54 protein-coding genes, 1 tRNA gene and 2 rRNA genes (1 of these 57 running past the window's edge) are annotated in these 57,671 nt (G+C 44.3%); 9 read left to right on the top strand and 48 right to left on the bottom strand.

Going from position 1 to position 57,671, the window contains the following annotated elements; translation table 11 throughout:
* From ABVF09_RS18735 to spoIIE, 3 genes are all read right to left on the bottom strand, one after another.
* Positions 1–655: the 5' portion of a protein kinase domain-containing protein gene (locus ABVF09_RS18735; RefSeq protein WP_026569006.1), read on the bottom strand. Its footprint begins 299 nt before the window's first position; only the first 655 of its 954 coding nucleotides appear in the window; it begins with the start codon at positions 653–655; its stop codon lies beyond the left edge, outside the window.
* Entirely contained in the window at positions 624–1,358 is a 735-nt protein-coding gene (locus tag ABVF09_RS18730) for a vWA domain-containing protein (RefSeq protein ID WP_026770974.1), read from the bottom strand. Before ABVF09_RS18730 ends, ABVF09_RS18735 begins: the two co-directional genes overlap by 32 nt.
* A 133-nt stretch (positions 1,359–1,491) precedes the next feature.
* A complete protein-coding gene (gene spoIIE / locus ABVF09_RS18725) occupies positions 1,492–3,936 on the bottom strand; it encodes a stage II sporulation protein E (protein ID WP_371069837.1) in 2,445 nt (814 codons plus the stop codon).
* Positions 3,937–4,348: 412 nt separating this feature from the next.
* Between spoIIE and ABVF09_RS18720 the strand changes: the two genes are divergently transcribed.
* Positions 4,349–4,789 carry a MarR family winged helix-turn-helix transcriptional regulator gene (locus ABVF09_RS18720; RefSeq protein WP_026569003.1) on the top strand — a complete coding sequence of 147 codons (441 nt, stop codon included), beginning with the start codon at positions 4,349–4,351 and terminating at the stop codon, positions 4,787–4,789.
* On the top strand, positions 4,786–6,312 hold the full coding sequence (locus tag ABVF09_RS18715) for a DHA2 family efflux MFS transporter permease subunit (RefSeq protein ID WP_051390356.1): 1,527 nt from the start codon (positions 4,786–4,788) through the stop codon (positions 6,310–6,312). Before ABVF09_RS18720 ends, ABVF09_RS18715 begins: the two co-directional genes overlap by 4 nt.
* A gap of 124 nt (positions 6,313–6,436) precedes the next feature.
* On the opposite strand, the gene ABVF09_RS18710 is transcribed toward ABVF09_RS18715, so the two are convergent.
* Complete coding sequence (locus tag ABVF09_RS18710; RefSeq protein ID WP_026569001.1) at positions 6,437–7,015, bottom strand: histidine phosphatase family protein; 579 nt, start codon at positions 7,013–7,015, stop codon at positions 6,437–6,439.
* 154 nt (positions 7,016–7,169) lie between these two features.
* Between ABVF09_RS18710 and ABVF09_RS18705 the strand changes: the two genes are divergently transcribed.
* Positions 7,170–7,243, top strand: a tRNA-Met gene (locus ABVF09_RS18705).
* Positions 7,244–7,897: 654 nt separating this feature from the next.
* Here the strand turns inward: ABVF09_RS18705 and ABVF09_RS18700 are convergent.
* The 4 genes from ABVF09_RS18700 to yabP all read right to left on the bottom strand — a co-directional run bounded on the left by ABVF09_RS18700 (position 7,898) and on the right by yabP (position 9,662).
* The gene (locus tag ABVF09_RS18700) at positions 7,898–8,302 is read right to left on the bottom strand and encodes a S1 domain-containing RNA-binding protein (protein ID WP_026569000.1); all 405 of its coding nucleotides are present in this window, start codon (positions 8,300–8,302) and stop codon (positions 7,898–7,900) included.
* A 72-nt stretch (positions 8,303–8,374) separates the two neighbouring features.
* Complete coding sequence (locus ABVF09_RS18695; RefSeq protein WP_026568999.1) at positions 8,375–8,755, bottom strand: FtsB family cell division protein; 381 nt, start codon at positions 8,753–8,755, stop codon at positions 8,375–8,377.
* A gap of 8 nt (positions 8,756–8,763) precedes the next feature.
* A complete protein-coding gene (gene yabQ / locus ABVF09_RS18690) occupies positions 8,764–9,363 on the bottom strand; it encodes a spore cortex biosynthesis protein YabQ (protein WP_153461764.1) in 600 nt (199 codons plus the stop codon).
* Positions 9,360–9,662, bottom strand: a complete 303-nt coding sequence (gene yabP / locus ABVF09_RS18685) for a sporulation protein YabP (protein ID WP_026568997.1) — start codon at positions 9,660–9,662, stop codon at positions 9,360–9,362. The genes yabQ and yabP overlap by 4 nt, the downstream gene beginning before the upstream one ends.
* A gap of 261 nt (positions 9,663–9,923) precedes the next feature.
* On the opposite strand from yabP, the gene ABVF09_RS18680 reads away from it, so the two are divergent.
* Positions 9,924–10,325 carry a hypothetical protein gene (locus ABVF09_RS18680; RefSeq protein ID WP_153461762.1) on the top strand — a complete coding sequence of 134 codons (402 nt, stop codon included), beginning with the start codon at positions 9,924–9,926 and terminating at the stop codon, positions 10,323–10,325.
* Between the two features lie 456 nt (positions 10,326–10,781).
* Here ABVF09_RS18680 and rsgA read toward each other — a convergent pair whose 3' ends face one another.
* Complete coding sequence (gene rsgA / locus ABVF09_RS18675) at positions 10,782–11,828, bottom strand: ribosome small subunit-dependent GTPase A (RefSeq protein ID WP_371069836.1); 1,047 nt, start codon at positions 11,826–11,828, stop codon at positions 10,782–10,784.
* A 269-nt stretch (positions 11,829–12,097) separates the two neighbouring features.
* On the opposite strand from rsgA, the gene ABVF09_RS18670 reads away from it, so the two are divergent.
* A complete protein-coding gene (locus ABVF09_RS18670) occupies positions 12,098–12,757 on the top strand; it encodes a type 1 glutamine amidotransferase domain-containing protein (protein ID WP_371069835.1) in 660 nt (219 codons plus the stop codon).
* Positions 12,758–12,808: 51 nt separating this feature from the next.
* Here ABVF09_RS18670 and ABVF09_RS18665 read toward each other — a convergent pair whose 3' ends face one another.
* From ABVF09_RS18665 to nadB, 12 genes are all read right to left on the bottom strand, one after another.
* Positions 12,809–13,066 (bottom strand): RNA-binding S4 domain-containing protein, encoded by a 258-nt coding sequence (locus ABVF09_RS18665; RefSeq protein WP_026568993.1) that lies wholly within the window; start codon positions 13,064–13,066, stop codon positions 12,809–12,811.
* 29 nt (positions 13,067–13,095) lie between these two features.
* Positions 13,096–14,541 (bottom strand): bifunctional methyltransferase/pyrophosphohydrolase YabN, encoded by a 1,446-nt coding sequence (gene yabN, locus ABVF09_RS18660; protein WP_026568992.1) that lies wholly within the window; start codon positions 14,539–14,541, stop codon positions 13,096–13,098.
* Positions 14,534–16,135, bottom strand: a complete 1,602-nt coding sequence (locus ABVF09_RS18655; RefSeq protein WP_161993044.1) for a putative polysaccharide biosynthesis protein — start codon at positions 16,133–16,135, stop codon at positions 14,534–14,536. Before ABVF09_RS18655 ends, yabN begins: the two co-directional genes overlap by 8 nt.
* 234 nt (positions 16,136–16,369) lie before the next feature.
* A complete protein-coding gene (gene ptsG / locus ABVF09_RS18650; RefSeq protein WP_026770983.1) occupies positions 16,370–18,412 on the bottom strand; it encodes a glucose-specific PTS transporter subunit IIBC in 2,043 nt (680 codons plus the stop codon).
* A 181-nt stretch (positions 18,413–18,593) separates the two neighbouring features.
* Positions 18,594–19,433, bottom strand: a complete 840-nt coding sequence (gene glcT / locus ABVF09_RS18645) for a glucose PTS transporter transcription antiterminator GlcT (RefSeq protein ID WP_026568991.1) — start codon at positions 19,431–19,433, stop codon at positions 18,594–18,596.
* A gap of 186 nt (positions 19,434–19,619) precedes the next feature.
* Complete coding sequence (gene spoVT / locus ABVF09_RS18640) at positions 19,620–20,153, bottom strand: stage V sporulation protein T (RefSeq protein ID WP_026568990.1); 534 nt, start codon at positions 20,151–20,153, stop codon at positions 19,620–19,622.
* A gap of 160 nt (positions 20,154–20,313) precedes the next feature.
* Positions 20,314–23,838 carry a transcription-repair coupling factor gene (gene mfd, locus ABVF09_RS18635; RefSeq protein WP_026568989.1) on the bottom strand — a complete coding sequence of 1,175 codons (3,525 nt, stop codon included), beginning with the start codon at positions 23,836–23,838 and terminating at the stop codon, positions 20,314–20,316.
* Between the two features lie 185 nt (positions 23,839–24,023).
* Entirely contained in the window at positions 24,024–24,254 is a 231-nt protein-coding gene (gene fin / locus ABVF09_RS18630; RefSeq protein WP_371069834.1) for an anti-sigma-F factor Fin, read from the bottom strand.
* Positions 24,255–24,349: 95 nt separating this feature from the next.
* Positions 24,350–24,910: an aminoacyl-tRNA hydrolase gene (gene pth / locus ABVF09_RS18625; RefSeq protein ID WP_371069842.1), complete on the bottom strand. Its 561-nt coding sequence runs from the start codon at positions 24,908–24,910 to the stop codon at positions 24,350–24,352.
* Positions 24,911–25,256: 346 nt separating this feature from the next.
* Positions 25,257–26,354 carry a quinolinate synthase NadA gene (gene nadA / locus ABVF09_RS18620; RefSeq protein ID WP_371069841.1) on the bottom strand — a complete coding sequence of 366 codons (1,098 nt, stop codon included), beginning with the start codon at positions 26,352–26,354 and terminating at the stop codon, positions 25,257–25,259.
* A 5-nt stretch (positions 26,355–26,359) separates the two neighbouring features.
* On the bottom strand, positions 26,360–27,217 hold the full coding sequence (gene nadC / locus ABVF09_RS18615) for a carboxylating nicotinate-nucleotide diphosphorylase (protein WP_371069833.1): 858 nt from the start codon (positions 27,215–27,217) through the stop codon (positions 26,360–26,362).
* A gap of 13 nt (positions 27,218–27,230) precedes the next feature.
* Positions 27,231–28,760 (bottom strand): L-aspartate oxidase, encoded by a 1,530-nt coding sequence (gene nadB / locus ABVF09_RS18610; protein WP_371069832.1) that lies wholly within the window; start codon positions 28,758–28,760, stop codon positions 27,231–27,233.
* Positions 28,761–29,781: 1,021 nt separating this feature from the next.
* On the opposite strand from nadB, the gene ABVF09_RS18605 reads away from it, so the two are divergent.
* Together ABVF09_RS18605 and ABVF09_RS18600 are read left to right on the top strand one after the other, a co-directional pair.
* A complete protein-coding gene (locus ABVF09_RS18605) occupies positions 29,782–30,921 on the top strand; it encodes an IscS subfamily cysteine desulfurase (RefSeq protein ID WP_371069831.1) in 1,140 nt (379 codons plus the stop codon).
* A gap of 37 nt (positions 30,922–30,958) precedes the next feature.
* A complete protein-coding gene (locus ABVF09_RS18600) occupies positions 30,959–31,498 on the top strand; it encodes a transcription repressor NadR (protein WP_371069830.1) in 540 nt (179 codons plus the stop codon).
* 334 nt (positions 31,499–31,832) lie between these two features.
* On the opposite strand, the gene ABVF09_RS18595 is transcribed toward ABVF09_RS18600, so the two are convergent.
* The 14 genes from ABVF09_RS18595 to metG form a co-directional block, all read right to left on the bottom strand.
* Complete coding sequence (locus ABVF09_RS18595) at positions 31,833–32,462, bottom strand: 50S ribosomal protein L25/general stress protein Ctc (protein WP_371069829.1); 630 nt, start codon at positions 32,460–32,462, stop codon at positions 31,833–31,835.
* A gap of 205 nt (positions 32,463–32,667) precedes the next feature.
* Positions 32,668–33,621, bottom strand: a complete 954-nt coding sequence (locus ABVF09_RS18590; RefSeq protein WP_026568980.1) for a ribose-phosphate diphosphokinase — start codon at positions 33,619–33,621, stop codon at positions 32,668–32,670.
* A gap of 15 nt (positions 33,622–33,636) precedes the next feature.
* On the bottom strand, positions 33,637–35,016 hold the full coding sequence (gene glmU, locus ABVF09_RS18585; protein ID WP_371069828.1) for a bifunctional UDP-N-acetylglucosamine diphosphorylase/glucosamine-1-phosphate N-acetyltransferase GlmU: 1,380 nt from the start codon (positions 35,014–35,016) through the stop codon (positions 33,637–33,639).
* A gap of 324 nt (positions 35,017–35,340) precedes the next feature.
* Positions 35,341–35,631, bottom strand: a complete 291-nt coding sequence (spoVG, locus tag ABVF09_RS18580; protein WP_026568978.1) for a septation regulator SpoVG — start codon at positions 35,629–35,631, stop codon at positions 35,341–35,343.
* A 254-nt stretch (positions 35,632–35,885) separates the two neighbouring features.
* Positions 35,886–36,698: a pur operon repressor gene (gene purR, locus ABVF09_RS18575; protein WP_026770987.1), complete on the bottom strand. Its 813-nt coding sequence runs from the start codon at positions 36,696–36,698 to the stop codon at positions 35,886–35,888.
* A 54-nt stretch (positions 36,699–36,752) separates the two neighbouring features.
* Positions 36,753–37,622, bottom strand: a complete 870-nt coding sequence (gene ispE / locus ABVF09_RS18570) for a 4-(cytidine 5'-diphospho)-2-C-methyl-D-erythritol kinase (protein WP_026770988.1) — start codon at positions 37,620–37,622, stop codon at positions 36,753–36,755.
* Positions 37,623–37,741: 119 nt separating this feature from the next.
* Entirely contained in the window at positions 37,742–37,921 is a 180-nt protein-coding gene (locus tag ABVF09_RS18565) for a small, acid-soluble spore protein, alpha/beta type (RefSeq protein ID WP_026568975.1), read from the bottom strand.
* A 284-nt stretch (positions 37,922–38,205) separates the two neighbouring features.
* Positions 38,206–38,472, bottom strand: coding sequence for a biofilm formation stimulator Veg (veg, locus tag ABVF09_RS18560; protein ID WP_026568974.1), 267 nt, complete (start codon positions 38,470–38,472; stop codon positions 38,206–38,208).
* Positions 38,473–38,677: 205 nt separating this feature from the next.
* Complete coding sequence (gene yabG / locus ABVF09_RS18555; RefSeq protein WP_026770989.1) at positions 38,678–39,553, bottom strand: sporulation peptidase YabG; 876 nt, start codon at positions 39,551–39,553, stop codon at positions 38,678–38,680.
* A 92-nt stretch (positions 39,554–39,645) separates the two neighbouring features.
* Positions 39,646–40,536: a 16S rRNA (adenine(1518)-N(6)/adenine(1519)-N(6))-dimethyltransferase RsmA gene (gene rsmA, locus ABVF09_RS18550; protein WP_371069827.1), complete on the bottom strand. Its 891-nt coding sequence runs from the start codon at positions 40,534–40,536 to the stop codon at positions 39,646–39,648.
* On the bottom strand, positions 40,529–41,089 hold the full coding sequence (rnmV, locus tag ABVF09_RS18545) for a ribonuclease M5 (RefSeq protein ID WP_371069840.1): 561 nt from the start codon (positions 41,087–41,089) through the stop codon (positions 40,529–40,531). The genes rsmA and rnmV overlap by 8 nt, the downstream gene beginning before the upstream one ends.
* 972 nt (positions 41,090–42,061) lie before the next feature.
* Positions 42,062–43,285: a ubiquitin-like domain-containing protein gene (locus ABVF09_RS18540; protein ID WP_026568970.1), complete on the bottom strand. Its 1,224-nt coding sequence runs from the start codon at positions 43,283–43,285 to the stop codon at positions 42,062–42,064.
* Between the two features lie 464 nt (positions 43,286–43,749).
* Positions 43,750–44,520: a TatD family hydrolase gene (locus ABVF09_RS18535; protein ID WP_371069826.1), complete on the bottom strand. Its 771-nt coding sequence runs from the start codon at positions 44,518–44,520 to the stop codon at positions 43,750–43,752.
* Between the two features lie 114 nt (positions 44,521–44,634).
* A complete protein-coding gene (gene metG / locus ABVF09_RS18530; RefSeq protein WP_026770991.1) occupies positions 44,635–46,590 on the bottom strand; it encodes a methionine--tRNA ligase in 1,956 nt (651 codons plus the stop codon).
* 463 nt (positions 46,591–47,053) lie between these two features.
* On the opposite strand from metG, the gene ABVF09_RS18525 reads away from it, so the two are divergent.
* On the top strand, positions 47,054–47,332 hold the full coding sequence (locus tag ABVF09_RS18525) for a transition state genes transcriptional regulator AbrB (protein ID WP_026568967.1): 279 nt from the start codon (positions 47,054–47,056) through the stop codon (positions 47,330–47,332).
* 38 nt (positions 47,333–47,370) lie between these two features.
* Here ABVF09_RS18525 and rsmI read toward each other — a convergent pair whose 3' ends face one another.
* The 11 genes from rsmI to ABVF09_RS18470 form a co-directional block, all read right to left on the bottom strand.
* Positions 47,371–48,240: a 16S rRNA (cytidine(1402)-2'-O)-methyltransferase gene (gene rsmI, locus ABVF09_RS18520; protein ID WP_371069825.1), complete on the bottom strand. Its 870-nt coding sequence runs from the start codon at positions 48,238–48,240 to the stop codon at positions 47,371–47,373.
* Positions 48,237–48,515 carry a GIY-YIG nuclease family protein gene (locus tag ABVF09_RS18515; RefSeq protein WP_026568965.1) on the bottom strand — a complete coding sequence of 93 codons (279 nt, stop codon included), beginning with the start codon at positions 48,513–48,515 and terminating at the stop codon, positions 48,237–48,239. Before ABVF09_RS18515 ends, rsmI begins: the two co-directional genes overlap by 4 nt.
* Complete coding sequence (locus ABVF09_RS18510; RefSeq protein WP_371069839.1) at positions 48,502–49,194, bottom strand: tRNA1(Val) (adenine(37)-N6)-methyltransferase; 693 nt, start codon at positions 49,192–49,194, stop codon at positions 48,502–48,504. The genes ABVF09_RS18515 and ABVF09_RS18510 overlap by 14 nt, the downstream gene beginning before the upstream one ends.
* A gap of 206 nt (positions 49,195–49,400) precedes the next feature.
* The gene (gene yabA / locus ABVF09_RS18505) at positions 49,401–49,751 is read right to left on the bottom strand and encodes a DNA replication initiation control protein YabA (RefSeq protein WP_371069824.1); all 351 of its coding nucleotides are present in this window, start codon (positions 49,749–49,751) and stop codon (positions 49,401–49,403) included.
* 16 nt (positions 49,752–49,767) lie between these two features.
* Entirely contained in the window at positions 49,768–50,595 is an 828-nt protein-coding gene (locus tag ABVF09_RS18500) for a PSP1 domain-containing protein (RefSeq protein ID WP_026568962.1), read from the bottom strand.
* Between the two features lie 7 nt (positions 50,596–50,602).
* Positions 50,603–51,589, bottom strand: coding sequence for a DNA polymerase III subunit delta' (holB, locus tag ABVF09_RS18495; RefSeq protein ID WP_371069823.1), 987 nt, complete (start codon positions 51,587–51,589; stop codon positions 50,603–50,605).
* Between the two features lie 25 nt (positions 51,590–51,614).
* The gene (locus ABVF09_RS18490; RefSeq protein ID WP_026568960.1) at positions 51,615–52,055 is read right to left on the bottom strand and encodes a YaaR family protein; all 441 of its coding nucleotides are present in this window, start codon (positions 52,053–52,055) and stop codon (positions 51,615–51,617) included.
* Positions 52,056–52,073: 18 nt separating this feature from the next.
* The gene (locus tag ABVF09_RS18485) at positions 52,074–52,403 is read right to left on the bottom strand and encodes a cyclic-di-AMP receptor (RefSeq protein WP_026568959.1); all 330 of its coding nucleotides are present in this window, start codon (positions 52,401–52,403) and stop codon (positions 52,074–52,076) included.
* 118 nt (positions 52,404–52,521) lie between these two features.
* Positions 52,522–53,148: a dTMP kinase gene (gene tmk / locus ABVF09_RS18480; RefSeq protein WP_026568958.1), complete on the bottom strand. Its 627-nt coding sequence runs from the start codon at positions 53,146–53,148 to the stop codon at positions 52,522–52,524.
* Positions 53,149–53,172: 24 nt separating this feature from the next.
* Positions 53,173–54,597 carry an aminotransferase class I/II-fold pyridoxal phosphate-dependent enzyme gene (locus tag ABVF09_RS18475; protein WP_371069822.1) on the bottom strand — a complete coding sequence of 475 codons (1,425 nt, stop codon included), beginning with the start codon at positions 54,595–54,597 and terminating at the stop codon, positions 53,173–53,175.
* 209 nt (positions 54,598–54,806) lie between these two features.
* Entirely contained in the window at positions 54,807–54,998 is a 192-nt protein-coding gene (locus ABVF09_RS18470) for a sigma factor G inhibitor Gin (protein WP_026568956.1), read from the bottom strand.
* Between the two features lie 207 nt (positions 54,999–55,205).
* Here ABVF09_RS18470 and ABVF09_RS18465 point away from each other — a divergent pair, with 207 nt between their 5' ends.
* Entirely contained in the window at positions 55,206–55,982 is a 777-nt protein-coding gene (locus ABVF09_RS18465; protein WP_161993043.1) for a class I SAM-dependent methyltransferase, read from the top strand.
* Positions 55,983–57,137: 1,155 nt separating this feature from the next.
* On the opposite strand, the gene rrf is transcribed toward ABVF09_RS18465, so the two are convergent.
* Positions 57,138–57,253, bottom strand: a 5S ribosomal RNA gene (rrf, locus tag ABVF09_RS18460).
* Positions 57,254–57,554: 301 nt separating this feature from the next.
* Positions 57,555–57,671: ribosomal RNA gene (locus ABVF09_RS18455) — 23S ribosomal RNA — on the bottom strand; the annotation flags it as partial.

The following is a 57,671-nucleotide window of genomic DNA, read 5'->3' as shown; positions in this document are numbered from 1 at the left end:
TCCCCGGGTGATAAACATGCAGCATCACCATGGCCAAAGCAAACAAATCATAGGATGGTTCTGCCTTTCGACTGCCCATATTCCAGTAGCCTCGATCATAAAATTCCGTATATTCCTTAATGGATCTACCGATTTGTGTCGTTCCGCCTACATCGATCCACCTGACTCTTGGCGGAGAGGAGGCGACCAGCAAGTTCTCCGTCTTTAAATCGCCGAACACCCAACCTGATCGGTGCAGGTGCTCTAAATCTCCTAACAGCTGCATCATGAAAGTACCCAGCCAATCATCTCCGTTCAAACGGATGAAGGTGCCAAGCCCTTGACCGTTTACATATTCCATGACATAAAAAGAGTATCTGGCACCAGAAGGATGGAGCCAATCATCGACATCCAACAAAGAAGGTCCAAGGCTGCCGTTTCCCTGGACCTTTTTTAAGGTTTTCAAAACATTCACTTCGGTGGTGATGGAGGAACCACTGGAACTTATTTTTAATGCAGCCCGATTTCCTTGATGATCGCAAAGATAAACGGTGCCTACTGCTCCGTTTCCCAGCTTTTTAACAATTTTGTACTGGTTTCTATGCCACTTTCCCGAGATAATCGTTCCTGGAGGGAGAGGATGCTCACGCTTCTTCGACGTCTGATCGATTTTCATTTCTAAAGCTCCTTAGCAAGCTTTTCTTGCCAAATTGATACATCGCCTCTTTCAAAGCTGGTCCTGTCGGTGTAATACCGCCACTAGTAAGCTTAGGGAAAACAGAGGATATAGAATCGAGCCGCGGTGCCCAGTCCAACACTTTGTTTATTGCAGTCTTCTTACCCGGAAAAGCATAGATTGAGAACCGATTTCTGCCAATCCTTGCATTCAGGCTGACTGATAAATCGAACAATGCTTCCTGAACCGTCGGAAGCTTGTCCGTCATGCTTGCACTCGTATCTACCAGGACAAGCACTTCCAAATCGCACGTCTCGCCAAGATCCTCGACAACCTCCATGACTTCCCCTCTTTGTTCCGGGGGTAAATCTTCCAGACTTTGATTTGGACCCAGGATTTGTTGCAATTCCTGATTGACCACTCCCTGAAGTGTTTGTGTCATAGCTTGTTTGGTAACGGCCTGTACTGTTTTTGACAAAACTTGTTGGTAGACGATTTGGCTGACGCCGCCACCAGACAGCGCAATATCCTCCACTTCTTGCAGTCCACTGTCGTGTTCCGTCTGACTATCTTCCAATACGCCAATCACATTCACGGTAATGCCCTGTTCAAAAGCCAAGGCTGCTACTGCCGAAGGGTTCTCTCCTTTGTTGGAACAGCCATCGGTAATCAGCAAGATTTGCTTTAATGTTCCTTTTTTCATAAAACTACTCCTCCTCGAATATCCATCCTACTGGTATATGTTTAGTTCTGACTGGGGCGGATTCATTTGCATTCATTATCACCATTTTCGACGTTTGGAGGAAAAATATACCTGTGAAAAGGAACAAAACATTTCATGCATGTTGCTGATATGCAGGAAATGCTGCCCACTTCGGCTTATTGATATCTACTTTTGTCACTAAAACAGTCATATCATCCTCTATTTCTCCCGCGCGGTTGCGAACTACCTCTTCCAATAACAAATCGGCGATTTCCTGCGGACTATCTGTCTCCATTTCTTTGATTTTTCTTTTCAACCAAACATCCACGTTTTCTACATGCTTGGGCCCTTCAAATATCCCGTCACTCATCATAATCAATACATCGCCCGGCTTTAATTGTTCCGTGACGACCTCTACGTCAAACTCGCGAATGATACCAATCGGCAAATTGCTCGCTTCGATTTTGTGCATCGTATTACCCCTTTTGATAAAGCTGGGGGTTGATCCGATTTTCAAAAACCGGACCGCTGCGTCATGTAAATCGATGACTGCCAAATCCAACGTGGAGAATATTTCTTCGCTCGTTCGCAGTGAGAGAATGGAATTGATGGACTTGATGGCGATTTGCTCTTGTATCCCGGATTGCAGTATCTGCTGAAGCAAACGGAGTGTTTCTGTGCTTTCCTCATGAGCCCGTTCCCCGTTACCCATGCCATCGCTAATCGCCAACGCATACTTTCCTGCTCCAAGTTCAATTGTGGAGTAACTGTCCCCTGATACCAATCCGCCTCCTTTGGCAGCATGGGCCACCCCTGTTTCGACTGCATATTTTCTAGCAGATCCGAACGCCAGGAAGCATTCTCCATTAGGAAACGGCGAGATGTCTTCTTCCTTGACCACCACTGTTTCCTGTAAAATGTCGGACAGCATCGGAGCGATCAACTTTGGACCTTCGCCATGATATTGGGAAAAGGTAAGATGCATCTCAATATCGATATTGCCTTTTTCTACACTGAAAATGTCGAGTTTTTCAATTTCCATGCCCAGCTGTTTAAGGGCTGCAGCTATTTCCGTTTCCTGTTGTTCATGGTTCTCCCGTTCTTTCATGATTTCCTTGGCAAAATCGTCCATGACTTCCGACACGCCCAGTAGTTGGTCAGCCACAAACCGCCTGCTTTCGCTCACTTGCTTTTTTAATTTTTGATTCGCCTCATAAAAGGATAGCTCGTGACGCATCGTCTCTATTACTTTTGCAGATTTGACACAATGATCTTCCAGATTCCGCTGCAATATTTTATTAGGGCCTCCACCCGTTTCCATATCATTTTTCACTTCTGTAAGCAGACCATAGGTTTTATCAAAGTTCGCCGCCCAACAGCGGTCCTTTTTGAAGCAGGATTGGCATGTCTTTTCGGTAACATTGCTCAAAAAATAATCCGTTTCTTTTATATATTCTTCTTCCGGCGGTGTCCGCTGCTGTTGAACAAAGCTTCTAGACAACGCCTGAAAAACGTTGGAGAACTGTTCCACTCGGTTGGCTGTGACATCTCTCACCTTTTGCATATACTGTTCCTGCTCTTTGGAATGTTCCATCGTCCCAGGTATGTAGCGGGAAAGCCTTTTCACCCAACTGTGAGGTGTACAAATAAACAAAAGCACGGCGATGAACGTTTCCAACAGGGATGGGAGCAACGCCTCGACCCCTTTTCCATATATCCCGATGAGCAAGGTTCCGACAATCAGACCAATACTGACGCCCACCTTCTTTCCATCCTTCAGCAACCCTCCAAGCAGACCGGAAAAAGCAAGCAAACTCATCTGGTAAAGACTTGCAACGTTGGCCAAGCTTAAAATCAATCCTGCCACCACCCCAACAGTCGATCCGATGGCAGCACCTCCGACAAAGGCAAGCAGCAACACCAAATAGCGGGAAGTTATTTGTTCGATTGATGCCCCCTGAATCTCCCACCCGATGGTTCCGGTCAATATCGAAGCGAGTAAAATGATCATGCAGACGATTTCTTCGTTTTTCAGAGCAGGTTTGTACCTTTTTGGTGATAATAAAGGCACACTTTGCATAAATATAAGAACAAGCACAGCAGCAAGGATCCCTTCCACCACGGCAAGCATCCATTCGTAGGCAGTCAGTTGGTTTAACAAGGAAAAGCTGAATACCCGTGGCATCATACTGGATATAAGCACGAGCAGCGGCAGCAGCTTTTGTTGGTGCTTGACATTTTTAAAAACTGCTGCGGTGAAAATGAACATCATCATTGCCATGAGGGTGAACAATCCATGATGCAACCCTAAACTGAATGCTCCCGCCAGAACTGCCAACATGACAGGAAAGGACTTGTCCTTTCGAACAAACCAAACTGAAGCGAGGAATGAAAGGGCAAAGGGCGACATAGTAGATAACACAATAGCTCGTCCTAGCAAGAAACCGACGAACAAGAGCAGCCATCCTTTTTCCAATAACAATAACTTCGTCTTATCTCCCATCTTACGCTTTGCATTTTCCAAAGCCTTCTTATATGATATTGGCTTCGTTTGCTGTCTTTCAGCCGTCTCCATCATTAACACCACTCCTTCGTGTTGTTTATTTAAACACATCCCGTCTCTTTTTTTTGTCAAAACAACGGGTCAAATCAAAAAAAGTCTTCGACGTCATTCCAGTGATGAGAGCGATTTTCAACATAAAATCTAAACAAGCTCTCAACATGCTGTCGATTTATCCGTTTGCAATTTGGGGTTTCTTGAACCTCCTTTTCTCGAACCATAAGCATATACAAACACAATCCTTTGCAGGACCTTGATTTTCCTACCCCTATGGTAAACGCCGTCATGAAGGCGTTTACTTTTATTTTTTGCTTTTATTCTATTGCTTTTTCCTCTAAAAAGATTATAATAGTTCTTGCGCTAATTGTTCGTACGTGAACTAAAATGCCCTCTTAATTGCAGGAAGGGATAGCGTAAAGGAGAGGTAGATTTGCAGGAAAACAAAAAAATAGAAAGCATCATTACTTCTTTCCGGGAAGTGAGCAAAGCCTTCTATAAACAGATGTGGCACAATGCCAATGATTTAGGGGTTACCACTCTGCAACTGCAGATCATGAAGTTGCTGGAGGAACAGCCTGAGCTCGGTCTTGTCGAAATAGCCAATAAATTAAACAATAGCAAAAGCACGATCAGCGGTACTGTCGAACGATTGGTCAAGGCTGGTTACGTAGAACGAACCAGATCAGAACAAGATCGCCGTGCCATTGTTTTGACGCTTACCGAGGCGGGCGTGAAAAAGAAAAAGGAATCGTATAAAAGCTACCTGGAAAGAATGGAAGGTCTAAAAGAGATAAACGACCAGGACGTTGAAAAACTCGTCGAGCTGCACAGTCTTATTTTAACTAAAATTTCAGATAACGGAGATGAATGAAAGTGAAAGATAGAACAGCTTTTATAGAAGCGTCACAAGTTGCGAAAGGGCCGATTATTTTTATTATGGTGCTTGGAGCATTCGTGGCTATTCTTAACCAGACATTAATGAACATCGCCCTGCCTGTGATGATGGTAGACTTGGATATTACGGAAAACACAGCTCAGTGGCTGACCACCGTCTTTATGCTGGTAAACGGAATTCTCATCCCGGTTACAGCTTTCTTAATGGAGAAATTCAGCACCCGTAAATTATTCCTGACAGCGATGAGTTTGTTTGCGCTAGGTACGTTGATCTGCGGGATATCACCTAGTTTCTTTTTAATTTTGATCGGACGTGTCGTACAAGCGGCCGGCGCCGGGATTATGATGCCTCTTCTGACAAATGTCATTCTGAGCCTGTTCCCTTTGGAAAAACGGGGAAGCGCCATGGGTCTTATCGGTCTGGCGATGATGTTCGCGCCGGCGATCGGGCCTACATTGTCCGGTTGGATTGTACAAAACTACTCTTGGCGATTATTGTTCTTTATCGTATTGCCCATCGCAGTGATCGATGTTATTTTGGCATTCTTCTTATTGCGGAATGTCACGAAGCTTAGTAATCCCAAAGTGGATATATCGTCCATCATCCTGTCTACTTTCGCATTCGGCGGTTTGTTATATGGCTTTAGTACAGCAGGAAACAACGGCTGGGGAGAAACAGAAGTCATTGCTTCCCTTGCAGTAGGCGGTGTGGCGATGATAATTTTTGTGATCCGTCAGCTTCGGTTGAGCAATCCGATGCTTGAATTCCGGGTTTTTAAATACAACATGTTCACGCTCACCACCATTATCAATGTGGTCGTGACCATGGCAATGTTCGCTTCCATGATTCTTGTTCCTTTATATTTACAAATTGTCCGCGGCTTTACACCGCTGGAATCCGGTCTGCTTTTGCTTCCGGGGGCAATTATCTCAGGGATCATGTCACCGATCACCGGGAAGCTCTTCGACAAAATCGGGGCCCGCCCGCTGGCACTGGTCGGTTTGGCAATTACGGCAGTCATGACATTCTTTTTCACCGACTTAACGGATTCTACATCCTATATGCACATGATGATTATCTACAGTGCCCGGATGATCGGGATTTCCATGATCATGATGCCGATCATGACCGCTGGTTTGAACCAGCTGCCAAGACGTTATTACTCTCACGGAACTGCAATGGCGAACACATTGCGGCAAGTTTCCGGTGCAATCGGTACAGCATTCCTTGTAACGGTTATGAGTAATCAGCGTACAGCACACATGGGAGATTTCTTGCCAAACGATGCGGCAAACCAGCAAATGTATGCATTCCAGCACGCTACAATCGAAGGGATCAATGATTCCTTCATGGTTGCAACCGTGTTTGCTGTAATCGGCTTTGCTTTGTCCTTTTTCTTAAAGCAAGTACGTCCGGCAGACGAAATGGAAGCAGAACAGAATAAGGAGTCAATCCAATCAGCAGTATCGGCTAACCAAACTCCTACTCCTCAAAAGTAAGAACGGGGCTCACGACAAAAGCATAGTGACCACCATAAAACCGAACGATTCAATCGTTCGGTTTTTGCTTTTGTGTCCATGCTTTTCTCCCTGCAAGTTCTTTTTCAGAATAAAAAGGATGTCGTTATTTACTTGTATAGTGGGAAAGATGATCAATTTGGTTATAGTTGTGAACCTTCCATCCTTCTTTCAATAATTCAATATTACTAATGCACGCATTGATCAATTTGGTTTTTCCTGTCCCGATTTTTCCATTCGAGACAGTGGACAAGATTACATTGATTACTCCCCCATGGGCTACCAGCAATAATTCTTCTTCCATATACTTTTTGGAAACCTCCTCGATGCCCTTCATGACTCGTTCCCGAAATGCATCAAGCGGCTCCTGACCGGGATAATTCCGGTTAGGATACAGCCTGTTCCGTTCTTCCATGGGCATCCCCTCTGCTTCTCCAAAGGACCTTTCTTTGAAAGCTTCCATGATTTCAATCGGCTTCTGCCAGTTTTCATTGATAATTTCTGCAGTCTTCTGCGCTCTTATCAAAGGTGTTGTTATAATCCTGTCCATGTGCATATCTTTAAAATAATCCCTGCATTCCTTTGCCTGCTGGATCCCTGTTTCATTTAAAGGAATATTCGTTTCTCCTTGTAACCGCCCTTGTAAATTCCAATCCGTTTCCCCATGCCTTACTAAGCAAATCATCCTTCGGTTCCCCCGTTCTCTTCGTGTGCTGCTCTTGCTTTTCAGTCCTTTTAAAAAACACATTTCTTATTTTTTCTTGACAGTCTCGTAATGCTATTGTATTATATCACTTGTGCCTCAACAACAGAGGACAAAATGTTTTTCTATTTTTTGTGGCGGTGTAGCTCAGCTGGCTAGAGCGTACGGTTCATACCCGTGAGGTCGGGGGTTCGATCCCCTCCGCCGCTATCACACAGAAAAGGTGGCCCTTGGGCCGCCTTTTTTTATGTATAATAAGGCTTCTCAAAGCACCCCGTTTTTTCATAAAACCTGTAAACTGCGACATAGTTTGGATGCGTCTTCCTGACTTCTTACTTTTGTGGAGTTGGAATTCGACGCTGCGAAAATACCCTGCGCTTTCCGTGGGCGGCTGGTGAGCTTCCTCGAGCTGACGCTCTGCGGGATCTCACCGAGGCCTTTACTCCCGCGGGAGTCTTCGGGTATTTTCTTCGCTAGGAACAGCTTTAAGATGGCTTGTTGGAACTCAAAGAAAAAGTCTCTAGGTTTGCGATAACACCATGCTTCTTAGCGTAGGTAGCATGCGTAGTCTCCAGTGGGAACAGCGCGAGCTGAAGATCCACTAGGTAAAGCGGTTTTCTTTACCTAATTAGCTGAAGCCGTGCCCGCGGAAAGCGAAGTATGCTACCGAAGCGTTGGTTAGCACGTTTTTTGAATAGGACATTACAGTTACTGCGCATTTTCTATCAACGGCGACTAACATGCAACAAGATAGGAGACAAAAACCCTAATAATAAAAACGGATGCCATACATTCAAGCATGGCATCCGTTTTTTATATTAGTAACAGAGTTCATTTAACAGCTCTCTCGATAGACAGCAAGTTTTATCTTTTTGCACCTCGACCTCCGCGTTTAGACTCGGTATTCTTTCTGATAGAAGCCAAACGGTCTTCTGAATCTTTCAAGAAACGGTTCATTTTGGATTCAAAAGTTTCCGTGCGGTCGCGGTTATTATTACTTTTATGATTATTTTTGCGGCGCCCGGCATTCGGATTGTCTTTTGCTTTCTTGATCGACAATCCAATTTTGCCATCCTTCTCGACATTAATGACTTTAACCGTTACTTCGTCTCCAACCGTTAAATGTTCATTAATATCTTTAACATAGTTATCGGCAACTTCACTAATATGAACCAAGCCGGTTGAACCACCAGGCAGTTCAACGAAAGCCCCAAAATTAGTGATTCCTGTTACCTTACCCTGCAACTTGCTGCCTACTTCGATTGACATAAAAAAAATGCTCCTCCTTAGAATTTTAAAAGTATCCTACTTATATATTATATATAAGCTGTAAAATGCGTGTCAATAAGATGGCTCCTCCTCCGGAAGTTCGAAGATTATTTCTCCTTTATTTGAGAAAAAGTAATTCGTCCTGGCGATTTCCAACACATAATCTTCATCTTGAAGTAACCGGATTTCTTCCTGGAGGTCTTTTTCATCTTCTTTAAGAGAAGTCATTTTCCTTTCCAGCTTCTGATACTGCTCCTGCTTTTCTGCATATAACGATCGTTGTTTAACCTGGTAGGCTGCCAATCCGCCTACAACGACAACTACCACGATAGAGAATAGCAGCAATCGGCGGAAAAGTCGCTTCTTTTTTTTCTTTTGTCTTTCTACTTGGGCATCATATTGCTTCATATAAGGAGAATCAATTTTTGCCACGGATTTTTCTCTTCTTGCCACTTACTCAGCTACCTCCTTCTTTTGTGCATAAACTGCCGCCATTTTCTTAACATATTCTTTATTCTACTATAAAATCCTGCAAGTTTGTGTAAGTATTTTTTTACTGGCTTCGGAAGCAGCATCCATATCATTTTAAAAAGAAGCCGGAATGGGAACACACATATCTTTCCTATTACCGTAAGCAGCCATAATAAAACTGCTCCGATTCCGGACAGAAGCATAAGCAACAGACGGAAGAGCCAAATAATCGGCTGGATGATCAAGCTTTTGAATAAACGGGTGAAAAAACGATGAACCGCGACGATGAAACGGATCACTTGTTCCAACAAACGGCGGTAAAGATGCTCGAATAGTGCCTTGTAAGTCGCAAAACCGCACAAAAGCGCCAAAAAAATATAAAAACGCAATTCTCCTTGATTTACTTTGTATAATAAATAAAATAGGATCAATGTCTGGAGCAGCCAAAACCCGATTTCCATTCCATAAGAAAATAGAACACGGTGCTTCCAACTTCTTTCAAACCGGCGGAAGGTATCAATGGCAGCACCAATGTATATCCCTCCCGCCACCATGATTAAAATCGCGGCGAATTGGACAGAGAGAGTCATTTGAACAGCTTGCTAAAGAATCCTTTAGCCTTCTCTCCATTATGTTCGTCCAAATAAGAAAGCTCGAAGATTTTCCCTTTGATCGCAACATTTCCTTCTCCGACATCAAGGTTTTTCATCTGAAGGTTTTCTCCGCGGACAATCAAGTAACCCATGACTGTCTGTAAAAGGAACTCTTCATTGTCGAAGCTATCGACTTCCTTGACACCCGTTATTTCCAAATTCCTTCTATTATTCATTTTGATATGGTGTTCCGCCTGAGGAGCACGAACTGAAGGATCTTTTTCATAATAATTCATTGTACAGCCCTCCCTTTATCGTTATAAGTGTATGAAAGGAGGGACAGGCATAGAACACGTCCAGACAAATTACCTATTACAGGTGCAAGTTTTTCCGAGTTTTATTAGACTTTTAAATAGAAGTACATTTAAATATTCCCTCTTACGTACGTAAGCCTGGGCAAAAATGCTAAGAAAAGGTGTCATGTACACAATTTCCGCTTACAAAGTTTTTATTTTGGTAAAATGATTACAAATAAATGGGGAAAGGGTGTGTGCTGTTTGCAAAAACGTATCCTGTTTTTATCTCTGTTTCTGACAATAGGGACATGGAACGCTTGTACTTCTCACCCAAATGATGAATCCTCGAAAGAAAATGAAGTACGAGAAAGCACTAATGAGGATGAGAAGGCAAAGGCTGAAGATGACTGGGACATGTCTTCAACTTTTAATTATTCAGTTGAATATGAAAGTGGTGAAGAAGGTTCTTACGAGATTGTAGGAAACAAAGATACGGTCGGCTTTACCGGACCATTTCCCATTATAGCCGAAGAGGGTCAGAAATATTTTTGGTTTTATTTCGGAAAAGAAAACATCTACAATAAACCAGTCGAAGTAAAAGCCAGACCAAAAGCGCAAGCGCCTTGCTCACCCCCGACAAGCTTAAGAACAGCCTCGGCGTGACGCTCTTTGCCACACAGAGGGTGGACTTAAGACCTCGAGGGGGTAGGCGCTGGAGCTGGACGTGTCTGTTTCACCCATTATCAACAGAAAGGTGAATTTTAATTTTCTATACAATAAAAAAGGGGACGAAGAAGCCTGTTAATATCTGGTCCAAGTACCTTTTTTGAAGATGCGGTGGTAAGCCTTGATAGTGTGAATATGCCATCTACTTTAACCTTTCCATCAGCAGGATATGGAAAATCCTTATGTATATGGACGGGGAGTTATATGAAAAAATGTCTTCTTCAACTGAAAGGTAAATAAGCTGAAGAAGACATTATGTCGAATCGAACTTCCACATCTAAGACTATTACAGACAGCCTTCCATTAAAATCGGGATGTTCCGTCCTTTATTATATTCTCTCTAGTTGCAGTACTTGCATGAATTCTCTTACAGAACTTTTCCATAAATGTTGCTTACCATGTCCCTTTTTTCAAACCTTCTACCTGCATTCTGGCTGCACGATGTGCTCCGTATTTTTCTTTCAAATCCAGGAATTTGGCTTCACGCTGCAATTTTACATAACTTTTATAACGATCAGCTGAAAGCTCGCCGGATTCAATCGCGTTTTGGATGGCACAACTCGGTTCCTGTTCATGCCGGCAATCCCGAAACTTGCATTGTCCAGCCAGCCTTTCGACATCCTGGAAGGTTTCACCGGCAGCATCTTCTCCGGACCAAAGCTGCAGCTCCCTCATACCAGGCGTGTCGATAATCACGCCGCCTTTTGGAAGCAGAAATAGTTCGCGATGGGTCGTGGTATGGCGACCCTTCGCATCCTCTTCCCTGATCGTTTGGGTTTTCTGCACCTCCCGGCCGAGCAGCCGATTGATCAACGTTGACTTTCCGACACCTGATGAACCGAGCAGAGAAACGGTCTTCCCCTCATGAAGGTATCCATTTAAGGACGTCAGGCTTTCTTCATGTAATGCATCAATTGCAAGGACAGGCGCGCCGAATGCGATCTCCTCTACAGCCTGGACCTTTTCATCCGTTTCCTTATCCTCGCACAAATCCTTTTTTGTCAGAACAAATACAGGGGAAGCGCCACTTTCATAAACTTGCATGAGATAACGTTCCATTCTGCGCAGATTGAAGTCTTGATTCAGCGCATTGACCAGGAAAACGGTATCGACATTTGCGGCCATCAGCTGCTCTTCTTGTTTTGGTCCGGCAGCATGCCTTGACAGCAAACTGCTCCTTTGTAACACTTCATGGATGATTCCCTTGTCTTCCCCGTCAATCGCCTGAAATAGTACCCAATCCCCGACACAAGGATAATCCCTTGTATGCTCTGCGAGATGATGAAACCTTCCGCTCAAATGCGCCCTAAGCTCTCCATCTTCGGCAAACAGTTTATAAATACCATTGGAAGCCGTCGCAATCCGGCCAACCTTCCCTTCCTTGCTGCCATGCTGTCCTGCAAAAAACTCCCTGTATCCAAGTGCTTGTAAATTGTACAAATAATTTCCTCCTGTTATTGGGAGGACTGCCTGCTAGCCAGCTGCATCCTCCTTGATTGTTTGGCTGCTTGTTTTGGTCATTAGCGATACCATGCTCATAAAACATCACGCTCCTTTTGTTAGTTGTCGATAGTCTACCACAAACAAGAGGATGAAACCTCCGTCCCCAGCCCGAAAAATCGAGAGAGCAAAAAATTTGGGTGAAAAGGATTCCATCGTATAAGATAAACCTGTTTTAGAAAAAGTAAGTGTATTAGGAGGTTGGCATGATGACGAAAAAGGTTCTAATGGTGGTAACAAATCACACAACTATAACAGATGATCATAAAACCGGATTATGGTTGGAGGAATTTGCTGTCCCTTACTTAGTATTTAAAGAAAAGGGATATGAAGTGAAAGTCACCAGTATTTCTGGCGGGGAAGTAGCCCTGGACCCTAACAGCATTGACGAAAAAAGCCCTGATTGGACAGAGGCCGAAGAGGTGTTAAAGGATACCGCCAAGCTCAGCAAGGAAGACGCCGAAGGTTTCGACGCAATTTTCCTTCCGGGTGGCCATGGCACGATGTTCGACTTTCCGGACAATGAAACCCTCTTGTATGTTCTACAGCAATTCGCAGAACAAGGTAATATCATCGGTTCTGTATGCCACGGTCCAGCCGGACTCGTGAATGTCACCTACAAAGATGGCACACCGCTTGTACAAGGCAAAAGGGTTTCCGCATTTACCGACGCCGAAGAAAAAGAAATGCAGTTGGACCAACACATGCCTTTCTTGCTCGAGACGAAACTGCGTGAAAAAGGGGCAGTATTTGAAGCAGCAAAAAACTGGACAGATCATTCTGTCCGTGATGGAAATTTAGTGACAGGTCAAAACCCACAATCAAGCAAAAGCACTGCCGAAAAAGTGGTCGATGCATTGGAAGACTAACTAAAAATAAAAACAGCAGCCACCGGTTTTTCCGGAGGGCTGCTGTTTTTTTTAGTTTACTGCTTCTTCTTTTTTTACGGTATACAGAGAAGCAGCTTCATCTTTCCTCACGACCTCCCGTAAGGAATCAATCTGGATGGTCAATAGCTTCTGGCCGAACTGAATCGTCAATTCATCTCCTACTGCCACATTCGAAGCTGCCTTAGCCTGATTGCCGTTTATCGTGATTCGTCCTTGATCGGCGACCTCCTTGGCTAATGTCCGGCGCTTGATCAACCTTGATATTTTAAGAAACTTATCTAATCGCATCTAGCTTCGTCACTTCCTTCTATATATTGTTATTCCATTTTCTTTGCTTCATTCCAATAATGATCCAATTCCTCGAGGGTCATATCGCCCATACTCTTACCGCTTAAAGCCGTTTGTTTTTCTATATAGGCAAACCTGTCGCGAAACTTGGTATTCGTCCGGTTTAAAGAAAGTTCCGGGTTGATTTTATAATAGCGGGCAAGATTCACAATAGCAAATAAGAAATCTCCAAATTCTTTTTCGATTTCCATGGTTTCTTTTTCTTCGACCGCCTCTCGCCACTCCTCCAGTTCTTCATGGAGTTTCTCCCAAATCGGCTCTGAACTGCCCCAGTCAAATCCCACTTTTGCAGCCTTCTTTTGCAGTTCCTCGGCAGCGGTAAGCTGCGGCAATTCTTTTGGAACTCCACTTAGCAAGGATGGCACACCCTGCTTCTCTTCCGCTTTTATTTTCTGCCAGTTATCCATCACTTGTTCTGCTGTATCGGCAACGGCTTCTCCGAAAACATGCGGATGACGGCGAATCATTTTTTCGGTCAATGTACTAATTACGTCATCGATGGTGAAAAATCCTTCATCTTCTCCAATTTGACTGTGCAGCATTACCTGGAGCAGGACATCCCCGATTTCCTCGATCATGGCATCATCGTCTTCGGCATTAACCGCTTCGATGAACTCATAAGCTTCTTCCAATAAATACTGCCGCAGCGATTGATGTGTTTGCTTCTTATCCCAAGGGCACCCATTTGGACCTCTTAATTGTGCAATCACTTCCCTCAACCGGAAAAATTGGTGGTTCAATTCTGTATCCGGTACAGGTGCTACATAAACACTAGTCAAATTGCTCAAACGGGATGACTGATCCAGTTCCACCAACGGGATGGTAATCACTTTTTCCTGGCTGCTGCCGGCAGCCTCCACGATTGTAACAGGATGCTCCGGAGAAAGATCCTCCAACAGTGTCAGCTTTATTTCCGAGGCAATAAACGCATCGTACACCTGGCAAAAAACAAGGTGATGACGGTATTCCAACACACTTCTTTTAAAGGAGGTGCCGTCAACAAACTGGAAACCTTCAATAGGATCGATACGCAACGTAGTAAAAAGGGCATCCAAGTAGCTTTGGCCGCCGGTCACGCTCACATGGAGATTATCGTTTTCCAGAAGTAACTGAACTGTCTTTTCCGCAAGCATCGGATGCCCAGGGACTGCGTAGATGATATCTTGCTCCGCGGCAGCTTCCGCCAGCATTTCCGCAATTTCTTGATACACGGAAGAAAAATCCTGATTCTTTTCATAAACTTCATCAAAAGAATCAAACGACACACCCTCTTGTTTTAATTGATCGATTACTGGGTGATCAAGCGTCCGCACATAGACTTTCCCCTCCTGTTCTTGCAGTTTTCGATAAATCCCTAAAGGGAGCTGATTGATATCGCCTGCCCCCAAACCAATGATTTCAACGTTGTTAGCCATGTTTATTTCCTCCTTTATTTAAACCGGTTAAATAATTGCCCAACGGCAGTGCTTCCAATTCTTTGTCGGTAAATGCATGGAGCCTGATCAACAAGCAGACGTAGATAGCCGCCCCGCCGAAACAGGCTATGAGCGTATAAGCTACATAGTCTACTCTTGGCCCTCCAATAATCAGCCCCCCGAGGGTTTTGTGCAATCCATAAAGAAATAAGACCATGCCGGCAAGCGAGAAGACAAAAGAAGACCACCTTAACTGAAGCAGGCGTAGATCTGGAAGTCTTCGCTTTAACTGACAGTAATTCAAACACAAAATGATCGTGACCCCTGCCACGGTTGCAGCAGCACTTCCGGCAATCCCCCATAGCGGCACAAGCAACTCATTCATCAACCATTTGCAAGACACACCGAGCAAGACAATACCCGCTGTCAGCCTGATATCCCCCAATCCTTGCAGTATCGAAGAAAGGGTCAGGGCGAGTGAAGTAAATAAGATGGACAGCGCTAAAATTTGCAGACTGCCTGTCCCGGTATTATCCTCAAATAATAGAACATTCGCGTAAGGAAATATAGCAATCAAACCCGCGGTTGCCCCGGCTGAAAGCAGCAAACTGAAATTCCAGGTACTTTTCACATGTTCGGCCAGTTCATTTGGCCGCTGTTCCAGCTGTTTTTTTGTTACCGTAGGCACCAGTGCCAGAGCCAGCGAGGAACCTAACACTGTCCCCAATTGAACTAGCGGCTGGCCTCTGTCAAAAACGCCTTTCCATTCCATCGCCTGCTGCCGGGTCATTCCATATTCCTGTAAATTCGGAACCAGTGTAAAAGCATCAGCAAATTGGATCAGCAAAAACATCATGTAATTTATGCAGATAAACATACCATAGAGCAGAATCGTCCGGATATACTTCTTCCAGGGAACAGAAGAAGCAGATCGAGAAAGCTGCCAAGGGCGCTGGCGAAGGAACAGCACCAACAGTACCAGTACAGCGGCACATGCCCCCAACAATGACCCTGCGGCTGCTCCAGACCCGACTTCATACAAATTATCTCCTTTGTTCATCATGATGAACGCTGCAACTAAAATGACCGTCACTCGTACCACCTGTTCAGCTACCTGTGAGACAGCGGTCGGCTTCATATCATTTTGACCTTGGAAAACTCCTCTGCCAATAGAGGAAAACGGAACAAGTAAAAACGGCAGGGATGCAATCCGTAGAGGGGTTGTCAACCGACTGTCCCCCATGGCATCGGCCATCTGAGGGGCTAAAGCAAACAGCACGGCGAACAATACAAAATTGATGGTGGTTAATAACACGGTGACGGGCACATAAAAAGAACGGAAGGAAAGCGGAGAATCACGCTCTCTTTCCTCTGCCACCAATTTGGAGATTGCTGCCGGGAAACCATATAAAGACAACATTAAAGCCATTCCTAAAAAAGGATAAATTTGCTGATAAATATAGAAACCCATATCTCCGGTTATATTTTGCAAGGGAATGCGGTATCCAGCACTCAAAATTTTACTGATCAGTCCTGCAGCAGTAAGCAGGATAGCTCCTTTGAACATTTGCTTTGTAGGTTGTATTTCTTTCATTATTTCGTCCTTCATATCACATATTATAGCTGTTGCCCAACATTGAAATTCTTCTGCTATTATAGCACAGCGGTATCTTTTCCCATATCCACAGAGATAGGGACTTCTTCAACCGTTGTCCAGGTAAAAGGCGAAGAATATGAATAGAAAATTCGCAACTCCCTCCCATTGCGGACCTAGGACCAAAAAAAGACTCCGCCCCGGTAATCGCGGCAGAGTCTTTCCTTCTATCCATTATTGAATCGTGACGATATCTTTTTCTTTTGCGTCCACTTTGCCAGAAGCCTTCAAACTAACTTCCTGACCTTCTTCCAAATTCGTAAATACGACTGGCGTGATGGTGGATTCTGCATGTTCAGCAATATAGTCCAAATCGACTTCCATCAATGGCTGGCCTTGTTCAACAAAGTCACCTTCTTGTACTTTCGCCTCAAATCCTTCTCCTTTAAGCTTCACGGTGTCTATCCCGATATGGATAAGGATTTCTGTTCCGTTATCTGCCTGCAAGCCGATTGCATGCTTGGTCGGAAAAACATTTAACACTTTCCCGTTCACAGGCGATACGATTGTTCCCTGATCCGGCTTGATTGCAAAGCCATCCCCCATCATTTTACCTGAGAATACTTGATCAGGGACATCCGTAATGGATAGAATTTCCCCGCTTAACGGGCTGGCAAATTCAAGATTGTTCAGGTCGACAGGTGCTTTTTCTGCATCTTTTGCTTTATCGATGATTTGTGAAACGTCTTCTTTCGATCTCGGTGTTTTACCATCTATAATATCCTGCATTTGACCACGCAAGCTGTCGGAAACTGGCCCGAAAATCGCCTGGATGTTATTACCTACCTCCATAACACCAGAGGCACCCAGCTTTTTCAATCTGTTTTTATCCACTTCATTTTTATCGTCGACACTGACGCGCAGACGGGTAATACAAGCATCCAAGTGGGTGATGTTTTCTTTTCCACCCATAGCAGAAAGAATTTCGTACGGCAGGTCTCCGATTTCTTCTCCATCGTCTTCGTCAGCCGCCTCATCTTCCCGTCCTGGTGTTGCCAGGTTGAACTTAAGTATTGCCCAGCGGAATCCGAAGTAGTAGATGACCGCGAGAACCAGACCGACGATGATGACCCACCACCACGGAGTTTTATTTTGCATGACCCCAAACAGGATGAAGTCGATCAACCCACCGGAAAAGGTCATCCCGATTTTCACATTCAATAATTGCATTGTCATGAACGATAGTCCGGCAAAAATCGTATGAATTCCGAACAATACCGGTGCTACAAACAAGAAAGAGAACTCTAATGGTTCCGTAATACCTGTCAAGAAAGAGGTAAGTGCTGCAGATCCCATGATACCTGCTACTACTTTCTTACGCTCCGGCTTAGCAGTATGATAAATTGCCAGTGCGGCTGCCGGAAGACCGAACATCATGAACGGGAATTTACCGACCATGAATGTTCCTGCTGTAAACTCGTCGACTCCGTCTTTCAGTTGCTCAAAGAAAATAGTCTGGTCACCGCGGACAATTTCACCGGCCGCGTTGGTATAAGAACCGAATTCAAACCAGAACGGAGAATAGAAAATGTGATGCAAACCAAATGGAATCAGCGCCCTTTCAATCACACCGAACACAAATGCCGACAACGTTCTGTTTGTTTCCAGCATAAAGTGCGACAATGCATTAAGTCCGCTTTGGGCATATGGCCATATGAATAACATGATAATTCCTAGAATCAAAGCTGAAAAAGCGGTAATAATCGGTACGAATCGCTTTCCGGCAAAGAAGCCCAAAAACTGGGGAAGCTGAATATTGAAAAACTTCCTATACATATACGAGGCTAATAAACCAACTATTATCCCGCCAAAAACGCCGGTCTGAAGGGTTGGTGTACCAAGCACCATGGCATACGCGGGATTATCTTCTGCCATTTTCTGTGTGACATCTCCAAAAACCCCCATGGTGACATTCATGATTAAGTAACCAATGATTGCCGCTAGTCCGGCTACTCCATCCCCGCCGGCAAGTCCGATGGCTACACCAACTGCAAATAGCAACGGCAGGTTATCAAACACGACGCCACCCGCTTCAGCCATGACGGCCAAAATTTCCTGCACCCATGGTGTGCCGAAGAAAGGAACCTTGTCTACAAAGGTATCCTGGGCAAAGCTCGTACCAAAGGCAAGTAAAATACCTGCTGCCGGAAGCAATGCCACCGGAAGCATTAATGCTTTACCGACTTTTTGCAACGTGCCAAAAGCATTTTTGAACATCATAATACCTCCTAAATATAATGATTTTTTGCTAACCAATCTCTCCTAAAACGTTTTCAGGAAGACAAATAAAAAAGACATGAGTATTCAAGACTCAGGTTAAAAAGGATATACTTATCCCTTAAGATAACCCGAAAATCTCTTCATACTCATGCCTGATCGAATCAGTTACACGTAATGATTAGGATTTATTGGTTAAGCGCTGTAAATGAATCGTTAAATAAAGGACTTCTGATTCATCCACGGATCGATGTAATTGTTTTTGCATGACCTTTACTAACTTCCAAGCAAGATTATAGCATACGGGATATTCTTTTTTCAACATATCCGCCAACTTTTTTTCTCTTCCCAATGCTTCCCCTTTATGCACGCGGTCAATGGCGCGATGCAGATGTTGAATAAGGCGAAAGTAATTGACGTCCTGCTTGAGAAGCTTGATCTCCAGATTGTCTTCGATCAATTCAATCATGGTGGTGATCAACTGGTGATACTGATTAATATCACGGAGGGACTTATCCGTCACAGCACTATGGATATGCAAGGCGACGAATCCTATTTCCCCTTCTGGAAAATCGACATTTGTCTGCCTTTTCAATTTCTCCACCACTTCGACGGCTACCTGGTACTCCTTCGGATAAAGGGCTTCGATTTCAAACAAGAAGGGATTAGAAAAGTTCATATCTTTTTTTGCACGGTTGACTGCAAAAGCAATATGGTCCGTCAGCGCTACGTGAATATGCTCATTGAGTTGTTTCCCCATTCTCTCTTCGATAAACAACATGATATCATTCATGAAATCAAGTAATTCTTTATCGATATACGGGAGCAGATTAACGTACTGTTCCTTTTCCTTCTCATCCTTCAATAAGAATGTTTTATCCGCCTTGTCGACAGATATGCGATCCCCCGGTTTCCGGTTGAACCCGATGCCTTTGCCGATCAATACAACCTCTTTATAGGTTTCGTGCTCGGCAGTAACCACATTATTATTCAAGACTTTATCGATAATAAGCTGTTCCATGGTTTCCTCTCCCTGTTTTCCTGCAATTCCCTTTTCCTTTGTCTATCGTAAAGCCATGAAAGCCTTTTTACAAGGAATTTTATTTATACATGCCCTTCCAAAGTTCTTTTCCCATCAAACAAAAAGGACTGACACAAGGAACACTCCTTATGCCAATCCCTCTTCCACACACAACGTGCTTTTTTTCTACTCCATCTGCCTCGCCAGAAAACCGGCTGCAGTTTCTACTGCCTTTTGCTCCACTGGACCTAAATCGCCCTTTGTTTTCGACATGACCATGACACAACCAATCGGATCGCCGTTTGCAATAATCGGGCTGAGCACGTAGGAAGCGATATTTTCCTCTCTTCCTTCCACCAACTCGACTGATGCATCCTTTTCTGTCACCAGGTTTCGCTCATCCATTGCTTTCTCCATTTGCGAACCGATGTTTTTACTTAAATATTCTTTTTTGGATTCTCCGGCAACGGCTATAAATTCATCACGATCACAAATAAGTACGGGAGATCCTAGAGAATCGAATAGAGCGTCTGCATATTCTTTTGCAAAATCGCCTAGCTCACTGATCGGTGAATACTTTTTCAGGATCACCTCTCCATCCCGGTCGACAAATATTTCTAACGGATCCCCTTCACGAATTCTTAATGTTCTTCTGATTTCTTTCGGAATCACTACTCTGCCTAAATCATCAATTCGACGCACAATTCCTGTTGCTTTCATCTGCTGTGTAGCCTCACTTTCTTTGATGATCTTTCTGGTTCTCTTTCCACCATCGGTAACATTAAGCAGAAATAACCAGTTGTGGCTTTAGTATGATTCACCGGTTAATAACTATACATAAATATTCTACATTTTGCCTTTAAACCGCGTCTCCGCTCTACTATTCCCTTTTTGTGTTTTTCAGTCCGGAAATCAGTTCTTCGACGATCTCATAACGGCGCGGTTTGGTTTCCCGATTCCATTGTAATACCATTTTCAGGTTGCGATTTTCGGTACCCAGTTGAACCATCCGTCCATAATGGTTGGCAAATTCGAACAGCTTCGCTCCATCTATTTGCTGGCTGGTGTCTTCCTCTACCAACAGCTCAATCTTATTCTTCTTCTCACTGACCGATTGCACACGCTGCTGCTTGGCACCGCTCTTAATCGTCGCCACATGGAAAAGGTTGCCGACTTCTTCTGGATAGTCACCAAACCGATCCAGCAGTTCTTCTCTCAAGTCAAAGATATCCTCCTGGGAATCAATGGCCTGGAATCGCTTATACATATCGATCTTTTGTTTCTCATCATCGATATAGCTGTCAGGAATGTAAGCGTCCAAGTCCAAATCGAGTTCCACTTCGAATGGCTTCGCTTCTTCCACTGTTTTCCCGGCTTTTCTGGCATCGACTGCCTCTTTCAGCATTTGCGAGTACATGTCGAATCCGACCGAATCAATGAAACCATGCTGCTGGGCACCGAGCAGATTTCCTGCTCCGCGAATCGACAAATCACGCATGGCAATCTTGAAACCGGAACCTAGTTCTGTAAATTCTTTGATTGCCTGCAATCTTTTTTCGGCAACTTCTGTCAGCACTTTATCCTGTTGATAGGTGAAATAGGAATAGGCGACGCGATTGGACCTTCCCACTCTGCCACGCAGCTGATAAAGCTGACTAAGCCCCATTTTGTCTGCATCATAAACTATCAGCGTATTTACATTCGGAATATCGACACCTGTCTCGATAATCGTCGTGCTGACGAGGACATCCGACTCGCCTTCCAGGAAGGAGAACATCACATTTTCCAATTCCGCTTCATTCATTTGACCATGCGCAAATGCGACCCGGGCATCTTCCACCAACGCCGATATTTCTTCTGCCATCCGTTCAATGTTGTCGACCCGGTTGTACAAAAAGAACACTTGTCCACCGCGTGACATTTCCCTTTCAATGGCTTCTCTGATAAAGACCGGGTTGTATTCCATGACATAGGTTTGAATCGGAAACCGATTTTCCGGAGGTGTTTCGATGACCGATAAATCCCGTACTCCAAGCATCGACATATGAAGCGTCCGTGGAATTGGTGTTGCTGTTAAGGTCAGGACATCGACATTCGTTTTCAACCTTTTTATTTTTTCCTTATGCTTTACCCCGAATCGCTGCTCCTCATCCACAATCAGCAAACCGATACTTTTATATTCCACATCCTTGGAAAGCAGGCGATGGGTGCCGATGACAATATCGACCAATCCTTTTTTCAAGCCTTCCAATGTTTCTTTTTGCTGTTTCCTCGTCCGGAATCTGCTTAACAGCCCGATGTTGACAGCATGCCCCTGAAAACGTTCCATGATTGTTTCATAATGCTGCTGGGCCAGAATGGTCGTCGGCACCAGGATGGCCACCTGTTTTCCATCGGCAATCGCTTTGAACGCCGCCCTTATGGCAACCTCGGTTTTCCCATAACCCACGTCCCCGCAAAGCAGACGATCCATCGGGCGCGGCCGTTCCATATCTTTTTTGATTTCTTCAATACAACGGAGTTGATCCTCTGTTTCCTGATAAGGAAACGCATCTTCAAATTCCCGTTGCATCAGTGTATCTTCAGAAAAAGCATAGCCCTTGGTCGCCTCTCTTTCGGCATACAGCTTAATTAAATCGTCAGCGATATCTTCAACAGAGGATTGGACTTTGCTTTTTACTTTTTTCCATTCACTTCCGCCAAGCTTGTACAGCTTCGGTTCTTTGCCTTCCGAACCGACATATTTTTGAACCAAGTCGATTTGATCGATCGGGACGAACAGCTTGTCATCTCCCATATACTTAAGGAGCATGAAGTCTTTATGAAGCCCGTTCACTTCCAGTGTTTCAATTCCAAGATACCGGCCAATCCCGTGATTGGCATGGACGACGTAATCCCCCACTTTCAGTTCCTGATAGTTTTTAATCCGCTCAGCATTGGAAATCTTCTGTTTTCTTTTCGGCCTGCTGGTTCGCTTCTTGAATAATTCACTCTCTGTCAATATAGCCACTTTATGCATCGGCAGTTCAAATCCGCTGCTTATGTTATCCACCATGATAAGCGGCTTGGATTGCGGCAATTGCACATCTCCTGATGCCCGTACAGCTTCCATCTCATAATCGGAAAGGACTGCTTCGATTTTTTCCGCACGCTGTTCGTTCGGAGCAAAGATAATAATGGAAAAGTCGTTGTTTTGCCAGCGGGTAAATTCATTTTTCAATAAGTTCATTTGCCCATGGAACTGCTGCATGGCTCGACAGGATACATTCACCAGATTTTGCGGATTCGTATTAGGAATGTGGCGCAGGAATACAGACATATACAGGCGGGGCTGTTTCATTTTCGTCCACGTATCATGCCAATCAAAAGAAATAGTCAGGTTATGCACCATCTGCTGCTGTTCCAACAAGCTCTGATGCCATTCTGCTTCCTCTTCATCCAGCCGGTTGGCCGTCTCCTGGATTCTGCTCATTTCATCTAAAATGATCAACCCGTTCTCAGGCAGGTAATCTAATAAACTACCAGGTTCCTGGTAGAAATAACCGATATATTTATACATTTCTTGAAAACGTTCCTGCTGCCTTAACCGGTCCAAATCCTGATTGACCGCAGCAGCCAGTTTTTCCTTATCCTCTGCTTTTTTAAACTTTTTCAAGGATATGGCCAGTTCTTCTTCAAGTCTGTCTGCCCCTGTTGCAATATCTTCAGGCCGCAATAACATTTCTGTAGCCGGTCCTACGACCACCTGCTCTGCTTTTTCCAACGACCGTTGGGTTTCTGCGTCAAAAAAGCGGATGGAATCGACTTCCTCGTCAAACAATTCCACACGAATGGGATTTGCCTCTGTAATTGGATAAATGTCAATAATTCCACCCCGCAAGCTGAACTCTCCCGGGGTGGAAACCATGTCGACACGTTCATATCCCATTTCGAACAAGGAGGACAGATAGTTCTCGATATTGATTTCCGTTTCTAATTGAAAATGCAGCTGGTAGTCTTTCCAATAGGATGCCGGAGGCAAAATCCGTTTCAATGCAGCTACAGGTGCTATCAAAATACCAGATTCCTTGTTCATCCACTGATTCAACGCTTCGATTCGTTGGCTTTTCAGTTCGGGGCTGGCGATAGCAATCTCCGAAGCAATCAATTCATTGACCGGATAAAGATGAACAGAATCCCGTTCCGACATTTCCAGCAGGTCCTCATAAAGCTGCTGAGCCTGCATCAATTGGTGTGTCACGAGTAAAATCGGCTTTTTGGAAGCTTCATTGATCAATGATGCCAGCATGCCTCTCGCCGATCCAGTCAAGCCGGAAACGAGCTGCTCCTTAAGCCCTGCCTCGACACCGGACAATACCGAATGTATATCGTCTTGTGTCTTTAAATATTGTTTTAATCCTTGCATGATGCCTCCCCCTACTATTCCTATGCACAGTTAAGTATATTTTACGGATAAGTACAAAAACGCCTTGGCTGACGACCAAAGCTTTTACCTCCAATAATTCACCTGACGACTATGAAGTGCGTGGACAGCTTCCCTCCGAAAACACGAGGGAAACCCCGCACCATCCTTATTGATGAATATGTTCATCACTGTAAAAAATGATCCAATTCATGGTAATGAGGATGTTGCTCCAAGGATGCCTGGCAATTTTCACATATTGTTTTAATATGGACATCTCCATTAGCCTGATACTGGATCATTTCCCTTTTCTCATCCTGACTAAGCGTATCAAAACCTAATTGCTGCTCGTCAAGCTCTTGCTGATTCAACTTGCCCACTTCATTGCCGCAATGCTTGCACTGATAAACAAGCGACATACGAAAAACCTCCTCTGGAAAAAAGTGTTTTATACGTACACTTTCAGTTTTTCCGTAAGGAAGGTTTCTATACCTATGTCAATTCAGTCTATGAATTAGCGATTAAATTCATTCATGACTTCCAAGAAGGGCTTCTCCAGCCAAGCTTCACAAGCATCCGCTGCTTTTTCGACAACTTGGTCCATGGTTTGCTGCTCCTGTTTACTGAATGCTCCGAGGACATAGTCCGGCACTGGCATCGGGGTGGATGGACGCCCGATGCCTACACGGATTCGCTTAAACTCTTTCGTCCCCAAGTGATCAATAATGGAACGTATGCCATTATGACCACCATGACCGCCTTTTTCACGCAGACGGATTTTCCCCTGGGGCAAATCTAATTCATCGTAAATAACCACGATATCGCTTAAATCGATTTCATAGTATTCAACAAGCGGTCTGATCGACTCGCCTGATAAATTCATATAAGTCTGTGGCTCGAGCAGCACTACTTTCTCACCATTGATCGATTCCAGTGCATAAAGGCCATTGAATTTTTTCTTTTTTAACTTGATTTGATGCCTTCTGGCAAGTTCATCAATAATCATAAACCCTATATTGTGGCGTGTTTGCTCGAATTTTTTCCCTGGATTCCCCAGTCCTACGATACATTTCATTGCATTCACGTCTTTCTATCCATGATTAACGTTGATACCTCCTTATTGTACTTAGTTTACCTACAAAAATAAAGCAATAAAAAAAAGCGGAGGCATTTGTATAAAAGAGAACTGGCTACATTTATCACCGTCCTGTAACAACGCCCTGCATGACCTTCACCATGTGGGCTCCCGATCAGCTTAAACATATCGGAGCGGCCGTATTTTTGCCACACAGAAGATAGTCTTAAGACCCGAGGGGGCAGGCGCTGTACTGGACAGCATTCCCAACGGAACTTTCTATTGCATAAAAAGCAGGCGCCCAAAAAGGTCCTCCCCCTTTTGACGCCCGATCAAAAACTACTCCCTATGCTCTGGCCAACATCCGGTCCAGGGCAAGCTTTGCCCCTTCCGCAATGTCGGAAGACACTTTTATTTGATTTTCGATAACTCCCTGCTCCAATGATTCAAGCGCCCATAAAAGGTGGGGAAGATCAATCCGATTCATTGTCAAACACGGACACATTTGCGGATTCAGGGAAATAATTTCTTTATCAGGATGCTGGTGCATCAGCCTTTTAACAAGGTTCATTTCCGTCCCGACCGCCCACTTACTACCAGCTGGCGCCCCGAAAATCGTATCGATGATAAATTTAGTAGATCCTGCATAATCAGAACGCTCGACGACCTCGCGGCTGCATTCAGGGTGGACAATGACTTTCATGTCCGGGCGTGTTTTACGGATATGTTCGACGTTCGGTACGCGAAAATTTTCATGGACGGAACAATGCCCTTTCCACAAAATAACCTGAATATCACCGACTTCCCCGTCATATTCCAATCGATACAGGATCGGATTCCACACCGCCATGTTTTCCAGCGGGATACCAAGATCATATGCTGTATTTCTTCCCAAATGCTGATCAGGCAAAAACAAGATCCTTTCTTTTTGGGTAAAGGCCCATTCGAGCATATGACTGGCATTTGACGAGGTGACGGTTGCCCCTCCATTTTCTCCAACAAACGCTTTTATGGCCGCTGTCGAGTTGACATAGGTCAAGGGGACAATGCTATCACCGAATGTCTCCTGCATGATTTTCCAGCCTCGTTCGGTTTGATGGATGTCCGCCATATCGGCCATTGAACAGCCTGCCCGCATATCTGGAAGGATTACTCGCTGGTAATCCTCCGTCAGAATATCTGCCGTTTCCGCCATGAAATGCACTCCGCAAAACACGATGTATTCGGCTGGATTTGCAGCAGACAACTGGGCCAGCTGTAAAGAATCACCTGCCGCATCGGCAAATTGCATTACTTCATCCTTCTGATAATGATGGCCTGGGATAAATAACCTGTCTCCAAATTTTTCTTTTATTTCTTTTACCCTTTCGGTCATCTCCATCTCCGTGAATTCCTTATATTTTTCCGGCAATACTTGTTTTTGGGTGTGCTGAAGTACGTCCAACATTTTCATCGCGGCTTCCTCCCTGTCGATTGATTTTCTACAAGCATGCTGATATCCAACGCATTGACCGAGTGAGTCAAATAGCCAAGCGAGATATAATCAACTCCTGTATCCCGGTATGCAGCCAGCCGATCTTCGGTTATTCCGCCAGATGCTTCGGTAATGATCCTGTCGGGTACAATCTTGACAAACTCTGCAACTTCCTGAGGAGAACGATTATCGAACATTATCACATCCACTCCCGCTTCAACCGCCTCGATCACCTGTTCTTTGTTTTCCGTCTCTACTTCCAACTTCACCATGTGTCCTCCATGGCTTCTAGCTGCATTCACTGCATTGGTGATCGATCCACAAAAAGCAATATGGTTATCTTTGATCATGATTCCATCATATAAACCGAAGCGGTGATTCTTGCCCCCTCCACACCTTACTGCGTATTTTTCCAGCATCCGCAGGCCTGGAGTCGTTTTCCTAGTATCACAAATGTTGGTATGACTGCTGCCCAATGTTTCAACGCTTTGCCTCGTTTTTGTCGCAATACCGCCCAACCGCTGCAGTAAATTTAAAATGACTCTTTCTCCCGTGAGGAGATGGCGGACTGGCCCCACCGCCTCTGCGATTTTCTCGCCGGGCAGAACAGATTGACCATCACGTTTCAGCAGGTTGACACGGATTGAAGGGTCAAACAGGCGATACGCCTCTGCAATAATCGATAGTCCTGCCAGTACTCCCTGTTGCTTTGCAATAAATGTTGCCGTCCCTGTTTGATGGAGGGGAAAAATTGCCGTACTCGTCAAATCCTGATCGCCGATGTCCTCCAAATAGAATTGCCGGAGCAGTTCTTGTAGTTTGATATTGTTCACTTTTCAGTCCCTCCTAAATCACCGCGGCTTGCTTGTGCAATCGGCGGATTATCCTCTTTTTCCCCCACTCCGATTTGGAAAAAGGAAAGTCGGTTCGGTAATGACCGCCACGGCTTTCCCTTCTCGATAAAGCAGAAGTGGTAATCAGCCAGGCTACAGTCATCATATTGACCTTCTCTGCGGTCTCTCTCTTGTCAATCGACTTCACCGCATAGGGATCGAAGGATTCTTCCAGCCATGCTTTCAATTTCACCAGCCCTTGCTGATCCCGCTCTACTCCTGCATATTCCGTCATCATCCGGCGGATAGCCTCTTTCTCTGGAAGCTTCCCTGCTGCTGCGTGGTGATTTGGGAAAACGGGATGACTCACTAATGAAGATGGTGATTTAGATAGGATATTTTCTGCTGTTAAAGTACCAAATACAATCCCTTCCAACAACGAATTGCTGGCAATGCGATTTGCTCCATGAACACCGGTCCAGGCGGCCTCTCCGACAGCATATAATCCTGGCAGTGATGTTTCTCCTCCTCTCCCTGTTTTGATTCCGCCCATTAAAAAATGGGAGCCGGGAATCACAGGGAGTAAAGTAGAACCATCCAGGTCATTTTCTTGGCAAAGTCGATGAATCGTTGGAAAACGGTTTGAAAAATTACTTACCGGCGAAATATCCAAAAAAACCTCCGATCCTTGCTGTATTTGGTTGAAAATCTGTCTGGCCACCACATCACGCGGTGCTAAATCACCAAGCGGATGTATATGGTCCATAATTTTTCTGCCGTTTTCATTTATCAGGCAGGCCCCTTCCCCTCTGACAGCTTCGGAAACAAGTCCGAGCACTTCGCCATGTCGATACAGCATGGTCGGATGAAACTGAATAAACTCCAGATCTACCAGTTCAACACCGGCTCGGTAAGCCATCGCGATTCCGTCTCCTGTCACAGAGGCATGGTTGGATGTATATTTGTAGAGGCTGCCAACCCCGCCCGTTGCGATGATGGTATGCTCTGCAAGGTGGAAATTTACCGATCCATCTTTATGGATTGTTTTTATACCTCGGCACCGTCCCTGCTCGATGACCAAATCAACAGCCATCTCCTGCTCGATTATCTGGACGCTGCTTTGGATTTCCCGAAACAGAAACGTTGTCATTGCTTTTCCAGTCGCATCACCGCCGGCATGGAGAATGCGACGCCGGGAATGGGCTCCCTCTTTCCCTAGGGCCATTTGGCCATCCGTCTCACGGTCGAACTCCAGTCCTGCTTCCATGAGTTGTTTCAGATATTCCGGTCCCTGTTGGACAAGCGTTCGGACTTGGTCGCCATCATTATAATGGCAGCCTGCAGCCATTGTATCTTCGAAGTGACTGGACCAGTCATCCCCCCTGCCAATTGCTGCTGCAATTCCGCCTTGGGCCATGTATGAGTTGCTTGAGGTCTTCGCAGACTTTGTGAAAATAATCACATTTTTATGCTTGCTTAACTTCCTGGCAGCTATCAATGCCGATAAACCGCCGCCAATGATTATTACATCCGTATGAGGCATCGTCGCGTCTCCCCTATATTAATATCTTCCGACAACATCATTACATAATATGTATATCTATGTGTCTTGACACCTATATTTACATATTATTTAATGAATGACAAGAGCTTTGTTTAATTTATTTAAATAGTTTTCAAACGACTACAGATTTTGTAGACATGGGAGGGGGGCTTAAATGTACTCCGGCAGCATACTTCGCTTTCCGCGGGCACGGCCACACCTCCGCAGAAGTCAAATTACGCTGCTGGAGTAGATAGAGTATATTCCTCGTGATTCTTGACTACTGGAAAAGAAACAATGAAATTATATGATTTTTGACTTTTTGAATGCTTTGGAAATGAGGCGCTAAATCAAGGCGCTCGGACATTTTCCAGGTTATCACTGTCAAATACAGAGCAAGTAGATTCTCAGCGGAGGAAATACACGTAGACTCCAGCTGACGTATGCTTTTAATACGTGAGTACCGGAAAAGGGGAGCTAACGCAGAGATTCGACGTGTCATTTTTCCCGCAATTTAGAACTTCCTCCTCAATCCGTGTTCGAAATGAGGACAAAAAGGACCAAGAAGATCCAGGCAGCGACGGGGGGAGTACCGCAGTGTATGCCTTTGATACACGAAGAACGGACCAGCTAGCTAACGCAGAGATTCGATGCGTCATTTTTCCCGCAATTTAGAACTTCCTCTTCAATTCGTGTTCGAAATGAGGACAAAAAGGACCAAGAAGATCCAGGCAGCGAGGCTTTGAGGAACGGAGCGTATGCTTTTAATACGTGAGTACCGGAAAAGGGGAGCTAACGCAGAGATTCGATGCGTCATTTTTCCCGCAATTTAGAACTTCCTCCTCAATCGATGTTCGAAATGAGGACAAAAAGGACCAAGAAGATCCAGGCAGCGAGGCTTTGAGGAACGGAGCGTATGCTTTTAATACGTGAGTACCGGAAAAGGGGAGCTAACGCAGAGATTCGACGTGTCATTTTTCCCGCAATTTAGAACTTCCTTAAAAAAGAAAGGAGAAAAAAGATGATATACATGGACCACGCCGCCACAACCCCCCCACGTGAAGAAGCATTGCAAATGTACATGGAAGCATCAAAACATTTTTTTGGCAACTCAAGCAGTTTACATGATGCCGGCACACAGGCAAACCGGCTTTTGGAAAATTGCCGAAATCAATTAGGGCAGCTTCTACTAGCTGATAAGGATGGCATCTATTTTACCAGTGGAGGCAGTGAATCGAATATCCTTGCACTGCAATCCTTGATAGAAGCGAATGCTCATAAGGGAAATCACTTAATCACCAGCAGCATCGAGCATTCATCCATTCTGCATTTTTTTGCCCGTATGGAAACCCTCGGTTATGAGGTGACCTATTTGCCGGTAGATTCGCATGGATTGATCGATTTGGAGGAGTTGAAAGCCTCTATCCGCGAAGAAACCATTTTGGCATCCATACAACACGGAAACGGGGAAATAGGCACCATTCAGCCAATTAATGAAATTGGCAATCTGCTTCATTCAAAAGGCATCTTATTTCATAGCGATTGTGTCCAAACATTTTGCAAATTGCCTTTAACGCTCGCTGATCTTCCGATTGATAGCATCTCTGTTTCGAGTCATAAAGTTTATGGACCCAAAGGAGTCGGAGCGGTTTATATCAATCCGACTGTACCATACAAAGCTTTACTGCCAAACACCACGCATGAAAAAGGATTCCGCCCAGGAACTGTCAATGTCCCGGGTATCGCGGCGTTCGTTACAGCGGCAGAACTGCTTCAGGATGAAATGCCAGTCAATCAAGAGCGGTATAAACAGCTTCGCTCCAAGTTTATCGAATTACTTTCAAATATGCCTGTCGATGTAGAAATAGAAAGCAGTGCAGTCGAGCAACTTCCCCATATTGTTGGAGTCCGCTTTCCAGGAGTTCAGGGACAATACGTTATGCTGGAATGTAATAGGAGAGGGTTGGCTGTCTCTACCGGCTCTGCGTGCAGTAGCGGGCAGCAGGATCCTTCCAGAACAATGCAAGCAATTGGCAGGACCGATGATCAGGCCATCGAATTCATCCGTTTTTCATTCGGCCGGGAAACAACAGACGCTGAAATTACCGAGGCAGCAAAAATACTTAATGCTTTACTAGCAGATTTCTTTATTACACAATAAGGACAAATCAGTAGTGTAACGATAAGGAGTGTGGAAGATGGGGAGTAACCAAAAGCTGACAGGAGAAAAGAGACGGGTGGCAATTTTGAAGTGGTTGAAAGATGCTAAGAAGCCGATTACCGGTGGTGAACTTGCAGAAAAAACAGCCGTCAGCAGACAAGTTATTGTCCAGGATATCTCTTTGTTGAAAGCAAAAAATGAGCCGATCATGGCAACAAGTCAAGGATATTTATATATACGCGATACGCCTGATCATTCCTTGCACAAACGGGTGATCGCCTGCATCCACCAGCCAGATCAAACAAAAGAGGAGTTATATCTGTTGGTAGACCATGGGGTGACAGTAAAAGATGTCCGTATTGAGCATCCAGTCTACGGCGATTTGACTGCTTCCATTATGGTAAGCAGCCGACATGAAGTAGATCAGTTCCTTGATAAAATTCAATCAACAAACGCTGCCTATCTCTCCCAGCTTACGGATGGGACCCATCTGCATACTCTAGAAGCAGATTCGGAGGAAAAGTTGAGTGCAGCATGTCAAGCTTTGGAGAAAGCGGACATCCTCATTCATAATTGAATAACAGATCGTTTCTATGAAAAAAATGCCGGGATGAAAGGATGGCCACCAAAGCAAAAACCGAGCGAATTCGATTAGTAGTTAAAATTTGCTCGGTTTCTTAATGTTAAGTAGCCCTCTGATAGAACCCCTTTTATCCTGTTGTTTACAGGCGTGTTTTAGCTTTCCACACAGCATGAGGCTAAAGCGAAAATGGGATTTACCCTATTCATAAGAGAAGAGTTGGACGATTTACTCTTTGCTAAGCAAGTTTAGGAAAAAAAACAAAAAAACCGAACGAAATCGTTCGGTTTTTTGGCACTGTGCTTATACCCTCATGCTCTTGGGGTTTAACCTATTCTTCCTCTTCATTCTTCTCCGCATCGACTAACTCCGGCTCCGTTTGCTCTTCGTCGGTTTCTTCTTCTACTGTACCCGAATCAGGAGTCAAAATAGAGACGATGGTAGTGCCCTCATCTTCGGTGATTTCATAGTCACCGTTTGCAGATAAGTCAGAAACGGTAATGCTTTCGCCAACCTGCAGATTTGCAACATCTACGACGATTTCCTCAGGGATATTACCCGGCTTGGCGCGGACAGCCAAATTGTAGAGCGGCTGTTGCAGCACACCTCCATCTTTGGAGCCTTGGGCTTCACCTTCCAAATGGATTGGTACTTCCACATCGATTTCCTGAGACATATTGACTGCATAGAAGTCTGCATGAATCAGCTCGTCCCTCAGTGGTTCCACTTGATAGTCATGCAGCATGACATCAACCGAATCCCCGTCCACGCTCAAAGAAATAATCGCGTTACGCCCTTCGTCACGAACAGTTTTAAGCAGTTCTATACTATTCACAGCCACTGTTTTTGGCTCTTTTCCTTTCCCATATACAACAGCAGGAACCAGCCCTTGCTGTCTAATCAATCTTGTATGTGATTTTTTTAAATCTTCCCGTTTCTCTGCCTTAAGAGTTACTGCCAAGTTAATCACCCTCCATTGAAATTAAAAACAATCTAATTGTCATTATTTCCCGCTAACCGGCATACGTAAACATCATAAACATTGGGCAAAACAAGTTGATTACTTCCTGGGGTCCTATTCTCGCTGTTTGTTCTATGGAAGAAGTCCGGTGTCCTCAATAATTTCTTTTGCCTTAAAAACAGGCAGGACTAGTTAAGCAATACTATCAATCGAACAAGATACTTACAGACTGTAGTTCATGTACGCGAATGATCGCTTCACTGATTAATGGAGCAACGGATAGCTGCGATATTTTTTCGATTTGTTTCTCTTCTTTTAGTGGAATCGTATTGGTTACAATCAGTTCCTTGATTTTCGATTGATCAATTCTTTCTATAGCGGGGCCAGAAAGAACTGGGTGTGTACAACAAGCATACACTTCTTTTGCACCATTTTCAATTAAAGCATTGGCGGCAAGCGTAATGGTCCCTGCGGTATCGATAATATCATCGATCAAGATGGCCGTCTTCCCTTCAATATTTCCGACGATATTCATTACTTCGGAAACATTGGGCCGAGGTCTCCGTTTATCGATGATGGCAATTGGCGCTTTCAAACGATCAGCCATTTGACGTGCCCTGGTCACCCCGCCGTGATCTGGAGAGACGATAACCAAATCATCCAGGTTCATTTCTTGGAAATAATCGGACAGAATTGGCACACCAACTAGTTGATCGACAGGAATATTGAAGAATCCTTGAATTTGTGGGGCATGCAAATCCAACGTGATAACCCGGGAAGCCCCTGCCGTTTGCAATAAATCGGCAACGAGTTTGGCCGTGATTGGCTCCCTTGCCCGTGCTTTACGGTCTTGTCTTGCATAACCATAGTATGGAATGACGATATTGATGGACTTTGCAGAAGCCCGTTTTAACGCATCGATCATGATCAACAGTTCCATTAAGTGCTGGTTGACCGGTTCGCTTGTCGATTGAACGACATAGACATCGCACCCGCGAATACTTTCCTCGATATTGATTTGCACCTCGCCATCACTAAAGGTCGAGACCGAACATTTACCCAATTCCGTTCCAATATGGGCAGCTATTTGTTCCGCCAGATGCGGATTGGAATTTAATGTGAATACCCGCAGTGATGAGTCTTTATATCCAGTTGCCATCTGATAAGCCCTCCATTAATCTTTTTTCGGTTTTTTTATTTTCTTGGCATAGTCTTCTTTGTTCGTCTGTCTGGCCCGGGCGATGGAGAGTGCTTCTTCCGGAACATTTTGGTTGATGGTAGAACCAGCGGCAACGTAAGCACCCTTGCCGACAGTAACAGGCGCAATCAGATTGGAATTACATCCGATGAACGCGTCATCCTCTATTTTAGTCAAGTGCTTATTCTCGCCGTCATAATTGACCGTAATCGTGCCACAGCCAATATTTACGCCCTTGCCGATCTCCGCATCGCCAATATAGCTTAAATGGGAAACCTTGCTGTTTTCTTCTACGGCCGCTTTTTTGACTTCTACAAAGTTGCCGATCTTCACCTGGTCACCAAGCGAACTTTGCGGACGAATATGGGCAAAGGGGCCGACTTGCACGCGTGCTCCGATTTCGCTGTCCTTCGCGACACTTTGACGGATTACCGTTTCAGTACCTACCGTGCAATTTTCGATTTCAGAATTCGGACCAATTACTGCGTCGCTTTCAATTACCGTATTACCTTTCAAGATGGTTCCAGGATAAATCACTACATCCTGTTCGATAACTACTTCGGGGGCGATATACGTGTTTTCTGGATCAGTGATGGTAACCCCGTTTCTCATATGCTGCTCATTAACCCGTTTTTTCATCAGTTTCTCTGCCTGAGAGAGTGCCACTCTGTCATTTACTCCGATCGTTTCATCAAAAGTATCCGTTTGAAATGCACTGACTTTCTCTCCGCTCTGCTTCAAGATTTCCAGTACATCCGGTAAATAATACTCACCTTGGGCATTTTCATTCGAAACATGCTTTAAGGCGGCGAATAAGGCCTGATTATCAAAACAGTACGTGCCAGTATTTATTTCACTGATTGCAAGCTCCTGAGTCGAAGCATCTTTATGTTCCACGACTTTTTCGACATTGTCGTTTTCATTTCGGACCACACGTCCATATCCCGTCGGATCGGGAGCTTCTGCCGTTAAAATGGTGGCCTTCGCACCTTCGCTGTCATGATGGTTCATCAAGGCTTCTAATGTATGGTTGGTCAGTAGCGGCGTGTCACCACTGACGACTATTGTCGTTCCTTCTTTGTCCTGAAGAAGGTTTTCCGCTTGAAGTACAGCATGTCCTGTTCCCAACTGTTCTTCCTGAATAACAAATTCCACTTTTTCGCCAAGCTGATCTTGTACCTTTTCAGCTCCGTATCCTACTACTGTTATTAGCTTTTCCAAATCCAGCTTATTTAATTGATCTACAACATGTTGTACCATCGGGCGTCCCATCACTGGATGCAACACTTTATAAAGCTTCGACTTCATCCTTGTTCCCTGCCCAGCTGCCAACACAACGGCATACCTTTTGGTCATGTAGAAACCTCCATTTTCATCCCTGTTTTTATCTGCAGGTGCGAAAAAAAACGGCCGCAAGTCCTGGAATATTCTTCCTTCCGGCTATCGATTCGCGTCTCTTCTGATATAATTTATCCAGTTATGAATATATCTTAAAACACAAGGCATTTCAATAGAGAGCCCCTGTATCCGGGCAGTGGTTTCCAAGCGTTATGCCTATCTTTCTAAAGTCCCTTGATAGAGTCAAAAAGTTTTTCCGGTTGTTCAACAGAAGGAACTCTCGATTTTAAACATAAAAAGAAGCCTAATCTAAGAAGATTAGACCCCTGCTGCTCCCAAGCTTTAAGAAGCACCCGCTTCTTCATATTCTACTTCCACTTCTCCGGCACGGTGATATTCTTCTAATACAGCGTCTTGAATTTTTCCTCTGGTATTAGAATTAATCGGATGCGCGATATCGCGAAATTCCCCATCAGGAGTACGTTTAGAAGGCATTGCTACGAATAACCCGTTGTTGCCGTCTATGACGCGAATGTCATGGACAACAAACTCCTGATCCAACGTAATAGAAGCAATTGCTCGCATTCTTCCCTCGGTATTAACGCGGCGTAATCTGACGTCTGTTACTTCCATTATGTTTCACCACCTTTTCCCTATAGAACTTATTACCATAAATTCAACAAAATAAGAATAAATCCTGCCTGTTTTAAAAATTTTTTTAAAAAAGATGTTTATTTTTTCGGGAAAAGATAAATTGGTGAATAAAAAATCGATATGCACTGGGCGCATTGCTGTTCCATGTAAAAAAAACACATTGATCGGCGACTTCGTTCAAGCAATGACGGGTGGATCGCACCACTTATTTCCGATTCTGAAATGAACCATACTCAGGAAAACAAGTTGCCGCGGTGAACCTCGATCTGTCTGTTTTTGACATCGACATTGGTGATTTGGATAAGCGACGTGTATTCTGTAACGACTCTTTCTTCATCCTCGTCCTCCGCCTCGGCCAGGACACCGATTGCTGCTACTTCAGCACGGAATTCCTCCATTAAATTTTTCATCCCATTGACCGTTCCGCCAGCTTTCATAAAATCATCGATAATACAAACCCTGGCGCCCTCTTGAAGGCTTCGTTTCGAAAGGACCATGGTTTGGATTTTCCTCGAAGAACCAGAAACATAGTTAATGCTCACAGTCGAACCTTCTGTCACTTTTGGATCACGTCGGACAATTACCACCGGAACATTCAAAAATGCAGCTACTGCATAGGCCAGCGGAATGCCTTTGGTGGCGACAGTCACGACTACATCGATCTCTGAACTGGCAAATGCACTGGCAAACAACCTGCCGATATTTCTTACTTTGGATGGTTCTCCCAGGATATCACTCATGTATAAATAACCGCCGGGAAGCAGCCGATTCGGATCTTCCAGTTCTTCGCACAGTTGGTCGATGAAACGCTCACTGTTTTCTTGGGAATACTCCGGAATGTATTTAACTCCTCCAGCAGCCCCTGATACGGATTCCAAATAACCAATCCCCAAATTTTGAAGGTTCTGGTTTATAATTGCCAAATCTTCACTGATGGAAGACTTGGCTGCATCGAACTCCGCTGAAAAAAACGGGAGGGAGACAAGCTGGGACGGATGTTCAACCAAATAATTTGTCATTGCCACCAAACGGTCACTTCTTTTCATGTTTGCACCTCAAAAACCGAATATTTTCCTTAAACATAACACTTATGTACGTATTCAATCAAGTAGCTGATGATACCCAAGCATCCTTACAACATAAACTTCATCACAAAATCCTCTTAGACTGTTATATATACGATAAGCACGTGATTCCTGATGGGCCAGGGAGAAGACAGTCGGGCCACTGCCGCTCATCAATACGGCATCAGCACCTGCTAGTTCCATCTGTTGTTTGATTTGTCTTACTTCCGGATACATCGGCAGGGTGACTGACTCAAGGACGTTTCCGACTTTCTTGCACATTGCGTCAAAGTCTTCAGCTTCTAGCGCTTTGATCATTCCCTTTGTGTCTGGATGGTCCACACCGTCCGGAGAGAAGTTTTGATAAATGGTTTGTGTCGAAACACCGATTGCCGGTTTGGCCAACACAACCCAGCAGGATGGCGGTGCCGGAAGTTCTTCAATCAACTCCCCTCTTCCTTTAGCCAAAGCGGTTGTGTTATAAACGCAAAAAGAAACATCAGAACCTATCCGGGCTCCTAAATCCGCCATTTCCTTTACAGACATGCCAAGCTGCCATAGCCTGTTCAATCCGCGGATGACGGCTGCGGCGTCGCTGCTTCCTCCTGCTAGTCCGGCTGCTACCGGAATGTTCTTTTCAATAAAAATGTTCAGCCCTTTTTTTACATTATATGTATCCTTCACCAATTTCGCTGCCCGATATGCGAGATTCCGTTCGTCGTTCGGGACAAATTGGTTTTCAGAGTCGATGATTATTTTATCGGAAGGAAGTTCCGTAAGCCCTATCCGGTCCGCTAAATCAATCGTGGTCATCACCATTTCGATTTCATGGTAATTATCTGGCCGTTTATAGAGAACATCCAGGCTCAAATTGATTTTTGCCGGTGCTTTTTCAAGTAATTGCATCGTACCACCTGCTTTTATTGATATTTATTTTATAAATAGTATCATATCATAATGCTTAACCGCCAAGATACTGACGCCTGGTTCATACTGATGATAAAAAGGGGACAAACCCCTTTTATTCAGGATTTGTCCCTTTGAAGCTGCTGTTCGGCCATCTCAACTGCACGCTTGACCATATTTCCGGCATCACGCGCCTTGATTCCACCCCAGCCTTCTTTTTGCACCGTGTCGTAAAAACCTAATTCCTTTGCAATTTCCTCTTTCAACTGGTCTGACATGATTCCTCTGCGCCTGCCCATGAAAGAACAGCCCCTTTCAAAGTAAGCTTTTTACGACATTCCTAGTGTATCCTTGAAACAACAGGCTACACCTTTCTTTTGTGTGCAATTATGGGAAAATTTATAAACAAAAACAGGAATGCGCGCTTTTGCGGCCACGGCATCTCTCCAGGGCCCTTTCCTTCTGCAGCTTTCGGAGTTGACAAAAGCGCAGGCTTCCATTAGCCGGAATACAGGCTATTACGGCTAATAATCATTTACAGGCAAGAGCAAATTCGGGCATAGAAAAAGCAGTAAACGAATGTTTACTGCTCCCCAACGACCATCTTGCTCATATCATCGATGAAATTCAACTCTACAGTTTCTGTCAATACATCTGCGTAGCTGTAAGACACTCGCTCAAACGCATTCTCGTCTTGATCCAGCTCGACAATAAATACCGAGGGATACGTTTCAGCCAGCGTACCAAACCGTTCAATGGTTTTTCTCCTTCCGCCATTTGCTTTCAGCTTCAGGCGTTTACCAATTTGCCCGTCTAAACCTTGTTTAATTTCCACCAATGTTTTAGCCAATGCACTCCACCTCACTGTTTTTACTATACCATAAGCTTGTTCTTAAGTCAAATAAAATCTTATATTATAACAGCATAACAAAATTACTGTCAACAAGAAAAATCGCTTTTCCCTTAATTACTGTTTATTTTATCTAAATACCGATAAATTATGTAAATAAAAAACACTTCTTACCACAAATGTGCAGAAGTGCTTATTAAAACGCTCAATAATTTTCTGTTTCTTCTTCTTTTAAGTAAGGCATTCCGGTTCGCAGCAATCCCCTGGTCTCCACACCTCCGAGTCCTTTTGCTCCTGTCATGGTGTTTCGGAGGGCCTCCCAGACACTGACCTTATCCATAAACGGTGTGTAAGCAATTTTGGCAGCGATATAGACAGGATCCAGGGCATGGATATTGATCCGGGAAGGAGAGCTCGCAAAATTGGCCCCCGCTCTGATCAAAGACTCAAAATGTGATTGACATGCCCCTGCGAAAATGACCAACTGGTCCAAGTGGGGGACTACCTGTCTTGCTTCCCGTACCGTTTCGACGAAATATTTGGAATGCCTATAGGCAGAAATATCGCTTTTGATCCCTTTGTTCCTTGAATAAGCATCATGTCCGGTAATGATGATGATATCCGGCTGAATTTTTTTTACCAGACCGGCAATTTCCAACGGCATGTCTTTCTCGCTGAGATGGACACCATGGACTTGAAGACCGATGCGCTGATACACATCGATACATTTCTTCAAGTAAAGACGATCACCATCCAAATGCAAGACACGGGCCGGAATTTGAAAATAACTGGAATCCTGCTGGTATCCCTCTGTGGATTCATATTCTCGCTTTTCTTTCATCAGCTGATAGTCCTGTCGAAATAAACGATAGGAATAATCCTCTTTTTCTTTTTCCTTTTTTCGGTAGCGCTCCAGGTCTCTTTTTTCTACGATCTGCAAATCCTCTTGATCGGCATCCGCCACTAATCGCACATCTTCCCCATGAAGGAGAACATAATTCTCCTTTATATGGATGACCCGGAATAGTATATCGTTATGATAGGAATTGCGGGTAACTAATTCTCCAGTAGTAACATTCATGCTTTCACCTCATCATAGCCGGATAGGCAACCATTCGTTACTAACTAGACTATGTGAGGAATAAAAAGATGTGTCTAACGCCCTACAGGCAGCTATCCCGCCTGTCCAACCTTTTGATAAAACATATTGGCCAAACGGGCAAACTCAGCCATCGTCAAAGACTCGCCCCGCCGTGTTCCGTCTATATCCGCCTGTTCCAAGAGTGTTTCTATCGTTTCTTTCGTCAAACGATCGGAGAAATGTCGGGCCAGATTGTTCCTTAACGTCTTTCGTCTCTGACCAAAAGAAGCCTGGACCAAGTCAAAGAAAAAATCTTCATTTTGTACTTCAACAGGCGGCTCATCTCTGACAGTCAAATGCAGAACAGCGGAATCCACATTTGGTTGCGGCATGAATACTGTTTTCGGTACAGTCATCGCAATCGTTGCTTCCGTATAGTACTGGACGGCTATCGTCAACGAACCATAGCTTTTTGTGTTCGGATTGGCTGCCATACGGTCGGCTACCTCTTTCTGAATCATGACGGTAAAGCTTTCCACAGGCAGTTTCTCCCTCAGCAGTTTCATGAGAATGGGTGTCGTTATATAGTACGGGAGATTGGCTGCTACTTTGATTTTTTGTCCTTCTTGAAAATTTTCTTCGATCACTCGGGTAATATCCGCCTGTAAAATGTCTTGATTGATGATGGTGATATTATCATAATCACCTAACGTTTCTTTTAAAATCGGCACGAGCCGCTGGTCAATTTCAAAAGCCACCACCTGACTGGAATGTCTGGCCAGCTGCTCGGTCAGCGCACCCATTCCAGGGCCAATCTCTATCGTGCCTGTATGTTTATCGATGCCTGCATACGCGATGATTCTCTCTAGTATGTTCACGTCAATCAGAAAATTTTGTCCCAGGCTTTTTTTAAAGGAAAAACCATACTTTGCCAAGATTTCTTTTGTTTTTAAAGGAGTCGCGATTGCTTTTTGGTTATTCATCCTCTTCCTCCTTCAAGATTTTTTCCATGCTATCAATGAACGTTTGCCTGGAAATTTGGAACATGTGTAGTCGTTTTAGCAGTTGTTTCCCATTAGCATAACCAATTTTCAGGGCATTCCCCAACTTTTCCCGACGCTCTTTCGCTTTGCTTCCACCGAGGAGCCCATATTGGAATAAGTCGGATTTATCCATGTCGCTCTCGCTGACTTCTGCTATTTCATACACACTTTCCAGGGCCTGACGTATCGCATCTTTTGAAGCATGTTCTATTCCCAGGCCTTTATCATGCTTGGCCTTTGCTTCGGCGCGTGTCAAAAACGCATGCTTGCAGCCTGGCACGGCATTTGACACAATGTGTCTGATTCTCTCCCCTGGATAGTCTGGATCTGTGAATATAATAACGCCTCGTTTTGCTTGGGCATGCCGGACTTGTTCAATGACTGACTGGTTGACTGCTGATCCATTGGTTTCTATAGTATCTGCATCCACCGATTGTTTGATTTTTGCTGTGTCATCTTTTCCTTCCACTACAATGATTTCTTTCACCTTCAACTTTTTCATCTTCATCCTCCGCTTATCTGAACGGTTTATATCTATAACTACTCTATCTTAATTTGTTTCCCGAATAAAGCCAAGCCTGCTCGTCCTTGCTTCTTATAAACACTAAGTTATAAAGCGCAGCTCCAATGGGATATAGGGGCTTAGCTTGCGTCAAAAAGAATTTAAAATTTATACACCGAGCAGCCCGAATACACGTAGACTCCTGGGGGATAGAAGGCGAGGCCACTGAAAAAGTCCTTTCTTGTTGATTCTCACGAATCGCTTATCGGTGGATGCTTGCCGCGGGCACGGCCTCAGCTAACTTGGTCAAGAAGATCACTTGACCAAGTGGATCTTCGGCTCGCGCTGTTCCCGCAGGCGTCACCACCGAACGCTCACCGCGGAATAAACAGAGGGTAAAAGAAAAAGAAGTGATTTTTTTGATTTCTAAAAGAAAGTCACTCTTTTTTCTTGTACAATGAAAGGAATGAATACATAAAAGAGGTAGCTCTTGAGAAAGGCTTGATTCAATCGAAGTCTCTCATCCTTGAACATTCGTAAAATGATTTAATCCTTCGATGAATCCATGAAGAAAAAGTTTCCTGAGAAACCAACCGAAGATACGCTTGAAGCTGAGCTGGATTATTCGGAACGTCTTGTCGAAGTCATTTTCACAGTTAATATGAAGCGAAAAGTTAAACTAATGAAGGAATAGACGGTAGCAAACCTCTTGAATTAGACAAAAAACGGTCTGTATGGAAGTTAAATTCTACACAGACCGTTTTTTATAATTATACTTTACATAGACTATCAGTTCTTCAGTGCCCTCGATAGAAGGCCCAGGAGAGACCCTGCAAAGCAATAGCTTGAGGAGGCTCACCAGCCACCCGCAGAAAGCGAAGTGTATTCGGGCTGCGGTCTTTGGAAAAAGTATTAAAAAAACAGAACCTGCCTCTGAATTGGAAGACAAGCCCTGCTTTATCATTAATCGAGTACTTTCACTTTTACTTTTTTGCTGCCGAATCGGTGTGCTTCGCTTGGTGAAGATACATGAACGTCAATTCGGTTGCCGGATACGTTCCCGCCTGTATCACCTGCAATTGCTGTGCCGTAACCTTCCACCCATACTTTGCTTCCTAATGGGATTACATTCGGGTCGACAGCGATCACCTTGGCATTCGGGTTATCCTTCAAGTTAATTCCGGTTGCTGTGACGCCTGAACAGCCGCTGCAGTTGGCAGAATATGCTGTGGCATGCATGTAATACGTTTTAGAAGAACCATTTCCATCGCCGCCCCGGGAGACAGTGTCTGAAGAAGATGTTGCAGCGGTAGTCGTTACAGCCGGCTTTTCGACTTTCGTCCCCACTGCTACGATTCGCTGTTCGCTTTCTTTCTCCACTTCTTCTTTTATCAACTTCCGGTCGACTTCTTTTCCGTTTTCAAGCGTGACTTCGAAATGTTTGGCAACAAGCCCCTCTTCCCCGGAAGAAACAACCTCTTCCTTCCCTTTTGCAAGGTTGTCATCCTGCCTGGTCACAATGGAATAATCGGTTTTTTCTTTGACGATGTCGGTTACTTTTTCTACACGCGTGATTTCGATAGGGGCATCCTTGCTGACTTCATCCTCCAATTTCATGTTGACTCGGTCAAGCTCACCTAATTCGATCTTTTCCTGTTTCAATAAATCTTCCACGGTGGTACCGACTGTCCAATACTTTTCCTTCTCACCGCCGTCATCGACCGTTACTTGAAAGGCTTTGGCAATGTCCACCTGCAATCCTTCCGATACCGATTCAGATAGTGCGGGAGTTACTTGATCATGTTCGCTGATGTCGATATTGTTTTCTTCTAAAACATCCCCGACAGTTTCAGCAGTTGTGTAATATGTTTTATCGTCTCCATCAGTAGTGATTACTACGTCGATTGCCTTTGTGTAGTTGATTTCCATTCCCGATGTGAGTTTATCGTCTGGGTCGTGGGAGAGCTTATCGTATTCTCCCAATTCGATGTTCAATTCTTCTAGAACGTCGCCTACAGTATCAGCATGTGTACGAACGGTCGTGGTTTCTCCGTTTGCATTCACAGAAACTTGGGCTTTCGTTACTTGAAATGTAAAAATACCCGCTAATAACAGTACCGCAACGCTGGCTGCATAGATGACTGACTTCGTTCTAAAAGCGGACAATAGCTGTGAAATTAATTTCATGCTCGCTTGCCTCCTTTATACCCGTTGTATTATATAAACAACGTTTTTACCTGTCAAACCGTCCAGTCAAGGTACAAAAGTCCCCCAAACCCCGCTATTACAACAACGAAAGATGCATGTTCGCCCAATGTTTCAAATATATTAAAAGTAAGTAACAGAGACAGACGGCATTTAATCAAATTGTAATGTATGATAATGCTGTCCTTTCCTTAATTGATTATGCCATGTCCCATATACCGGCAAACTTGGCATATCACCTTCATTCTTCTGGCCATCCCTGCGCAGGTATAGCTATTGCCGGTGTTCCCTGTGAATCGTTGTCTATCGGGGAGCAAAAAAAGAGAGCCAGACTAGTACTGGCTCTCTCATTATGAACGTTGCTTATCCAATTTTAAACTCAAAAATTACGACATATCCGAACAAACAATGGCACTTAGCGGCAATCCTCCCGCAATCGCAGGCAGCTATGGTTTTATTTTAAACAAATTAAAGGCATTATTTGTAGTTGCATCGCTAACTTCCTCGAACGAAAGTTCTTTCAGCTCGGCAATTTTTTCTGCGACCAGTTTGACATAGGCCGGTTCGTTTCGTTTGCCGCGATTCGGGTGGGGGGCAAGAAACGGACAGTCTGTTTCCACTAGCAACCGGTCAAGGGGGACAATCTTGGCTACTTCCTTAGGATCCTTGGCGTTTTTAAAAGTAACCGGTCCTCCAAGAGAAATGTAAAAGTTCATATCCAGACATTCCTGGACATATTCCGCAGAATCGTTATAACAATGCATGATTCCGCCAACCTCTGCAGCATTTTCTTCCCGCAAAATTTCAATAATATCCTCCGTAGCTTCCCGGTTATGGATAATGATCGGCAACCCGACACGTTTCGCCAGATTGATTTGTTTGCGAAGTACTTCCTTTTGGATGTCCTTCGGTGACTTATCCCAATGATAATCCAAGCCCATTTCCCCGATAGCGGCAACTTTCGGATGACTCGCCAATTCTTCGATCCACTCTAAATCTTCCGTCTTCATATCAATGGCATCTACTGGATGCCACCCAACGGCCGCATATATAGTTGGATTGGTTTCAGCCAATTCCAATGCTTTCGGAATGGTTTCCCTGTCAAAGCCGACAACCACCATATATTCGACGCCTGCTTCTTTGGCGCGTCGCATTACTTCCTCCCGATCTTCATCAAATTGATCGATGTTTAAATGTACATGTGTATCAAACAGCATGTTACCCTAACCTCCTGGTAATTCTTTCTCCGATTTTTTCTTCTCCATTACGGAAAAAACGCCTATCCATCTCTCATGATAAGCGTTTTTTTCCTTTATGAAAAAGATTCAGTACTACTTTACTTTTGAACCATTGGGAAGATCATCTGTTACAGTGGCGAGGGAAAGCTTTCCGCTTTCGTCTTCACCTGACAAAATCATCCCTTGGGACAACTCGCCTCTCAACTTGACCGGCTTGAGATTCGTCACACAAATCACTTTCCTGCCAACTAAATCCTCAGCACGGTAATGTTCAGCGATACCAGAAACAACCTGACGCCGTTCCGTGCCAAGGTCAAGTTGCAGCTTCAACAGTTTGTCCGCTTTTTCCATTTTCTCGGCACGGACCACCTCGGCAACACGCAAGTCAAGCTTCAAGAATTCATCAAAAGTGATTTCTTCTGCCTCCGCTTTTTTGGAATCCTTTTTCTCTTCCTTCGCTTCCGGCTTTTTCATCATATCTTTGATAATCTGCACTTCTTTTTCCGCATCAAGACGAGGAAAAATCGGATCTTGTTTCTGTACTTTAGTACCTGGTGCTATCAGTCCATCCTGCTTCAAGCTTTCCCATTCTTTGCAGGCCTCTTCCTCAATACCGATCTGGCTGAAAATGCGATCCGGCGTCTCTGTCAAAAATGGTCTTAACAGCACAGCCGCTTTGCGCAATGATTCTGCCAAATGGGCCATTACATTGCCAAGCCTCTCCTTTTTCGCTTCATCTTTTGCTAAAATCCATGGCTGTGTTTCATCGATATATTTATTGGTTCGACTGATCAACTGCCAAATTGTCGACAAGGCAACCGAAAATTCCATGTTTTCCATGGCTTCTTCTACTCTCTCGACTGTTTCTCCAGCCAATTTCTCCAACTGCACATCGAACTGGTCCTCGCCAGCTTTAAAAGCAGGAAGTACCCCGTCAAAATACTTATCAACCATTGCTACTGTTCGGTTGAGCAGGTTGCCCAAATCGTTTGCTAAATCATAGTTGGTTCTTTCGACGAATCCTTCAGGGGTAAACACCCCGTCTGAACCAAACGGTACTTCACGCAGCAGGTAGTAGCGCAACGCATCCAAACCGTAACGATCGGTTAATTGGATGGGGTCGACTACATTTCCTTTTGACTTCGACATCTTCCCATCCTTCATAAGAATCCAACCGTGGGCAAAAACCTTTTTCGGAAGTGGCAAATCCAGAGCCATGAGCATAATCGGCCAATAAATCGTGTGGAAACGAACAATCTCTTTACTCATCAGGTGGACATCTGCCGGCCAGTATTTCTGGTAGCGCTCATCATCGTCCGTTCCATACCCGAGAGCGGTAATATAATTCGACAGTGCATCGATCCAGACATAAATGACATGTTTCGGGTCTCCAGGTACCTTGATCCCCCAGTCGAACGTAGTCCTGGATACAGCCAAGTCTTCCAAGCCTGGTTTAATAAAGTTATTGATCATCTCGTTTTTCCGGCTTGCAGGCTGAATAAAGTCAGGATTTTCTTCATAGTAGGCCAACAGCCTGTCTACATATTTACTCATTTTGAAGAAGTAGGATTCTTCTTTCACTTTTTCTACCGGCCCGCCACAGTCCGGACAATGCCCATCTTCCAACTGCCGCTCTGTAAAGAAAGATTCACAGGAAGTACAATACCATCCTTCGTATTCATCTAAGTAAATGTCGCCCTGGTCCAGCAGACGGGCAAAAATCTTCTCTACCGTTTGTTTGTGCCGTTCTTCGGTAGTCCGAATAAAATCGACGTAAGAGATATCAAGCCGTTGCCATAAATCTTTAATGCCGCTGACGATTTCATCGACATATACCTGAGGGGAAACCCCTTTTTCGTCAGCTTTCTTCTGAATTTTCTGACCGTGTTCGTCCGTCCCTGTCAAATACATGACATCATAACCGCGCAACCGCTTATAGCGGGCCATCGCATCTCCGGCCACCGTCGTATAAGCATGCCCTATGTGCAAGTTTCCGCTTGGATAGTAAATCGGCGTCGTGATATAAAAAGTCTTCTTTTCCCTTGTCATCCGGGGAACCTCCTCTTTCAAACCTTCTTCATTATTTTCACCGGTATTTCCTACGAACCTACATACCGCTCGAGGTTTTACCGAATTGATGAATAAAAACCAGTATGTTTACATTGTAGACTATTTTACAGGATTTTTTCCATTCTGAACATCGTTCAAATAAGCAAGAACCTGAGGATATTATCCTGTCCTGTAAAAAGTCGGCACATCATTTTGTCGAATTTTCAAAGGGTTAATGTCGAATTTTGTCGAAAAAAGCAGGCTTGCAGAGGGCTTCTTTATGCAAATTCTGGGTATTTTATCGGTCCAATCGCCTATTGGTATCCCTTTAAAAAGGGTAATATATTAGTATTTAGACAAAATAGTCATTTTCTAGAAAAAATTAATTGACACTTATGTAAATCACTGGTACGCTATTGCTAAATACTTGTCGAATTCTGACGAAATGAGGGGAGAAAATTTTATGAAATCTACTGGAATTGTTCGTAAGGTGGATGAATTAGGTCGCGTTGTCATTCCAATCGAGCTTCGTCGTACACTTGGTATCAACGAAAAAGATGCTTTGGAGATTTACGTGGATGATGACCGTATCATTCTGAAGAAATACAAGCCGAACATGACCTGCCACATCACGGGAGAAATCTCTGATGATAACCTGTCATTAGCAAATGGCAAGTTGGTGTTGAGCCCTGAAGGCGCACAGGAGTTACTGAAAGAAATACAATCTCGTTTGGATAAGTAATAGATGCCAGGCCCCTATGTTTGCATAGAGGCCTTTTTTTATTCGACATGGAAAGCTTGATAAACGTCGCGTTTGGGCATGTTCCTGTCGACTGCTGTTTGTTTGATTGCATTCTTGCTGCTTTCTCCTTGTTCCATGTAATAAGCCACATGCTCCTTAAGTGTCCAGTCCTCCCACCAAACTGATTCAGCCTGCGCAGTCGCTGTTCCGCCTTCGACTACAATACAAAATTCTCCCTTTAATTGCTTTTCTTCTGTCCATTGCAGCACTTCCTGGGCTGTCCCACGAATATATTCTTCATATCGTTTCGTCAATTCTCTTGCCAGCGAAACCCTGCGGTTTCCAAGTTGATCACCAATCGACTTCAACGTTTCTTTCAACCGATGCGGTGATTCATAAAACAGTAACGTGGCTCTGATGTGCTGCAACAAATCAAGTTCTGCTTCTCTGTCCTTTTTCTTCCGGGGTAAGAAACCATAAAAATAAAACTCCCGTGGCGAAAGTCCGGAACCCACCAAGGCACACAAGGCTGCATTGGCGCCAGGGAGTGTGACCACTGGTAAATTGTGTTCCACTGCTGCGTTTACCATTTCGTAACCTGGATCGGAAATGGCAGGCATTCCGGCGTCGCTCACCAAGGCGATATTTTTACCATCCAGTAGTTTTTCCAACAACCCCGCTTCTCTCGCCTGCTTGTTGTGTTCATGATAACTGATCAACGGTTTTTCGATCGAGAAATGGTTCATTAATTTTTTGGTATTCCTTGTATCCTCGGCTGCAATAAAATCCACCGTCTTCAAAGTATGTAAGGCTCGCAGTGTAATATCATCAAGATTGCCGATAGGTGTCGGAACCAAGTAAAGGGTTCCTCCGGGGAAAGTCCCTTGAAAACTGCTTTGGATGTTCATCTCCCATCATGCCCTTCTGTAAAAGATTTAATCAGTTTATCCTTTTGTTTACGTGAAAGCTGCTTTATTTGATATTCTTCATGCATGGCTTCTTCCTTCGTGGAAAAAGACTGACAGAAAACCAGCTGAAACGGCCCCCTGCCCCTGGTATATTTAGCCCCTTTGCCATTCTCATGCATCGTGAGGCGCTTTTTCAAATTATTTGTATAACCGGTATAGAGTGTCCCATCTTTGCATTCCAGCATGTAAACCATATGCGTTTTATCGTTTTCCATACAAGATCTCCCCAAGTTCTTTCGTATAGTTCCCTTGCTCATCAAATGCATAAAGAGGCGGAAGCATCTTTAAGTCGGGCTTTCCATCACGCGTCCCTTCAATCAGAAGGATGTTGGCTTCTTTACCTGCCTTCGGATAAACGAATCGAAGCTTTTTTGGTTCGATTTTGTATTTTCGAAACAAAGTCAGCAAATCCACCAGACGACCTGGCCTGTGTACCATCGCCACTTTCCCCCCAGGTCTGACCAATTTACTGCATGATGCCACGACATCTTCTAACGTACAGTAAATTTCATGTCTGGCAATCGTTAGGTACTCATTGCTGTTTTGCTCTTTTTCCTTAGGTGTTTGAAAGTAAGGGGGATTACAAGTGACCAAATCAAAAGGACCGTTTCCGAATTTTGATGGCATGTCTTTCAAATCACCGTGGACCATGTCTATCTGGTCTTCCAACTCGTTGATCAAGACATTTCTCTCTGCCATATCGTGCAGCCTGCTCTGTATTTCCACACCGGTAATATGGGCGCGGGACCGCTTGCTCAAGAGTAAAGGAATGACCCCGTTTCCAGTGCATAAGTCGAGAATGTTTCCCTGTTTCACCGGTACATAGGTGAAGTCAGCCAACAGCACAGCGTCCAAAGAAAAGGCGAACACTTCTGGACTCTGGATGATTTTCATGTTTTCTTCTGCCAATAGGTAGTCAAGTCTCTCCCCGTTCTTCAATTCAACTTCTTCCACGTTTCCAAATCCTTTCTTCCTTTAGCCGGATAGCCGTTCACCTACCCGTTATAAAATCATGCTGTATGAAAAGAAGGACTGAATCAAAGAAATCCCTTGAATTCAGTCCTGTTTCCTATGGTCCGGCTGCTAGAACGCCAGACCCTCTATTTGCTTTTATTTAGAAATAACAAGCAAAACAAGCAGTCTTCATCCTGGCGCGGACTGCCAAAATGAACGTTGCAAATATGAAACCCTTCTTCATATAAACGTGCTAAATTATCATAGCCTTCGCCAACCGGTACTTCAGAGCTGCTGCTCTTGCCCGTTTCTTTTTGTTCTCCTTGTTCGGTACTGCTTTCCAATCGATTGCGCAAATGGTGATTCTCCACTGCGAGGCGATGATTTTCTTCCAGCAGTTCCGCTAAGTAATTTTTCAAATCTCCCAACTGCTGATAAAGCTGACCGATTTTCTCTTCCATATCTGTGACTTGTTCAAAAACCTCTTTTTTATTCACGCGTCTTTCCACCCCATCATTCCGTGGCTTGCGTAGATATGACTCCTTCTTCGATGAGCTCATCGATTGTATATTCAATTACTCTTTCCTTTTCGGGAATTTCGATTTGGACGAGTCGTTCCAGAATATTCAATCCGACAACTTTTCCTGCGCCGTATCCGGTAGTGATTTTCTCCCCTAAGTCAGGCAGGATTTTCTTCGCTGTTTCATATTCGTCATTCTCATATTTCAAACAGCACATCAAACGTCCACAAAGACCAGATATTTTCGCCGGATTTAAAGATAAATTCTGGTCCTTTGCCATCTTGATCGATACAGGCTCAAAGTCGCCAAGGAAGGTGGAACAACAGAGCATCCGCCCGCATGGTCCGACACCGCCCAGCAATTTCGCCTCATCGCGCACCCCGATTTGCCGTAATTCTATTCTTGTTTTGAAAACAGACGCCAAATCCTTGACCAGGTTGCGGAAATCGACCCTTCCGTCTGCTGTGAAATAAAAAATGACTTTATTCCGATCAAAGGTGTACTCGACCTCGACTAAGTTCATATCCAGGTTGTGTTCCCGGATCTTTTGTTCGCAAATCCGGTGTGCCTCATGCGAACTTTCCTGATTTTCCACCACCGACAATTTATCCTTCTCGGTTGCTAAACGGATGACCTTTTTCAACGGAAGAACAACATCCTCCTCATCCACCCGTTTGTTGGAAATGACCACTTTGCCGAATTCAATTCCCCGGACGGTTTCCACAATAACATAATCGTCTTTGGAAATGATATTCTCGGCTGGGTCGAAATAATATATTTTACCCGCTTTTTTAAAACGGACGCCAATCACTTCTACCATCTGTCATTCACCTCTTCAAATGAAGTGTAAGCTGCTCCATCGCCAAAGCCGGATGCACATTTTGTTCCAATTTTCTTTTGGCCTCCAGTATCCGCTGCAAAGCATCGGTCGTCTCCTGTTTCGACCAATGCAGCGAGGCTTGAGAAAGCTTGTCTTTTTCATTGATGAAAATGACAGCGTCCTCGTTGTCGACAAAGCTGTACACAATGTCTTTGAACCATAACAATAATAAATCCAGGCCTCTTTGCATTTGTTGTCTCTCTTTAAAATGAGGCATCCATTGATTATGGATGAACAACATGGCTTCCTCCGGTTTCGACTGGAGTACTTCTGTTAATTGTACCACTATCTTTCTGGCATTAGCAAACCAGTCATCATGGCCTATTTCAAGTGCTTCGGTGACATTGTTGGTAAGTGCGGAAATCAATCTCGCATTGGAAGAAGATAACCCTTCTTCCTGCAGCTGCTTCTGCAAGTTGGCTGGATTCAAAGGCTTTAGTGCCATGATTTGGCATCTGGAACGAATCGTTTGCAGAATGGCCTGACTGTTAGATGTGAGAAGCATCGCCGTTGTCTGTTTGCTTGGTTCTTCTAAAAATTTCAACAGCCGGTTGGATGCATTGGCTGTCATTTTTTCTGCGTCTTCTATGATATAGACCTTCTGATTCGATTCCAATCCCGTGTACGTAAACTCCTTTTGTAAGTGAAGGATTTGTTCTTTCTTGATAGATTGGCCATCCGGAATGATCCAATGCACATCCGGATGGTTGCCGGACTCTATACGCTGGCAATCCTTGCATTGCTGGCAAGGTTCCTGACCATTTTTATGACGGCAAAAAATACTCTTCGCCAACACCATGCTGATGGCTTTTTTCCCTGTTCCCCGGTTTCCCTGGAATAAATAAGCATGAGAAACACGTTGTTTCGCCAGACTATTCGTCAGCATCCTGGCTGCCAATGGTTGTATGGAAGCTATATCAGACCATGTTTTCATTTTCTTTCATCCCTACTCGTTGACCTTAAGTATATAAATTCACCAGCAGCCCTTTAATTTCTCCAATCAGGCCTAAAATATCAATCGGCTTTTTTTCCTGTTCCAGTACTCCTTCCGTCAACTCCACCAGCTTTTCATCGATGTTTTCCACTGTTGTGAGCTTTCGGTTGTTTCCATCCATGTTCCAGCTGTGGGAATGTTTTAATTCCATCCCATATTGCACAGCTTCCTTGACAAAGTTTTTCACCATTCGTTTGTACTTCGCTAAATCGCGGAAAGACCTGGCACGCGCCAGTCTTTCCCCTTGAGCGGTCAAATCAGACATTAATTTTTGCAATTCCATCTCTTTTAGCTTATGGCTTTGTGATTCTACCAAGGTTCCAAAACTCTTGCTTCCCCTGACTGTTTGAGGGATATTTTTCGGTGATGCCTCCACTTTTGAACGCATCTCTTGTGATATTTTCATTACTTCTCCTCTTTTTGCCTAAAATTGAAAGAAAGATTCCACCGGTAATACAAAGACAGTCGCACCGCCGACTTCAACCTCGATGGGGCGTGGAATGTAAGAGTCCGCATTTCCACCCATCGGTGAAATCGGAGCTACCATCTGTTCACGCTGGCTGCAGTTATTGCGGATAATATCGAGCGCTCCGTCGACATCTTTATCCTCGCAACCGATCATCAATGTGGTGTTCCCTTCCTTCAGGAAACCACCGGTAGAGGATAACTTGGTCGTTTTGTAATTCCCTTCCCTCAAAGCATCTGTCAGACGATTCGTGTCCTTATCCTGTACTACTGCCAATATCAGCTTCATTTACCTTCTCTCCTTTACGTTCATTTTATTTTATTAAACAAGCAAGCCTGTTCACAAAGCGATCCGCATACTAAGGGTCCACCTTAACCCCTTGCTTGTAGGATAATATCATTCCTCTTTAACGCAAAAAAGAAACAATTTTCTGGTAAGCTTCTTCTGTTACAGCGGCTAAGTCGTTTTCTGCATTGATGGGAGAAATCCTGTTCGGAAACTTTTCCAAAAGTATTCGATAAGCCTGATAAACACTGTCATGGAACTGTTGTTTTTCTAAATCCAGGCGGTTTTTTTCACGTGAAACATTTTCTGCGATCCGCTGCAAACCAACTTCCGGACGTATATCAAAAAACAATGTCAGGTCCGGCATGCAGTCACTGATGGCAAACTGGTTGATTTGGTATACCTCTTCCATTCCCAGCCCACGAGCATATCCTTGATAAGCCAGGCTGCTGTCGACAAACCGATCGCATAACACAATGCGGCCTTCTTTGAGTGCTGGAAGCACTTTTTCCACTAAATGCTGGCGTCTGGCCGCTGCATATAGCAATGCTTCTGTCTTTCCATCCATGGCTGTATGGGAAGGTTCCAAAATAATCTGCCTGATTTTTTCTGCTATCTCTATTCCGCCTGGCTCCCGCGTAGCTGTTACCGAATAGCCCTCCTCCGTCAGTTTCTTCTCTATTTCTTTTAGAACCGAGGTTTTTCCGGCTCCCTCACCGCCCTCAAACGTTATAAAGTATCCTTGCACATTCATTCTCCTTTAGAGCTGTACCTATCTCAGACAATACACGCCTTGTTCGATATGATGATTCTGAAAGTTTATTCCTTGTTTTATTAAATAGTTTATCATCTTTATATGGACTGATGTTATTTTTTCTCCCTTTAACAGCAATGGAATGCCTGGCGGATATGGGATGACTGCCTGTGCTGCTATCCTTCCTTCCGCCTCGTTCCATCCAATGAATTCTTTCCTCATCCGGTTCATCGCTTGATAAGAAGCCTCCAATGAATGGATTTGCTGTTGTTCAATCTGTACTCTTCCTATTGTATCACGGTTGGGAAGGAATTTTAATCGTCCAGAAATCTTTTCTACTGCTGTTTGCAGCCTTTCCCATTCTTGAAAAGGAGCAAGACCGTGAAGGAAAAGCACCTGATTTTCCGTAGAAAGTTCGGGATATATTCCCTCTTCCTCGAACAGTTTAGCAACCTGGATGCCAGACCAACGCTCGTTTACTTCCAGCGTGATTTTTAACGGGTCATCTAATCCGATTTGACTTGGAAGTACTTCCCATTCCCCGACAGTGGAAAGTGCATTGCGCAGCCGGTTCACACTTTCAAGGATGGAAGTTAACGCTTTTTCTTTGATTTCGGACAAATAGTAACGTGCCAGGTCCAGACTAGCCATTAAGGGGTACGATGGACTGCTTGATTGAAGCATTTGCAAGTAATGGGCAACATCCTCTCTGTCAATTACAGGTGACTTGATATGCAGAAAAGATGCCATCGTCAGTGCCGGAGCCATCTTATGAGCTGACTGGACGACAAGATCTGCCCCTGACTCCAACGCAGAAGCGGGGAATTTTTCTGAAAGAGAAAAATGGACCCCATGCGCTTCATCCACCAGTACAGCAATATTTCGCCGATGGGCCATCTCCACCACGGATGGAAGATCAAAAACCGTACCGAAATAATCTGGATAGGTCAGGACAATGGCGCCAACATCGGGATGCTGGTCCATTGCCTGCTTGATTGTGTCCAACTCAGGAGCAGTATAACGCCCAACCCTTCCATCGTAAGCCGGAGCAATGAATACTGGCTCTGCCCCGCTTAATTCCAGTCCATTAAGAATGGATTTGTGACAATTACGCTGTACAAGTACTTTCCTGCCAAGCCTTGCTGCCGTCAACATCATTGCCAAGTTGCCAGCGGTACTCCCGCCTACCAGGAAAAACGTTTCCTCAGCACCAAACCAATTTGCTGCTAGATCCTGCGCCTGTTTAATGACACCGGTTGGTGCATGCAAGTCATCTAATCCAGTCAGCTCCGTTACGTCCAATCGGAGCAATTGAGCAAAATCCTCCAAACCCTTATCAGCGAAAACTTCACCATTTTTATGGCCCGGTACGTGCAAGGAAATTGGCTGTTGTTGAGAAAAAGTTTGTAAAGCTCCGAATAACGGAGTTATATGTTGGTTCATTAACGTCATCCTTTATCGAAAAAACTATTTCCAAGAAACGGTTGTTTTGTAACAAGATATAATTTGCGGCCTATTCTTGTATGACTTCCTTGCATCCTACTTTTATTCAGTATAACATCCCTTCCCCTTGCCGTTATATTAAGAAAAGCCCAGCGGCTGTCTCTGAAAATAAACAAGCTCTTATCCCCAAGGAATAAGAGCTTGTTTATCTATGAATATAATTTTGTTTGTTTCATATTTTTCAATTTATCCAAGTAATACTGATACGCTGCATCAGAAGGTTCCGTATGAATGATTTTCTGTTCACATTCACAACAGATATACAGTGTGTATAAATGAATACCTTTCTGCTTTTCTACTCCACAAACTCCGCAAGTTTCATAAGTTCCTCTGTTTCCCATATTCTCTCCACCTCCGTTAGCTTAGTCTTTCCTAATCTAACGAAACCTATACATCAAACTCTAAATTTCATTATATTGTATTCTATGAAAAATCCAGTAGGAGTTGTTTGTACACAGGGCATTTATTTTTAATCACAAAGTAGGATGGATTTAATTACCAACGAATTATATAATAATCAAAAGTTTGTGTTTACTGGAGGTGGCTCTATGGCCGTCGATTTTCATTCCAAAGCAGTAAGGCTCTCCTATACTAATCGTGATGTGGATCCACTTTGGGAAAATCTTTTATTATCACATGTAGATATTGAAGGCAAAAGGGTGTTGGACTTAGGGTGCGGGGGAGGCATTTATACAAAGGCCCTAGCCCAAATGGGTGCAAAGGAAATAGTCGGTTTGGATTTTTCGAAAGAAATGCTCAAAACCGCCCGTAAATATTGTGAGAACGAACCAAACACTACCTTTGTATGGGGAGACGCTGCTGACACCGGTCTTAAAAATGAACAATTTGACCTAATTTTGAACCGGGCTGTCATTCATCATCTTACCGACCTTCCTTTGTTGTTTGATGAAATGCACCGCTTATTGAAACCGGGCGGGATGGCCTTCATACAGGATCGGACATTGGAGGATTGTTTACTGCCAGGTAATAAGAATCATATTCGTGGTTACTTTTTTGAAGCCTTTCCCAATCTGATTTCTTTTGAACGGGATAGAAGGCCGCTGGCCAAGGATGTGGAACAGTTTTTACAAGCCTCTGGTTTTACAGAAGTCCATTCCACCGTTTTCTGGGAGACCCGCAAACATTATAATTCAGTCCATTGTTTGGAAGAGGATTTAAAGTCAAGAACCGGCCGTGCCATTCTTCACGAACTCACGGATAAAGAGATGAGTATTCTAGTCGGTTACATAAAGAAACAACTTGCCTATTTTGCTGACAGCATCCATGAAAAGGATCGCTGGACGGTTTGGACTGCACACAAATGATATAAGCCCAGAGCAGCTTGTGCTCAATCCCCCGCACCTAGACGCAGCATTGGGTGCTATTTTTTTACCTGAAATCGGCTTAAGACTTGGATATGATGGGCACGGAAAGGGAAATATTTCGTTTAAAACAGGGAGTTTTTCTATTGGACAAAAAGTATAAACTGCGACATAGTTTGAATGCGTCTTGATGACTTCTTATTTTTGTAGAGGTGGAGTTCGATGCTGCGAAAATACCCTGCGCTTTCCGCGGGCGGCTGGTGAGCTTCCTCGAGCTGACGCTCTGCGGGATCTCACCGAGGCCTTTCCTCCCGCGGGAGTCTTCGGGTATTTTCTTCGCTAGGAACAGCTTTCTGTTAAAAAATGCGTGTACTAGACATTTTTCATCCATGGTACTCCAAGCATCGTATCATCAAAAGATTGCCGGGAAAACAAGCAGAAAGTCCAAGAACAGGATAATAAATGGAACTTCAACTATCTATTTATGAAAAGAAGTACACATTTCCTGACAAAGCTTTTAAGATGGCTTGTTCGGACTCAAAGAAAAAGTCTCTAGGTTTGCGATAACACCATGCTTCTTAGCGTAGGTAGCATACGTAGACTCCAGCGGGAACAGCGCGAGCTGAAGATCCACTAGGTAAAGCGGTTTTCTTTACCTAGTTAGCTGAAGCCGTGCCCGCGGAAAGCGAAGTATGCTACCGAAGCGGTGGTTAGCACGCTTTTTGAATAGGACATTACAGTTACTGCGCATTTTCTATCCACTGCGTATGATTTTGGTTCTCTGTCAAATGTGGTGGTGTGATTTTTCTTCCACTCTCTCTTTATCGAAAACCTCACTCTAAAAACAGCTATTTTACTCAGACCGCAGAGGAAATAAACCTACAGAGCCTTTTTAATCGCTTGCTGCCATGAAATTTTATGCTTTAATCGTCCAAAGTATTTGATCCCAAAGGAATCTCCTTTTAAAACCTTTATCGTATTGTTCATTCTCTCGATATACCCATATGAAATGAATCCATATGTACCCGTTTTGTTATCTCTTTACAGAACGGGCACGTTTGTCATTTTTGTCTTGTGTGTAGTTCTGCCCTAAAGCCATTTCCAACAAAAAAGACACCCTTGAGCGAGTTCGAACTCATTCAAGGGTGTCTTTGTTTTGCCTGGCGGCGTCCTACTCTCGCAGGGGCAAAGCCCCAACTACCATGGGCGCTGGAGAGCTTAACTGCTGTGTTCGGCATGGGAACAGGTGTGGCCTCTCCGCTATTGCCACCAGGCCTGCAGGATACAGGTCGTTCTGTGTTGTTCACAGGACGTGAACGGGCTTAACAGAACTTCCTTGGTGATTAATTAAGAAAAGTGTACCTTCAAAACTAGATAAGAAGGAAGACATCAACGAACTTCACACGTTTGAATCTCGCTCTGCGGACAAAGTCCGCGACGCTTTATACTTAATCCAGTTACGGCTCCTAACAGCTAGTGTATAGTTCATCCAGCTTTTCGTACGCTTAAAGCGGCGCACTACAATCTGGCTGATCTATCCATACGCTGTTGACCAGTCGCCTTCACTTTTTGTTTTAAGTTAAGTCCTCGATCGATTAGTATCCGTCAGCTGCACGTGTCACCACGCTTCCACCTCGGACCTATCAACCTCATCGTCTCTGAGGGATCTTACTCATTTAAAATGATGGGAAG

The organism is Sediminibacillus sp. JSM 1682029 (assembly GCF_041366435.1).
GTDB lineage: Bacteria > Bacillota > Bacilli > Bacillales > Amphibacillaceae > Sediminibacillus > Sediminibacillus terrae.
The sequence above is the reverse complement of the archived record's forward strand: the minus strand, read 5'-3'. Positions and strand labels throughout refer to the sequence as shown.

What these genes read in the sequence shown, in the direction of transcription:
- ABVF09_RS18730 (WP_026770974.1), bottom strand. Translation starts at nt 1,358, where the DNA reads ATGAAAAAAGGAACATTAAAGCAAATCTTGCTGATTACCGATGGCTGT.
- spoIIE (WP_371069837.1), bottom strand. Translation starts at nt 3,936, where the DNA reads ATGATGGAGACGGCTGAAAGACAGCAAACGAAGCCAATATCATATAAG.
- ABVF09_RS18715 (WP_051390356.1), top strand. Translation starts at nt 4,786, where the DNA reads ATGAAAGTGAAAGATAGAACAGCTTTTATAGAAGCGTCACAAGTTGCG.
- ABVF09_RS18710 (WP_026569001.1), bottom strand. Translation starts at nt 7,015, where the DNA reads ATGATTTGCTTAGTAAGGCATGGGGAAACGGATTGGAATTTACAAGGG.
- ABVF09_RS18700 (WP_026569000.1), bottom strand. Translation starts at nt 8,302, where the DNA reads ATGTCAATCGAAGTAGGCAGCAAGTTGCAGGGTAAGGTAACAGGAATC.
- yabQ (WP_153461764.1), bottom strand. Translation starts at nt 9,363, where the DNA reads ATGACTCTCTCTGTCCAATTCGCCGCGATTTTAATCATGGTGGCGGGA.
- yabP (WP_026568997.1), bottom strand. Translation starts at nt 9,662, where the DNA reads ATGAATTATTATGAAAAAGATCCTTCAGTTCGTGCTCCTCAGGCGGAA.
- ABVF09_RS18670 (WP_371069835.1), top strand. Translation starts at nt 12,098, where the DNA reads ATGACGAAAAAGGTTCTAATGGTGGTAACAAATCACACAACTATAACA.
- ABVF09_RS18665 (WP_026568993.1), bottom strand. Translation starts at nt 13,066, where the DNA reads ATGCGATTAGATAAGTTTCTTAAAATATCAAGGTTGATCAAGCGCCGG.
- yabN (WP_026568992.1), bottom strand. Translation starts at nt 14,541, where the DNA reads ATGGCTAACAACGTTGAAATCATTGGTTTGGGGGCAGGCGATATCAAT.
- ABVF09_RS18655 (WP_161993044.1), bottom strand. Translation starts at nt 16,135, where the DNA reads ATGAAAGAAATACAACCTACAAAGCAAATGTTCAAAGGAGCTATCCTG.
- ptsG (WP_026770983.1), bottom strand. Translation starts at nt 18,412, where the DNA reads ATGTTCAAAAATGCTTTTGGCACGTTGCAAAAAGTCGGTAAAGCATTA.
- glcT (WP_026568991.1), bottom strand. Translation starts at nt 19,433, where the DNA reads ATGGAACAGCTTATTATCGATAAAGTCTTGAATAATAATGTGGTTACT.
- spoVT (WP_026568990.1), bottom strand. Translation starts at nt 20,153, where the DNA reads ATGAAAGCAACAGGAATTGTGCGTCGAATTGATGATTTAGGCAGAGTA.
- mfd (WP_026568989.1), bottom strand. Translation starts at nt 23,838, where the DNA reads ATGCAAGGATTAAAACAATATTTAAAGACACAAGACGATATACATTCG.
- fin (WP_371069834.1), bottom strand. Translation starts at nt 24,254, where the DNA reads ATGTCGCTTGTTTATCAGTGCAAGCATTGCGGCAATGAAGTGGGCAAG.
- pth (WP_371069842.1), bottom strand. Translation starts at nt 24,910, where the DNA reads ATGAAATGTATCGTAGGACTGGGGAATCCAGGGAAAAAATTCGAGCAA.
- nadB (WP_371069832.1), bottom strand. Translation starts at nt 28,760, where the DNA reads ATGCCTCATACGGATGTAATAATCATTGGCGGCGGTTTATCGGCATTG.
- ABVF09_RS18605 (WP_371069831.1), top strand. Translation starts at nt 29,782, where the DNA reads ATGATATACATGGACCACGCCGCCACAACCCCCCCACGTGAAGAAGCA.
- ABVF09_RS18600 (WP_371069830.1), top strand. Translation starts at nt 30,959, where the DNA reads ATGGGGAGTAACCAAAAGCTGACAGGAGAAAAGAGACGGGTGGCAATT.
- ABVF09_RS18590 (WP_026568980.1), bottom strand. Translation starts at nt 33,621, where the DNA reads ATGGCAACTGGATATAAAGACTCATCACTGCGGGTATTCACATTAAAT.
- glmU (WP_371069828.1), bottom strand. Translation starts at nt 35,016, where the DNA reads ATGACCAAAAGGTATGCCGTTGTGTTGGCAGCTGGGCAGGGAACAAGG.
- spoVG (WP_026568978.1), bottom strand. Translation starts at nt 35,631, where the DNA reads ATGGAAGTAACAGACGTCAGATTACGCCGCGTTAATACCGAGGGAAGA.
- purR (WP_026770987.1), bottom strand. Translation starts at nt 36,698, where the DNA reads ATGAAAAGAAGTGACCGTTTGGTGGCAATGACAAATTATTTGGTTGAA.
- ispE (WP_026770988.1), bottom strand. Translation starts at nt 37,622, where the DNA reads ATGCAATTACTTGAAAAAGCACCGGCAAAAATCAATTTGAGCCTGGAT.
- ABVF09_RS18565 (WP_026568975.1), bottom strand. Translation starts at nt 37,921, where the DNA reads ATGGGCAGGCGCAGAGGAATCATGTCAGACCAGTTGAAAGAGGAAATT.
- yabG (WP_026770989.1), bottom strand. Translation starts at nt 39,553, where the DNA reads ATGAATGTTACTACTGGAGAATTAGTTACCCGCAATTCCTATCATAAC.
- rsmA (WP_371069827.1), bottom strand. Translation starts at nt 40,536, where the DNA reads ATGAATAACCAAAAAGCAATCGCGACTCCTTTAAAAACAAAAGAAATC.
- ABVF09_RS18540 (WP_026568970.1), bottom strand. Translation starts at nt 43,285, where the DNA reads ATGAAATTAATTTCACAGCTATTGTCCGCTTTTAGAACGAAGTCAGTC.
- ABVF09_RS18535 (WP_371069826.1), bottom strand. Translation starts at nt 44,520, where the DNA reads ATGCTGTTTGATACACATGTACATTTAAACATCGATCAATTTGATGAA.
- metG (WP_026770991.1), bottom strand. Translation starts at nt 46,590, where the DNA reads ATGACAAGGGAAAAGAAGACTTTTTATATCACGACGCCGATTTACTAT.
- ABVF09_RS18525 (WP_026568967.1), top strand. Translation starts at nt 47,054, where the DNA reads ATGAAATCTACTGGAATTGTTCGTAAGGTGGATGAATTAGGTCGCGTT.
- rsmI (WP_371069825.1), bottom strand. Translation starts at nt 48,240, where the DNA reads ATGAACATCCAAAGCAGTTTTCAAGGGACTTTCCCCGGAGGAACCCTT.
- ABVF09_RS18515 (WP_026568965.1), bottom strand. Translation starts at nt 48,515, where the DNA reads ATGGAAAACGATAAAACGCATATGGTTTACATGCTGGAATGCAAAGAT.
- ABVF09_RS18510 (WP_371069839.1), bottom strand. Translation starts at nt 49,194, where the DNA reads ATGAAAATCATCCAGAGTCCAGAAGTGTTCGCCTTTTCTTTGGACGCT.
- ABVF09_RS18500 (WP_026568962.1), bottom strand. Translation starts at nt 50,595, where the DNA reads ATGGTAGAAGTGATTGGCGTCCGTTTTAAAAAAGCGGGTAAAATATAT.
- holB (WP_371069823.1), bottom strand. Translation starts at nt 51,589, where the DNA reads ATGAAAACATGGTCTGATATAGCTTCCATACAACCATTGGCAGCCAGG.
- ABVF09_RS18490 (WP_026568960.1), bottom strand. Translation starts at nt 52,055, where the DNA reads ATGAAAATATCACAAGAGATGCGTTCAAAAGTGGAGGCATCACCGAAA.
- ABVF09_RS18485 (WP_026568959.1), bottom strand. Translation starts at nt 52,403, where the DNA reads ATGAAGCTGATATTGGCAGTAGTACAGGATAAGGACACGAATCGTCTG.
- ABVF09_RS18475 (WP_371069822.1), bottom strand. Translation starts at nt 54,597, where the DNA reads ATGAACCAACATATAACTCCGTTATTCGGAGCTTTACAAACTTTTTCT.
- ABVF09_RS18470 (WP_026568956.1), bottom strand. Translation starts at nt 54,998, where the DNA reads ATGGGAAACAGAGGAACTTATGAAACTTGCGGAGTTTGTGGAGTAGAA.
- ABVF09_RS18465 (WP_161993043.1), top strand. Translation starts at nt 55,206, where the DNA reads ATGGCCGTCGATTTTCATTCCAAAGCAGTAAGGCTCTCCTATACTAAT.